The sequence below is a fragment of the Rhizobium sp. J15 genome, assembly GCF_002531825.1.
Classification (GTDB): domain Bacteria; phylum Pseudomonadota; class Alphaproteobacteria; order Rhizobiales; family Rhizobiaceae; genus Rhizobium.
The window spans coordinates 113,428-164,174 of sequence record NZ_NWSX01000011.1 but is presented as its reverse complement, the minus strand read 5'-3'; the positions used below and the strand labels follow the sequence as shown (position 1 = coordinate 164,174).

The window sequence follows — 50,747 nt, the reverse complement described above, 5'->3', positions numbered from 1 at the left end:
CCGAAGTTGGGTGTCCAACTTTCGGGGGTCAGTTCAGAAGAGGCAGCGGGCTTTTTCGTGATGGTGCGGCATTGCCAAGGGCTGCGGCGCATGCAAGTTTCGATCCTTGGATTGGGAGGGATCGTCATGGATATCTTTACGCTTCTGGCATTCGCAGCGGTTTCTTTCGTCGGCATCGCGACGCCGGGACCGACGGTGCTCCTGGCGCTGACCAATGGATCGCGGCATGGCCTGCGCCGGGCGATGGCCGGCATGGTCGGCGCGGTGCTTTCCGATTTCGTGCTGATCGGCGCCGTGGCGATTGGGCTCGGCGCGCTGCTTGCGGCGTCGGAATTCTGGTTTTCCATGCTGAAATGGGCGGGTGCCGCCTATCTCGCCTTTCTCGGCATCATGCTCCTGCGCTCGAAGGGCGCGATCGATGCGGCATTGCAATCGGGTACGCCGGGCGGGCAGTCCACCTTCTCGATCGGGCTGAAAAGCTTCATGGTCGCGGCGACCAACCCGAAGGGCTACCTGTTCTTCTCCGCCTTCCTGCCGCAGTTCATCGATCCCGGCCAGCCGCAGGCGGCGCAATATATGCTGCTCGCGCTGGTTTTTGCCGCGCTCGATTTCATCATCATGTTCGGTTACGCCTTCTTCGGCTCGCAGGCGGTCCGCTTCCTGAAAACGTCAGGTGCCTTGTGGCTGGAACGGGCCTGCGGCGGTGCGCTCCTGGCGCTCGCCGGGTCGCTTGCCTTTTATCGCCGCGCCACCGCCTGAACTCAGGGATAGGTGCCCGACGCGGTAGGCCTGCGTGTGCTTGCCGATCTCAGGCATATCTCGCCACAGTCTGATGCGTATGCGCGTCCATGTCGTCGGTTCGAAACCGGAGACGGAGGCGAGCGCGCCGCCTGCGGCCAGATCGGCTTCGGCCTCCGCGCTTTCACTCCGGCGGATATCGGTAAGAGAGGCATAGGGCTGCGTCTGCAGGATGTCGCGGGTCGCAAAACCTGGCTGCGGCGATATCGGGCGAGACTTCTGCCTGCCAGACGATCCATGTCTTCACCTGCGGCCAGCCGAAGGCACCGGTCAGCGCTTCGAATGCCGGGCTGCAGAGGAAGTCGCTTACCCCTTCCGGCTTCTGCCAGAGGTAGAAGGGGGCGTAGAGGTTTTCGCGGCTGGCGAATTCGCCTCCGCGGGCGCTGAGATAGGCCTTGAAACCAAGATCGGGGAAGCCGTCGAGCAGCGGCCCCTTATCATGGATGCGGCGATCGATGACCGACATGTCGTAGTCGGCGGGCAGGGTGAAGCTGTACTGCATGGCGATCATGCTTGCGTCTCCGCTAGCCGCAGCCGCCAGTCGGGATCGGTCATCTGGGCGATGCCGTTGCCGAAGGACCAGTCCTCGGTCGCGCTGGTGCCGATGACCACCATCACGTCCTCGGGCCTCAGACCCGGTGACTGGGCCAGAAGATCGGCGAGCCGCCGGTAGAGCGCTGCCTTCACCTCTGCCGTTCGCGGCCGGCCGATCGTGATCGAGATATAGACGAAGTCCCCGGAGCGCGGCCCGGCGAGATAGGTGCGGTCGAAGATCAGCTCGTTTTCGTCATGTTGGTGAATGGCCTGGAAGCGATCGTTTTCAGGCACGTCGAAAGTCTCGACCAGGGCGCGCTGGATGCTGTCGGCGAGCGCTGCGAGATAATCGGCCGACTTGCCTTTACGAAGAGATATACGAACGAAGGGCATTGAGATCTCCATGGGTTGGGCCGTCCGCGGCCTTGACACCAGCACTATCGCAGCGCAGGGTGGTACTGAAAATCAGAATTTTATGGATTAATTGTCCTGAAAATCGGGATTATGGATGCGGCGGACGATCTTCGATCTCGATGTGCTTCGAACCTTTTCGACCGGCATGGAGCTTGGCAATTTCGCCAAGGCGGCGGAGAAGCTCGGCCGTTCGACCTCGGCCGTCAGCGCACAGCTGAAGAAGCTGGAGGAACAGGCGGGCACGCCGATCTTCCGCAAGGCAGGGCGCGGGCTGGCGCTCACCGATGCCGGCGAGACGATGCTCGGCTACGCCAGACAGCTGCTGGAGCTGAACGACGAGGCGGCTGCGGCCGTGAACAGCGTCGAGCTGGAGGGTTGGGTGCGGCTCGGCCTGCAGGAGGATTTCGGCGAGAACCTGCTGCCCGACGTGCTTGGCCGTTTTGCCCGCGCCCATCCGAAGGTGCGCATCGAGGCGAGGGTGGTGCGCAATAGCGAACTGCTCGATCGTATCACCTCGGGCAAGCTCGATCTGGCGCTCGCCTGGAGCGACGGCACGCTGACGGCACATTGCGAGCGGATCGGCGAGGTGCCGATGTGCTGGATCGGCCCTGCGGAGGGGGCGCCCGGCTGGCATGCTGCAACCGGAGAGCCGATGCCGCTCGCCTCGCTGGAGGCGCCGTGCCTCATGCGGAGCGCCGCGACCAGAGCGCTGGATGAGGCCGGCATTTCCTGGCGGCTCGCCTTCGTCAGCCCCAGCCTCGGCGGCCTCTGGGCAGCAACGGCGGCGGGCCTCGGCCTCACCATCCGCACGCCGGTCGGCCTGCCGGCGAAGGTCCGGGCGCTCGCGCCCGAGGCGGTCGGCCTGCCCGAGCTGCCGAAGCTCGGTCTCGTCCTGCATCGGGCGGAGGCCGAACTGCAACCGGCTGCGGCGCGGCTGGGCGAGCTGGTGCTGCAATCCGTGCATGGGGCGCTCACCTCTGCGCATTGACCCCTCGGGTGCATGGCTGTAGCCTCGGTCATTATGAAGATGCTTACTGTCAATATCGCTTCGGTCTTCTTCTTGAGCCGCTGACGGCGCTGCCGCCAGGGCCGCTCCTGGACAATGGAAGACGCGACCGCAGACCGGCCTTCGGCTGGCGTCTGGTCGTGGAGCGAAACAACCCTTCATCCGGCAATCGGTTTCGGAAAGGGTTTCACGACAGAGAGATTTCATGACTGACGAACATTATCCGCCGGCGCTGACCGCCGCGGCGAGCGAAGAATTCATTCGCAACGGGTTCCTCCGGATCGATGGGGCCTTTCCCCGCGAACTGGCTGAAGAAGCATGCGCCATCATGTGGCGCGATCTGCCATGTGATCCCGGCGACCCGACGACATGGACGCGACCGGTCGTCCGGCTGCCGGGTTATGGCGGAGGGCCGTTCGCGGCCTCCGCCAATACGCCGGTCCTGCACGCGGCCTTCGACCAGCTCGTCGGCACCGGGCGCTGGGTGCCGCGTGACGGGCTCGGCAGTTTTCCGGTGCGGTTTCCGCATCCAGACGATCCTGGAGATGCAGGCTGGCATGTCGATCTGAGCTTTCCGGGCGAGGATTGCGACCCGAACGAACAGCAGGATTTTTCGGCCTGGCGGGTGAACATCACCTCGCGCGGGCGGGCGCTGCTGATGCTGTTCCTGTTTTCCGATGTCGGCGAGGACGATGCGCCGACACGCATCCGGGTGGGTTCGCACATGGATATGGCGCGTTATCTCGCGCCGGCGGGCGAAGCCGGCCGGTCGCATATGCATCTCGAAACCATGGGCGCCGAGCGCCCTCTTGCCTTGGCGACAGGGGAGGCGGGCACCGTCTATCTCTGCCATCCCTTTCTCGTGCATGCGGCGCAGAAACATCTGGGAACGACGCCGCGTTTCATGGCGCAGCCGCCGCTCGGGCTCGCGCAGCCCTACAGGCTGGAAAGGGAGGACGGGAACTATTCGCCGGTCGAAACGGCGATCCGGCGCGCGCTTCATGACCCTTCCTGCTGACGGTTGATCATGGCATCCGGCTTGAAAGGGCCGGATGCCTCAAGTCTGAAATTGCTGCTGGGCATTGCGGCGGATCGCCTGGGGCGGCTGGCCGAAGGCGCGCAGAAAGGCGCGCCGCATGCGCTCGCGATCGGCAAAGCCGGTCTCGTCGGCGACCACGTCGATCGGATGACGGCTTTGCTCCATCATCAGGCGCGCTGCTTCCAGCCTGAGATTTTCGACGGCTTTCGCCGGCGACTGTCCGGTTTCGGCGCGAAAGGCGCGGCTGAACTGGCGGGGGCTGAGATGAGCGGCTTCCGCCAGCTCTTCGACCGAGAGTTGCGATTTCAGATTGCTTCGCGCGAAATCCAATGCCCGCTGGATTCGGTCGGATTTCGGCTCCAGCTCCAGCAGAGCGGAGAACTGCGATTGGCCGCCGGCGCGGCGGTGATAGACGACGAGCATGCGGGCGACGGCGCGGGCGACCTCGATGCCGTGGTCCTTTTCGACCATCGCCAGCGCCAGATCGATGCCCGCGGTCATGCCGGCGGATGTCCAGACCGGCCCGTCGATGATGAAGATACGGTCTTCCTCCAGCCTGATTTTTGGGTAACGCGCCTTCATTTCGTGGGCGAGACACCAGTGCGTCGTCGCGCGGCGGCCGTCGAGAATGCCGGCTTCGGCAAGGAAGAAGGCGCCGGTGCAGATCGAAGCGACGCGGCGGGAGGCGCCAAGGGCGGCGCGAAGGAAGTCGCTTTCGCCCGGTTTCGGCAAGACGAATGAAGGTGCGCCTGCGACGATCAGCGTGTCGAAAGCCGGATCGGCGAAAACTTCCGTGCCGATGGTCATGCCGAGCGAGGTCGAAAGCGGGCCGCCGGCTTCGGAGATGTAGCTTATGTCATAGGCCTTCCGAGCGAGTTCGAGATTGGTGAATTCGAAGACCGAGACGGCAGCGAGGCTCATGATCTGAAAGCCCGGATAGAGCAGGAAAGCGATGTGCTGCATGACTAAGCTCCTATGTCCTAAAAGGTGGTATATATGACATTTAGGACGCCGGCAATTCGGCATATGGTTTTCCTCAGGCGCACGGCAGGGCCGGCGCGACGAAGGAGACGGACATGACACACGAACATAAGGGTACGGCCCTGATCACCGGCGCATCCTCGGGCATCGGCGCAATTTACGCCCACAGGCTGGCGCGGCAGGGCTACGACCTGATCATCGTTGCTCGCAACGAGGAACGGCTGAAGGCGCTGGCTAGCCGGCTGACGGCGGAGACCGGCAGGACGGTGGAGACTGTTGTCGCCGATCTCGGCAGCAAGGCGGGCCTTTCCCGGGTCGAGAGCGTGCTGAAGGAAGACCGGAGCATTACCCTTCTCGTCAACAATGCCGGTTTTGGCGGAACGGCGCCGCTTCTTGCCGCCGATGTCGACAAAATGCAGGAGATGATCGAACTCAACGTCACGGCGCTGATGCGGCTGACCTATGCCGCCGTTCCCGGTTTCGTCGGGCGGGGCGGCGGGACGATCATCAACATCGCTTCCATCGTCGCCATTGCGCCGGAGCTCTTGAACGGCGTCTATGGCGGCACGAAGGCTTTCGTGCTCGCCTTCAGCCAGTCTCTGAAGCACGAGCTGGCGGAGAAAAACATTCGCATCCAGGCCGTTTTGCCCGGCGCCACCGCGACCGAATTCTGGGGCATTGCCGGCACGCCCGTCGAGCATCTGCCGAACGAGATCGTGATGTCGGCGGAGGATATGGTCGATGCCTCGCTCGCGGGCCTCGAACAGGGCGAATTCGCGACGATCCCGGCGCTCGAGGATCAAGGCCTGCTCGCTGCCTACGAGCAGGCGCGCCAGGCACTGATGCCGAAGCTTTCCCGCAGCGTGCCGGCGCCCCGTTACAAGGCGGCATGATCGCCGACGTCAGCCGAAGCGTTCGAGCGCCATGGCGAAGATGTGGGCATCGACATTGCCGCCGGAGGTGACGGCGACGATGTTGTCGCCGTCGAGCGCGTCGCCGTGGAAGAGTGCGGCGGCGAGAGCCACCGCGCCGCCCGGCTCGACGACGATCTTCAGCCTGACGAAAGCGAGCGCCATGGCGCGCAGTACCTCTTCCTCGGTGACGACGATGCCGGCACCGGCGAGGCGCTTCAGGATCGGGAAGGTGATGTTGCCGGGCTGCGGCGTGATGATCGCATCGCAGATCGAGCCCGACATCGAGGCGTTGCGTTCGATCCGGCCGGAGGCAAGCGAGCGGGCGGTGTCGTCGAAATCCTGCGGCTCGCAGGGACGGACGCGAAAGCCGGGGGCGCTGGCTTCCAGCGCAAGCGCGATGCCCGAAGTCAAACCGCCGCCGCCGCAGGGGACGAGGACTTCGGCCTCCCTTATCCCCTCTTCCTCGGCCTGTTCGGAGATTTCGAGACCGGTCGTGCCCTGTCCGGCGATCACCAGCGGCTCGTCGAAAGGCTTGATCAGGGTCAGGCCGCGTTCGGCCGAGAGCTTGGCGCCGATCTCGTCGCGATCCTCATTGGCGCGGTCGTAAAGCACCACGTCTGCACCGAAGGCGCGGGTGTTGGCGATCTTCAGCTTCGGCGCATCGCTCGGCATGATGATGACGGAGGGCACGCCATGCAGCTTGGCGGCCAGCGCCACGCCCTGGGCATGATTGCCGGAGGAGAAGGCGATGACGCCGCGCGCCCGCACGGCGGGATCGAGGCCGGAGACGGCAGACCAGCCGCCGCGGAACTTGAACGAACCGGAATGCTGCAGACATTCCGCCTTCACTAAGAGACGCCGGCCGGCGATCTCGTTCAGGAAGGGAGAAGACAGGAGCGGCGTACGGCGTGCATGACCGCGCAGGCGGGCGCGGGCGGCGACAATCATTTCAATGCTGGCCATTCGGGAATCGTCCTGCTTGCAGCGTTCGATCATGCATAGGGCCGGGCAAGCGGTTTGTGAACGGCGACTTTGTCACCGTGACACGAATGAGCACCACGTTGCCGCCTGCGCCTTTCCGGCCGTCAATAGCCGCTCGCCGAGCCTTCCACCGCGCGGGCATCCATGGCGCCATTGTAGCGGGCGCCGCCACCCTTTTCGATGGCGGCAAGGCTTTTGCCGCCGACGAGAATGCCGGCGGCCTGGCCCCAGACCGGGCCGTCATTGCCGCCGTCGAAGCTGTAGCCCATCGCGGCGAGCGTCTTTTCCGTATCCGGCGACAGCGCATAGGGCTCGAGATAGATCTTGTCGGGCTGCCATTGGTGGTGGAAACGCGGGGCATTGACCGCCTGGCTGATATCCATGCCGAAATCGACGACGTTGAGGATCGCCTCCAGCGTGATGGTGATGATGCGCGAACCGCCGGGGCTGCCGATCACCATGAAGGGCTTGCCGTCGCGGGTGACGATCGTCGGGCTCATCGAGGAGAGCGGCGTCTTCTTCGGCGCGATCGCGTTGGCCTCGCCCTGCACCAGGCCGTAGAGATTGGGCACGCCGGGCTTGGAGGTGAAATCGTCCATCTCGTTGTTGAGCAGCACGCCGGTGCCGGGCGCGACGACGGCAGCACCGAAGGAGCCGTTCAGCGTATAGGTGACGGCAACCGCGTTGCCCTCGTCGTCGATGATCGAATAATGCGTCGTCTCGGTGCTTTCCTTGCCGCCGAGCGGCTTCAGGTTTGCCGAGGTGCCGGCCTTGTAGGGATCGATCTTCGCGGCGATTTCCTTGGCATAGCTCTTGTCGAGCAGCTTTTCGACCGGGTTTTCGACGAAATCGGGATCGCCGAGCGCCGCATTGCGGTCGACATAGGCATAGCGCATCGCTTCGACCATGACGTGGACCGTTTCGGCCGAGGCATAGCCGAGATAGGAGAGCGGGTATCCCTCCAGAACGTTGAGGATCTCGCAGATGATGACGCCGCCGGAGGAGGGCGGCGGAGAGGAGATGATGTCGTAGCCGCGGTAATTGCACTCGATCGGCTTCAGTTCGCGCACGGCATATTGCTCGAAATCCTGCTTGGCGAGGATGCCGCCCTTCTCCTGGCTCGCCTTGACGATCGCCTCGGCGGGCGCGGCCTTGTAGAAGGCGTCAGGCCCCTTTTCTGAGATGGCCGCCAGAACGGCGGCGAGATCCGGCTGCTGCAGTCTTTCGCCCGATGCGAAAGGCTTGCCGTCCGGTTTCAGGAAAATCTTCGCCGCCGTCTCATCCTTGGCAAGGCGCTTGGCGCTTGCGGCAAGAATGGCGGCGTCGCCCTGTTCCAGCGTGAAGCCCTCCCTGGCGAAGCGGAGCGCCGGTGCGATCAGGTCCTGACGCGGCCGGGTGCCGTATTTCTGGCGCGCGGTCTCCAGGCCCATGACGGAGCCGGGGACGCCGACGGCGAGATAACCGTCGAGGCTGGCGCGCGGCACGATATCGCCCTTCTCATCGAGATACATGGTCTTCGTCGCGGCAAGCGGCGCGCGTTCGCGGAAATCGAGGAAGGTCTTCGTGCCGTCCTTCAGCCGGATGGTCATGAAGCCGCCGCCGCCGAGATTGCCCGCCGAGGGGTAAACGACCGCCAGCGCGTAGCCGACGGCGACCGCCGCATCGACGGCGTTTCCGCCGTTTTTCAGCACCTCGACGCCGACATCCGTCGCCAGATGCTGGGCTGTGACGACCATGCCGTGCTCGGCTTCCACAGGCGCCGGCGACGCGGCGAAGGCCGTGGTCAGGCTCAGCGAGAATGCCGTGATGACGGAGATCGTCCCGATCTGCAGGCGGCCCATGATTTCCCCTCCTATGGACAATGACGGAAAAACATATGGGGCTGCCGCGGCGCGCGGCAATGCAGGCCATCACCTTTATCGCGCAGGCCGGGAAATTACCGCCAGCGGTGAAGTGGCGGCGTCAGGCGCCGCTCAGGGCGCCCGGCATCAGCGACGGCACCGGTCCGAGCGTCTGTTCGCGTGATGCGGCGGCAAGCCTTTCCTCGGCCTTTCGGGCGGCGGCTTGCAGGTCGCGCGGCTCGCCGGCGATCTTTTCCATGGCGGCGATGGCGACATCGGTGGCGAGGTAATCCGGCTTGTGGCCGACGCCGCGCACGGTGACGAGTTCGGAGCCCGCTATATCGCGGGCAAGGCCGCGCGAATGCAGATGCTCCCAGACGATCTCATCCTTGTCGCCCGTTATGATGACGGTCGGCGCGGCGATCCTGGAATAGAGCGGCGACTGCTCCTTCACGTAGGCGAGCAGCCTTTTGAAGTCGGTGGCATTGCTGTGGAAGGTCCGCGGCCGCAGAACCAGCGAGGGACCGGTCTTCTCGATGTAATCGGCCGGGCGCGAATTGGGACGGAAGACATTCAACGTGCCGCGCTCCAGCCGGCTCAGCCCAAGCGGCACGACGATCGCATGATTGAAGAGCCAGCCGACGACCGGCGCCGTCGCAACGTGATAATACCAGTCGATGCCGCCCGGCCAGGGATGGGTGGCAGGCGCCAGAAAGAGCAGGCCGGCCGTCTTGTCGGGATGGCGCACGCCGAAGGCGGCGGCAATCGCGCCGCCGAAGGAATGGCCGACGATGATCGCCTTCTCGATGCCGCGCTTCTCCATCAACTGCGCGATCGCATCGGCCTGGCCGGAGGGGATGGCGTTATCAGCACCGCCGCGTTCGGAATAACCGTGGCCAGGACGATCGACGAAGAGCATTTCCGCCCGGCCTTCGAGCGCTGCGCGGAAGGCGACCATCTGATCGAGCAGATTGCCGCTCGCCCCGTGAATGAAGACGAGCGCGGGCAGATCCGCATGTTCGGGACGCGGGACGTGCACCGCATTCATGCGGTAGCCGCCGACATCCGTCAGTTCGCCGATGTTGGGACAGGCCTGTTCGAATTGCCGTGCCTTATAGGAGGAATAACCGATGGCGGCGGCGAGAGGGGCAAGAAGAGCGGAAACTTCTGCAAACATGATCTTAACGGACGATCCGGAATCAGGTGCGATTGCCGGCAAGTTTTTCCGACAGCATGTTGACCTGTTCCTGCGCCGTGCGATCGGCGGGATAGACATTGAGGAACTGCTGCCAGGCCTTGAGCGCCAGCTGGTCGTTGCCCGCGTTGCCGAGGATCGCGGCGAGGCCGGAGAGGGCTCCGAAATGGCGAGGCTCGAGATCCAGCACCCGCTCGATGTCGGACATCGACTTGCGGTAATTGCCCATGACGAAATTCAGCGTGGCGCGGCGGTTCCAGCTCTCGGCATAATCGGGCTTCAGCGCAATCGCCTCGTCGAGAAAGTCGAGGGCGGCGGGATTTCGCTTTTCCTCGATCGCCTTGTCGGCCCACTGCATCAGCAGATTGATGGTGGCGCTGCCGGAATCGTTCCATTCCAGACGGATTTCGTTGGCGATGCCGCTCGCCTTTTCAGGATCGCGTTCGCGTTTCAGCTGGCTGAAGAGCTGGTCGAGGCGTTGTTTCGGCGTGCTGTTGACATTCGTCTGCTCGACGATGACCTCCTTTTCCGCGGCTGCGGCCGGAACGGCTGAGGTAAGCAGGACGAAGGCGAGCGGCAGCGCCGCTGATGTCAAAGCAAAAAAGCGCATGGCGGACATATTAGCCCGCCAACGCCGAAGATCAAACAAATTTGACGTGATCACCGTAGCGATCCACCGGATGGAGTTGCAGGCGCGATTTGCGCGGCAAGGCGATCCGGACGCGCGAAATCAGCCCTGACGAGCCTTGTAACGCGGGTTCAGCTTGTTGATGATGTAGATGCGGCCCTTGCGGCGAACCAGACGGTTGTCACGGTGACGCGCCTTGAGCGACTTGAGCGAATTCTTGATCTTCATTTTTGTGATCCGCGATGTTGATCTTTAACAATGAAAAGCGCGCCGTCAGGGCGCGCTCTTTAGGTGGGGGAGCAGATACCCCGTCACCTCCACCATGTCAACCGCGTGACGGTGTTTTTCCCGGGGTTCGCAGGCGTTTTCTCAGCCGGAAACCGGCGATTTCCGCTGCAATGTCGTGACGTGGCCCATCTTGCGGCCGGCGCGCCACTCCGTCTTGCCGTAGAGATGAACCAGCGTATCAGGGCGCTGCAGCCAGTCGGGAACGGCAAGGATATCGTCGCCGATCAGGTTCTGCATGACGCAGTCGGAATGGCGGTCGGCATTGCCGAGCGGCAGGCCGGCGACGGCGCGGATATGCTGCTCGAACTGGCTGACGACGCAGGCGGCCTCCGTCCAGTGGCCGGAATTGTGGACGCGCGGGGCCATCTCGTTGGCGATCAGGGTGCCGTCGGCGAGCACGAAGAATTCGATGCCGATGACGCCGACATAGTTCAATGCGGCCAGGACCTTTTCCGCCGCCTGGCGGGCGGCGTCCGCCGTCGATGGCAAGATCGCGGCCGGAACCGTCGACGTATGGAGGATGCCGTTGCGATGCACGTTCTCGGCAGGATCGAAGCAGGCGACGGTCCCATCCGCAGCGCGCGCGGCGATGATCGAGACCTCGCGCTCGAAGGCGACGAAGCTTTCGAGGATGAGAGGGACGGCGCCGAGGGCGGCATAGGCGCCGTCGGGACTGTCGGCGCCTGAGCGGAAAACCTTCTGGCCTTTGCCGTCATAGCCGAGACGGCGGGTCTTCAGCACGCCCTGGCCGCCGAAATCCTTCAGCGCGGCTTCGAGATCGGCCTGGCTGTCGATCGCATGGAAGCGGGCGGTCGATATGCCGCAGCCGTTGAGGAAGCGTTTTTCGACGAGGCGGTCCTGGGCCGCTTCCAGCGCCTTTGCGGGCGGATAGACGGGAATGTTCGCCGAGAGCGCTTCGGCAGCCGCGACGGGCACGTTCTCGAATTCGTAGGTGACGACATCGCAGGCGGCCGAAAGTTCGGCAAGCGCTGCCGGATCGTCATAGGCGGCGACGATCTGCCGGTTGGCGAGCTGGGCGGCGGGGCAGTCGGCCTGCGGCTCGAGGATGATCGTGCGGAAATTCAGCCTGGCGGCGGCGATAGCCAGCATGCGGCCGAGCTGGCCGCCACCGATGATGCCGATCGTTCGTGCCGTCATTGGTCGTCCATCGGGTATTCGGCGACCGCCGCACTCTGGCGTTCGCGCCATTCGTCGAGCCGCTCGGCGATCTCCTCGTCGGAAAGAGCCAGCACGGCAGCGGCGAGAAGAGCGGCGTTGACCGCGCCCGCCCTGCCGATGGCAAGCGTTCCGACGGGAATGCCGGCCGGCATCTGCACGATGGAAAGAAGGCTGTCCTGCCCGGACATGGTTTTCGACTGGACCGGCACGCCGAAGACCGGCAGCGGCGTCATCGATGCGGCCATGCCCGGCAAATGGGCTGCGCCGCCGGCGCCGGCGATGATGACCTTGAAGCCTTCCGCACGCGCCCCCTTGGCGAAATTGAAAAGCCGATCGGGCGTGCGGTGCGCCGAGATGATGCGCGCATCATAAGGGATCTCAAGCGCCTCCAGCGTGTCGGCGGCGTTTTTCATGGTCTCCCAATCGGACTGGCTGCCCATGATAATGGCGACGGGCGGTCTGTCTGTCATCGTTGCAGCTATTCCTCTCAAGCGATGATGTCAGGGATGATCTGATCTTCCAGCTTGGTCAGCTTGTCCTTGATGACGAGCTTCTTCTTTTTCATGCGCTGGATTCGCAGAGCATCGCATCCGGTCTCTATCATGGCGTTGATCGCGGCGTCGAAATCCTCGTGCTCCTGACGCAGACGCGCCACCATGAGCCTGATATCCGCCTGTTCCTGATCGGCCATATGCATTCCCCGTTATCGCGCTCGGATCTTGTCCGATCTGCCGATGATTTCCGCAAGCTCCTATCACCAAATACGGGTAACGGCTAGTTAGTGTTGATCATGAATTTGCCATCTCTTCTTCATCTTTTGGCCTTCGACAAGCCTTCAAAAATATGTCACAGTCCGCGCGTTGACACCTTGATCCCCGACGACGATGGTCGGGGAGGGTAAGAGGAAGGAAGGGTCAAATGACAGTTGAAGCTCATCTTGAATCACTCCAGAAAAAGCATGTAGCTCTTGAGGAGGAGTTGCACGCACTCAGAACATCTCCGTCTATCTCAGATACCGAAATTGCCGAATGCAAGCGCCGTAAGCTGCGCATCAAGGACGAGATTCAGCGTCTCAAGTCATCCGTCCATTAATCTTCCCAAGGGTCGCCGGGCGATCATCTTGCGTTAGAAGAGGTAAAATCCATCCATTCCGCCTAAAATTTTGCAAGACCCGGTGATTAGACACCAGAATTGCGCCAGCCCGATGCATGCGGCATTGCGGCTGGCGCTTTTGCGAGGGCGATACGCCTCAAACTGGTTCATGTGATTCGCATAATGCCCGCAGGTTGCGGGGTGCGTATCAGGCCCAGAACTGATCCAGCCATAAATTGAGCTTGTCGAAGCCGCGGTTGTTGACCGTATAGATGCGCTTCGTGCCTTCCGACGTCACCGAGACGAGGTTGCTGTCGAGGAGCGCCTTCAGGTGCTGCGACACGGCCGGGCGGCTGATCGGCAGGCCTTCGGCGAGCTCATTGACGGTCCGCGGCGCACGACGCAATTCCTCCAGCAGAAACCGCCGGTTCGGATCGGCAATCGCAGAGAAAGGGTCTGTATTCGACATGCCGGGAAAGCTACGTCAAACCAGCCGTTCCAGCAAGGAAATTGTGCATTGCAGCGTGCTGCCGCGGCCCTTACCAGCCAAGACCTTCGCGCACGATCAGGAAGGCGGCGATCAGGGCCATCGCATACATGAAGGGATAAAAAATCTCCGGCCTCATGCGCCGCACGCACCAGGCGCCGGCAAGGGTGGCGAGCGGGGCGAAGGGCAGAAGCGTCGCGGAGGTCGCCAGATTCTGCGTGTCGAGCTGGCCGAGCGCGAAATAGGGGACGAGCTTGATGGCGTTGAGGATCGCGAAGAAGCGTACGCTGGTGCCGGTATATTCGCGCGGCTGCATCTTGAGCGGCAGGGCATAGATCTGGAAGGGCGCGCCGCCGGCATGGGCGACGAAGCTGCCGTAACCTGAAAACGCGCCCCAGAAGCCGGCGGCGACCGGCCGCTGGCCGCGCGGTGGGATCACCCTGCCGGCGCCGGGGCCGAAATTGTTCCAGAAATAGCGCAGGCAGAAGAGGATGGTCACCGCGCCGATGACGATGCGCAGAATATTGCCCGGAACGAGCGCCGATGTCGCCCAGCCGAGGCCGATGCCGAAGATGGCGCCGGGCAGCATGATCTTCAGCGTCGTCCAGTCGCCGTGTTTGCGCCAGACGACGAGCGAAATCATATCCATGAAGACCAGGATCGGCAGCAGGATCGCCGCGGCCTCAACCGGCGAGACGACGAGGGCCAGAAAGGGCAGGCCGATCAGCGACAAAGCGTCGCCCATGCCGCCTTTTGCGAGGCCCACCAGCAGAACGGCGGGCACGGCGGCGTAGTAGAATGACAGATCCTGCGGCATGCTTTCGGCGTCCTCCTCTTGCAAGCCTCCTCTAACGGAACTACTCACACAAAACGAGTGCGGTTCCGCCATTTCGGAAGGGAATTCGCAGGAAACGGAAAGACCTCATGACCGAACCGGAAAATCGCTGCCGCCTTGTGCTCATTGTGCCCGACATTGCCGATGCCGATGAGCAGGCAAAGATCGTCGCCGACGCGCTGAAGGGCGGCGACGTCGCCTCGGTGATCGTGCCGCAATACGGACTGGACGACGGCACCTTTCAGAAACATGCCGAAAAGCTGGTGCCCGTCATTCAGGATGCCGGCGCCGCGGCGCTGATTGCCGGCGACAGCCGCGTGGCGGGACGGGCAAAGGCGGACGGCCTGCACCTTTCCGCCAATGCGGAGGCGCTTTCGGAAGCGATCGACAAACATGCGCCGAAGCTGATCGTCGGCGGCGGCAATGCGAGCGACCGGCATACGGCGCTCGAAGTCGGCGAGGTCAGGCCGGACTATATCTTCTTCGGCAAGCTCGACGGCGATATCAAGCCGGAGGCGCATCCGAAAAATCTTGCGCTCGGCGAATGGTGGGCATCGATGATCGAGATTCCCTGCATCGTCATGGGCGGTACCGATCCCGCCTCGGCGCTCGCGGTTGCCGAGACCGGCGCGGAGTTCGTGGCGCTGCGGCTGGCGGTCTTCGCCGAAGCCGGGCGGGCGCCGTCGATCGTCGCCGAGATCAACGCTCTTCTTGACGAAAAAGCGCCACGGTTTGAGGATTGAAATCGCGCTCATGCCGATCCCGCCCGCCCGCCTTTTGAAATATTTCCTTGCCAGCATGGCCGCTCTCGCTGCGGCCGGGCCGGATATTGCGCTGGCGCAGGCGCCCGACAGCGTCATCAGCCAGCCGGGCACGGCGCCGGCTTCGACCTTCCGCACCGACCGGCTCAACGGCGAGGATGTAAAGCCTTCCGATGGCGTCGGCGTGTTCGACCGCATGGGCGCGAAGCTGCCCGACCTGCCGCCGGAGAAGGATTACAAAGGGCCGATCGACGAGGCTTACGGCGCCTATCAGCGTGGTTACTACCTGACGGCAATGGACAAGGCGCTGCCGCGCGCCCAGCTCGGCGATCCGGCGGCGCAGACGCTGATCGGCGAAATCCTGTCGCAGGGGCTGGGCGTCAAGAAGGACGTGAAGAATGCCGCCTTCTGGTACGGCAAGGCGGCCGAAGGCGGCGATGCGGCGGCCATGTTCAAATACGCGCTGATGCTGATGGAAGGCCAGGGCGTACACCGCGACAAGGCCAAAGCCGACGAGTACATGCACAAGGCCGCCGAGGCCGGCAATCCGTCGGCGGAATTCAACTGGGCGCAGATTGTCGTCGCCGACAATCCCGGCGAGAAAGGGCTGAGGCTCGCGCTGCCCTTTTATGAGAAATCGGCCGAGCAGGGCATTGCCGATTCGCAATATGCGGTGGCGCAGATCTATGCGACGCTCAAGGACCTGCCGGAGGAAAAGAAGCGGCTGGCCCGCGAGTGGATGGTGCGCGCAGCGCGCGCCGGCTTCGACACGGCCCAGCTCGATCTCGGCATCTGGCTCGTCAACGGCGTCGGCGGTCCGAAGGACTACGTCAAAGGCTTCGAATGGCTGAAGCTGGCCGCCAATGGCGGCAACGTCGTCGCGCAGAACAAGCTTGCCCATCTCTATATCAACGCCATCGGCACGCCGCCCAATCCGATCGAGGCGGCGAAATGGTACGTGCTGTCGCGCCGCGCCGGGCTCGCCGATCCTTCGCTCGAGGATTTCTATCTCGGCATTGAGGACAGTCAGCAGAAGGCGGCGATCGATGCGGCCAACAAGTTCCGGCGGCGATAGCGGCTGAATGATGCGTTAAGCCGGGAGAGGTCCCGGCTTAAAGGCGTCTTGCGCTTCCGGAGATAAGCATCAGAAAAGCGCGTCGGCGAAAAGATCCTCGTCGTCTTCGGCTTTCAACGCCTCGGCGGGAGCGGCGGCATCTTCCTCGTTCGCCGGGATGATGCCGCGATGGACATTGCGCTCCTGGACCATCGTGTAGAGCTTGTAGATCTTGCGGTCGAGCGGCGCGATCGTCTCGGTGAGATCGGAGATGTCGGCGATATCGGCACCGGCGACGTTTTCGAGCAGATCGGCGCAGCGGGCGAGAACGTCGCCGAGATCATGCTGGAAATCGAGCTTGCCGATCAGCAGGTTGATCTTGGTGGCGACCTCGCGGCCGTTCTCGGCAAGCACTTTCAGCTCGCTTTCCATCGAGTTGGCGGCCGACCGGATGTTGCCGACGGCCGATGTCAGGCTTTCTCCCAGGCCGCCGGCCTCGCCATCGGCCGCGGGTGCGACGCGGCTGGCCGCGGCTTCGAGCGCCGGCAGGCCGTTGACGATGGCATCGGCGGAATCGTCGAGCTTGCCGGCGAAGATGCGCAGCTCGGCGGTGACGACGTTGATCGACCTGCCCTCCTCGCCGAGGCGGCTGCAGCGCAGGTTGGTGTTCAGGGCCATATAATGGATATCGGTCTTGACGGCGCGGATATTGCCGATCGCCTCGAACAGTTTGGCGGCCGTGCCGATCGTCGACTGGCTGACCTGGTCGGCCTGCCGGCTTGCCGCATCGACCTGCTTCACGATCTCATGGGCGGCCGAAACGCTGGATTCCAGCGCGCGCATGAAGTTGCCGTCAGCCTCGCCGCTTTCGCCGCTCATCTGATCGCGCAGTTTGAGAATTTCCTTCATGTCGTGGTCGAAACTCGCAATCGTCTTCACCACGTTTCCCGAATCCCGCTGGAAGTCGGCGCACATCTCGCTCATTTGCGCCGCAGTCAGATGGTGAATGACGTTCTGAAGGCGCTGGCGCGCGCCGGCGTCGAGCTTGGAACCTTCCTCGCCGGCAAAAAAATCCTCAAGCAGGGAGAAGGTCGCCTGCACGTGCTCGATACGCTGGCGGGTGATGTCGCCGATCTGCAGGGCAGACAATGTCGAGGCGACCTTGGTCTGGACGCCGCGGGCGATCGCGCCGACCTCGCGGGCAATGACGCCCAGATCCTTGCGGTGCCCGGCAATCTTGGCGGCATCATCGCGCAGCGCTGCCGCGACGGCCGGAACGGTATCGGCATAGCCTCGGGAAACGCTGGCTCCGAGCGAAGCGGCGAGCTTGACCTCCTTCTCGAGGCTATCGAGATGGGCGGCGAAACGGTTGACCTCGTCGGTGCCTGAATAGATGCGCTCCAGGATCTCCTGGGCGAAGCCGGCGAATTCGGCAAGCCCGGCGCCGGTGATCTTCACGGTCACGGCAAAGGTCCTGAGATAACGCATCGTTTCCTGCATGTCGGCGACATGCTTGCGCAGCTCCCTGCCGGTCTGCGCCAGCGAGACGAGCGCCTGCTGACGGTTTTCCTCGGTGGCCGGCAGTGCCATCAGGCTCTCTACCGTTGCCCTGAGATCGGCGCTGGTGTCACTCGACTCCTTGTTGTCGAGAGTCTTGGTGACGCTCTCGAGCGAGTTCAACAGACGGTTGAGGACATCCATCACCGACAGCAGCACCGTCCCGCCTTCAAGGAAGCGTTCCTCGACTTGGCTGCGGGCGGCCTCCAGAGTCTGGCTGATGTCCCGCCCCGATGTGTAGGCTGCAGCGTGCAGTGATACCTGAGCGTGTACCAACTTTATACCTTTTCTTAAAACACAGGCAATTTGACTCTATTTTTACGGGCAGGATGGAAACGACCGGTAAACACGCCAGACTCGTCTGCGTTGTGATTAACGAAAGATGTGGAACCGCTGCCGCGCGCATCCGCATAGCCGGCGATTGTTCGTCAACTTGCTGATTTTTATTTGTTTATTCGAAAATTCTGAGACAAAAATACAACTTATCCCCGATGAGAATTGGGAGTCGCGGGATCCGCTATACAGCCGTTTCATACAACCGCTGTTTACCCGCCATTAACGCTGCCGTGAGAGTCCTTTTAGGGTCATCAAGTATTTCCCTGGCCCAGGAGGCTGCATTGGATACTCCAAAGCAATATTATGAATCTATAAATCTCCCGGACGGGCTGAGTATTCGCTATGCGTCTGAATTACATTCCAAGATCTCTGACGAACTCCATAGTAAAGATGCGATCATCATCAGCATTCCCGAAGGTGCCGAAGCGGATCTGAGTTTCGTTCAACTCATCGAATCCGCGCGCCGTCAAGCAAAGGCCGAGGGAAAGACGTTCAAGTTATCTTCGCCGGCCAGCGGCTCTGTCCTGAAGGTACTTGAGCGCGCAGGTTTTATAGAATCCTTCGATCAAGAAGGCACAAAGTTCTGGTTGCATAAAGAGGTGACGTTATGAGTGCAAATATCCTGACCGTAGACGATTCCGCCAGCATTCGTCTGACCACCAAGGTCACGCTGACCAATGCCGGCTACAGCGTCACCGAGGCGGTGAACGGGGCAGAGGGCCTCGCGGCGGCCAAGGGCAGCAGCTTCGATCTGATCGTGACCGATCTCAATATGCCTGTGATGGACGGGCTGACGATGATCGAGGAACTGCGCAAGCTGCCGGCGCAGGCAGGCGTGCCGATCATCTTCCTGACGACGGAATCGGACGCCGACCTCAAGGCTCGCGCCAAGGCCGCGGGCGCTACCGGCTGGCTGACCAAGCCGTTCGATCCGGAAAATCTGGTCAAGATCGTGAAAAAGGTCTTAGGAAGATGAGCACGCTCGATCCCGTCGCCGTATTCCGCATGGAAGCTGCCGAATGCCTCGAGGCGATCGAGGCCGGGCTTCTCGACCTGACGCACCAGCTCGACAACAAGGATCTCGTCGACGCCGTGTTCCGCGGGCTCCACACGCTCAAGGGCTCGGGTGCGATGTTCGGTTTCGAGGCGCTCGCCGCCTTCACCCATCATTGCGAAACGGCCTTCGACCGCGTCCGCAAGGGCGAGGTGGCGGCGACCAGCGAACTCGTCGCTGCCGTTCTCGCCGCCCAGGACCATATGCGTGCGCTCGTCGATCAGCCGGATGCCGATCATGGCGATACCGGGCAGAAGCTTCTGGCCCAACTGCAGGCCGCCGTCGGCGGCAAGGCGCCGGCGCCGGCCGCGACGGCGGCCGCCATTCCCCAGGTGTGCGACGTTCCGGCAAAGAAGAAGAACAGCTGGCGCATCCGCTTCAGCCTGCCGGCCAATTCAATGGCCAATGGCACCAACCCGCTCGGCCTGCTGGACGAGCTGCGCGATCTCGGCGAATGCACCGTGCGCGCCAACACTTCAGCCATTCCGCCTCTCGATGAACTCACGCCGACGGAACTCTACGTTTCCTGGGATGTGATGCTGACCAGCGAACAGGACCGTTCGGCGATCGACGACGTCTTCATCTTCGTGCTCGACGATATGGAACTCAGTGTCGAGGAGATCGACGGCGTAGCGCCGGCAACGGCTGCCCCGCCTGAAGCAAAGCCGGCGCCTGCTCCTGTCGCCTCGGCAGCGCCGGCGCCGGTTGCACCGGCCGCCGTGCCGGAATTCCGGCTCGTCGAAGCGGTTCCTGTCAAGCGCGAGGCGCCCGCCGCCGCCAGCCAGGCGAAGGCTGCCGAGAATGTGCGCGTCCCGGCCGAACGTCTCGACGAACTGATGGACCGCGTCGGCGAGCTCGTCATCGCGCAATCGCGCCTCAGCCAGCTCGCCAGCGCCAGCGCCGATATCGCGCTGCGTTCCGTCTCGGAAGAAATCGAACGTCTCTCCGGCGAACTGCGCGACACGATGATGGTGCTGCGCATGGTGCCGGTCGCGACCCTCTTCTCCCGCTTCCGCCGCCTTGTCCACGATCTTGCCCGCGAGACCGGCAAGGTGATCGAGCTGGTGACGGAGGGCGAGACCACCGAAGTCGACAAGACGGTCATCGAGCGCCTGGCCGATCCGCTGGTGCATCTGGTGCGCAACTCGATCGATCATGGTCTGGAAACGCCTGCCGATCGCCTGGCCGCCGGCAAGACCGAGGCCGGCACGGTGACGCTTTCGGCCCGCCAGGCCGGCGGCGAAGTGATCATCTCGATCAAGGACGACGGCCGCGGCATCAACCGCGAACGGGTTCGCGCCAAGGCGGAATCCTCCGGCCTGATCCATCCCGGCCAGCCGCTGTCGGACTCCGAGCTCCTGCAGCTGATCTTCGCGCCCGGCTTCTCGACGGCCGCGGCGATCACCAATCTGTCCGGCCGCGGCGTCGGCATGGACGTGGTCAAGAAGACGGTCGAGGCGCTGCGCGGCGCGATCGATATCGTCAGCGTGCCGGGGCAGGGTTCGGAAGTGTCGCTGCGCATTCCGCTGACGCTTGCCATCATCGACGGGCTGCTCGTGCGTGTCGGCTCCGGCCGCTACGTCATCCCGCTTTCGGCGGTCGAGGAATGCCTCGAACTGTCGCTCGAGGAAGATCTCCGCTCGCGCGGCCGCAGCTTCATCTCGCTGCGTGACAGCCTGGTGCCGTTCCTGCGCCTGCGCGATCTCTTCCGCACCGGCACCAAACCCGACGTGCATCAGAAGGTGGTGGTGATCTCGACCGGCACCGAGCGTGTCGGCCTCGTCGTCGACCAGATCATCGGCGACCACCAGACGGTGATCAAGTCGATGTCGAAACTGCACAACGACGTGGCGACCTTCTCGGGTGCTACCATTCTCGGCGACGGCAGCGTCGCTCTCATTCTCGACGTCGGGCACCTGGTTGCCGCGGGTCAGCAACAGGAGGCGCAATTGCGGGTAGCAGGATGAGTGCAGCAGCAACAGCCGAACGGTTCGACAATCACTGGAGCTATGCCGAGGAAGTCGAGGTGCTGACCTTCGATCTCAACGGCGAGACCTTCGCGCTGGAAGCGGTCATCGTCCAGGAAATCCTGGACCTGCTTCCTGAAACCGCGGTGCCGGGCAGCCAGCCTTTCGTCGCGAGCGTCATCAACTTTCGCGGCAAGGTCATTCCGCTTGCCGACCTGCGTCTCGCCTTCGGGATGGAGGCGGCCGAAGCCACGATCGACAGCCGCTTCATCGTCATCGAGATCGATCTGCAGGGCGAGCCGACGCTGGTCGGCCTCAGAACCGACAAGGTCAACGAGGTGACGACGCTTGCGAAGACTGCGAGCGAGGCGCCGCCGAGCGTCGGCATGCGCTGGCGCGCCGACTACATCAACTGCCTGGTGAAGAGGGGCGGCGAGTTCATCATCCTTCCAAATCTTCAGGCGATTTTTTCATCGAGGCACGATGCGGCGGGGGCCGCAAACTGACGCCGGATGAATTCAAACGGGGGTTAAAACGATGAAACTGACAATCAAGACGAAGCTGGTGACGGCGTTCACCTTCATTATTCTCATGTTATTGGGCACCGCCGCTTACGGCATTTTCAGCCTTGGATCCTTGAACGATACGATCGGCAATCTTCTTGCCGGCCCGGCAGCCCGCCTCGACCTTGCGCAGCAGATCAACATTGCGCAGCTCGAAGCCATCCGCCAACAGAAGAACCTGCTGACCGCCCGCACACCCGAGGAGAGCGCCGGCGCGATCGACAAGGGCAACCAGGCTCGCAAGGACTTCAACGAGGCCTTCAACCATGTGCTGGGGCTCGCCACCGAAGAAGGCAAGGCTCGCTGGGCGCGGATCGCCGAGCTTTCCAAGGCCTTCAACGCGGCCGACGACCAGATCCGTGACTATCTGAAGGCGGGCAATACGGATGGGGCGAACAGCGTCTCCATCACGGCGGCGCGTGCCGCCGCCAACGATATCGACTCGACGCTCGCCGAAATCCTGGCGCTGGAAAAACAGCGTATGAAGGCCGCCGACGCCGATGCCGACGCGCAGTATGCGACGACACGCACGACGATGATCGCCGTCGCCGCCGTCGCGCTGGTGATTGCCGCCATTACCGCCTTCTGGATCGCCAGCACGATCAGCAAGGGCCTGAGCCGCGCCAACACCGTGGTGCGCGAAGTATCCGAAGGCGACCTGACGAAGATGGCCGATATCACCAGCCATGACGAGATCGGCGAGCTTCTCGGCAACGTCAACATCATGATCGAACGCCTGCGCGGCGTCGTCGCCGACGCGCTGTCGGCCGCCGAAAACGTCTCCTCCGGCAGCCAGCAGCTCTCGGCAAGCTCTGAGCAGGTGTCGCAGGGCGCTTCGGAGCAGGCTGCTTCCGCTGAAGAGGCCTCGGCCTCGATGGAAGAGATGGCCGCCAACATCAAGCAGAATGCCGACAATGCGGCCCAGACGGAAAAGATCGCCCGCCAGTCCGCCAAGGATGCGGAAGCGAGCGGCGAAGCCGTGACACGCGCCGTCGATGCCATGCGCACGATCGCCCAGAAGATCAGCATCGTGCAGGAAATCGCCCGCCAGACCGATCTGCTGGCCCTCAACGCAGCCGTCGAAGCTGCTCGTGCCGGCGAGCACGGCAAGGGCTTTGCGGTCGTCGCTTCGGAAGTGCGCAAGCTTGCCGAGCGCAGCCAGTCGGCCGCAGCCGAAATCAGCTCGATGTCCGGCGATACCGTCAAGGCCGCCGCCGATGCCGGGGAGATGCTCGGGCGCCTGGTGCCCGACATCCGCAAGACGGCCGAACTGGTTTCCGAGATCAGCGCCGCCTGCCGCGAACAGGACATCGGCGCTTCGCAGATCAATGAAGCGATCCAGCAGCTCGACAAGGTGACGCAGCAGAATGCCGGCGCTTCCGAGCAGATGTCGGCGACCTCGGAAGAACTCGCCTCGCAGGCCGAGGAACTGCAGACATCGATCGCCTTCTTCAAGGTCGACACGACAGGCAGCACGCGCTCCGGCGCCCGGAAGACGCCGAAAGGCCCGGCCAAGGTGCTCAAAGGGCCGGCGGCTGCCCGCAAGTCGGCTCCGCAGGCGCAAAGCCAGGGCCGAGGCCAGACGGTTTCGGCACAGCAGCAGCGCCTCAAGGGCTTTGCTCTCGATATGTCGATGGGCGGTCCTGACGACGGCGACGACGATTTCAGGGAGAGTGCTTGAGCACTCCCCTCTGGGAGAGTGCATAAGCACTCCCCTGGGGAAAGCGCGTAAACGCTTCCCCTCGTGTGATCCCTCGGGCTGCTCCTGTGGCCCGAGGCGGAAATATCCCCAACGCGTGTAGGCGTTGGCGCAGCGACCGATGGATGTTCGGCTGCCGGGAAGTGAATGCAGTCGCTTTCCCCCTCTCAGACACATCACTCTGAAAGTTCGGCGTTCCTTGGACCGGAACGTCTTTCTATCCAATCGTTTTGGCGCATAGAACGGGGTATCACATGCGTTTCACCATTAAGCTCAAACTAGGCCTTGCCTTCGCAGTCATGACACTGCTTCTGATCGGCATCGCGGTTTATGGAAGCCTGAGCCTCGGCACCTTGAACGAGGCGAGCGGCAATATGATCGATGGACCGGTGCGCCGCCTGGAGCTGGCGCTGAATGCCAATATTGCCGAAGTCAACGCGATCCGCGCGCAGAAGAACGCGCTGCTCTCCACCGATCCCGAGACCGCCGCCGGCTTTTACAAGGAAGCCGACCAGAACCTGCAGGCCATGTTCGACACCGTCGATGCCGGCCTTGCCATCGCCACGGCAGAAGGCAAGGTCCATTGGGAGAAGCTGCGGGCGATCGGCGGAAAATTCCGCGAAAAATCCGCCGAACTGCAGCAGCTCGACGCCAGAGGCGACAAAGCAGGCGCGCTTTCGCTTTCGCTCGGCGATCTCAGGGTGATGACCGACGATATGGCTGGCGCGATCACTTCCCTGATCGAGATCCAGCGCAAGAGCATGCAGGCGACCGACCATGCCAATACCGAGCTTTACGATTCGACCAAGCTCATCCTCACCACGGCATCGGGTATCGCCGTGCTCGTGGCGCTCGGCGCCGCCTTGTGGATCACGCTCGGAATCAACAACGGCCTGCGGAAGATCACGAGCGTCGCAAACGCCGTGGCTATCGGCGATCTCAATCAGAAGGTCGACGTCAGGACCAATGACGAGATCAAGGATCTCATCGATACCGTCAACACCATGACCGCAAACCTGCGCGCGACGGCGGCCCTTGCCGACCAGATCGCCATGGGCGACCTGACGACCGATGCCAAGCCGCTCTCGGACAAGGATACGCTCGGCATCGCGATGCGGAGCATGATCGCCAACCTCAGGACCACCGCGGGGATCGCGGATCAGATCGCCAATGGCGACCTGACGGTGTCCCCGAAGCCGCTCTCCGACAAGGATGCCTTGGGTCTTGCGCTGGAGCATATGGTCGAGCGGTTGCGCGGCGTCGTCGCCGACGCGATCTCGGCCGCCGAAAATGTTTCGGCCGGCAGCCAGGAGCTTTCGGCAAGCTCCGAGCAGGTGTCCCAGGGCGCCACGGAGCAGGCGGCTTCCGCGGAAGAGGCCTCGGCTTCGATGGAAGAGATGGCCGCCAACATCAAGCAGAATGCCGACAATGCGGCCCAGACGGAAAAGATCGCCCGCCAGTCGGCCAAGGATGCGGAAGCGAGCGGCGAGGCTGTCTCCCGCGCGGTCGATGCCATGCGCACGATCGCCCAGAAGATCGGCATCGTCCAGGAAATCGCCCGCCAGACCGATCTGCTTGCCCTCAACGCGGCGGTCGAAGCGGCCCGCGCCGGCGAGCACGGCAAGGGCTTTGCCGTCGTGGCTTCGGAAGTGCGCAAGCTTGCCGAACGCAGCCAGTCGGCGGCGGCCGAAATCAGCTCGATGTCCAGCGACACCGTGACGGCAGCCCAGGAAGCCGGCGAAATGCTCGGCCGCCTGGTGCCCGACATCCGCAAGACGGCCGAGCTGGTTTCGGAGATCAGTGCGGCCTGCCGCGAGCAGGATATCGGCGCGGCGCAGATCAACGAGGCGATCCAGCAGCTCGACAAGGTGACGCAGCAGAATGCCGGCGCTTCCGAGCAGATGTCGGCGACCTCGGAAGAACTCGCCTCGCAGGCCGAGGAACTGCAGACGTCGATCGCCTTCTTCAAGGTCGACATGGCGGGCAGCCGCCGTGAGCGCGCGCCGGCTGCCAGGATGGCGGCACGGGGGCCGGCCCCGGCCGCTGCCCGCAAGCCCGCGGCCAAGAAACCGGCCGCCGGCAGCGTCGCCGGCCAGCAGGCGCGTGTGAAAGGCTTTGCCCTCGATATGTCGATGGGCGGTCCCGACACTGTCGATGACGAATTCAAGGAGAGCGCTTAGCGCTCCCTTGGGGGGGCGCTGAGCGCCTCCCCGCGCACTTGTCGTGGGCCGTCAGCGCGGCCCGCGGCGCAAGCTTCCGGCGCCTGCGGACACAGGTCCGGAAGTCCGTGAATAGCGTTCCGTGGCATGTTTTCGCCTATCGGAATTTCCTTGCTGCATGATGCCGCGCCCACCGGTCCAGATTTATTGCTTCGCTCTCAGAGAGGAATATTGAGATGCGTATTACGATTAAACTTAAACTCGCAGCCGCATTTGGCTTTGTCATTCTATTGCTGGTGGGGAGCGCGATTTACGGAATCATTAGCCTCGGCTCACTGAACGATGCTGTCGGCAGCCTCATCTCCGGTCCGGCAAAAAGGCTGGAATTGGCTCTGGAGGCGAAGACGGCCGAGCTCAACGCCGTTCGCTGGCAGAAGAATGCGCTTCTGGAAATGGACCCGGAAACGGCGATCAAGGATTATCAGAACTCGGCGAGGAGCGCGGATGAAATGCTCACCCTGGCGACAAGCGGTCTACAGCTCGCCACTGTCGAGGGCAAGCCGACATGGGACAGGCTGATCGAGCTGGCCAAACGCTTCAGCGAAGGCTCCGCCAAAGTCGCGGCCACCCAGGAAAGCGGCGACAGGGCAGGGGCAGCCGCACTTTCGTCGGGCGAGATTCGTGCTGTCGTCATGGAACTGGAAGAGGTTTTCGAGACCCTCGTCGCGCTGCAGCAGAAGGCGATGACCCAGGCCGATAACGACACCGACGTCCTCTATGGCTCCACGAAGAACATGCTGATCGGCATTGCGATCGGTGCCTCCCTCATCGCGTTTGCGGCTGCGCTGTGGATCGCGCTCGGCGTCAACAGTGGCCTGCGCAAGATCATGGAGGCTGCCAGCGCCGTCGCCGTCGGCGACCTGAACCAGAAGGTGGAGATCCGGAGCAATGACGAGATCAGGGATCTCGTGAATACCATCAACGTCATGACGGATAACCTTCGTGCCACAGCCGACATCGCGACGCAGATCGCCGGCGGCGACCTGATGGTTTCGCCGAAGCCGCTCTCGGAGAAGGATACGCTTGGCATCGCGCTGGAGCAGATGGTCGAACGGCTGCGCGGCGTCGTCGCCGATGCGATCTCGGCCGCCGAAAATGTCTCGGCCGGCAGCCAGGAGCTTTCGGCAAGTTCCGAGCAGGTGTCGCAGGGCGCCTCGGAGCAGGCCGCCTCCGCGGAAGAGGCCTCGGCTTCGATGGAAGAGATGGCCGCCAACATCAAGCAGAATGCCGACAATGCGGCCCAGACGGAAAAGATCGCCCGCCAGTCGGCCAAGGATGCCGAAGCCAGCGGTGATGCGGTGACGCGCGCCGTGCAGGCAATGCGGACCATCGCCGAGAAGATCAGCATCGTCCAGGAAATCGCTCGCCAGACCGACCTGCTCGCCCTCAACGCGGCGGTCGAGGCCGCTCGTGCCGGCGAGCACGGCAAGGGCTTTGCGGTCGTCGCTTCGGAAGGGCGCAAGCTTGCCGAACGCAGCCAGTCGGCGGCGGCTGAAATCAGCTCGATGTCGAGCGATACGGTCAAGGCCGCCCAGGATGCGGGCGACATGCTCGGCCGCCTGGTGCCCGATATCCGCAAGACGGCGGAACTCGTGGCCGAGATCAGCGCCGCCTGCCGCGAGCAGGATGTCGGTGCGGCTCAGATCAATGAAGCGATCCAGCAGCTCGACAAGGTGACGCAGCAGAATGCCGGCGCCTCCGAGCAGATGTCCGCGACTTCCGAAGAGCTTGCGAGCCAGGCCGAAGAACTGCAGGCCTCGATCGCTTTCTTCAAGGTCGATACCGCAGACAACCACCAGTCCCGCACGACGGCCGCGAGAATGAGCGTCCGCAGTCCGGTTCCGGGCGTCGCCCGCAAGCCTGCAGCCAAGAAACCGGCCGCCAACAGCGTCGCCGGCCAGCAGGCGCGGGCAAGGGGTTTCGTCCTCGATATGTCCATGGGCGGTCCCGATGATGGGGACGCCGAATTCAAGGAAAGCGCCTAAACATGGCCCCAACATCTCTGGAAGCGCAATTCGTGACCTTCAGCCTCGGCGAAGAGATTTTCGCCGTGCCGGTTGAGGTCGTAAGGGAAATCCTCGACTATGCGGAAGCTTTCAAGATTCCGAATGGTCCCGACTATCTGCTCGGCCTGCGCGATGTGCGCGGGCAGGGCGTCCCGACGATCGATCTTCGATTGAAGCTCGGCATGACGAAGACCGAGCCGACGCCGCATACGCGGGTGCTCGTCCTCGACGTGCCGATGGAAAGCCGACTCTTGACGCTCGGCTTGGTCGCCGACCGCGTCTTCGAGGTCACGCCGTTCCGGCACGACCAGATCGAGGCGGCGCCCGATATCGGCGTGCGCTGGCGTTCGGATTATATCGCCGGCGTCGTTCGCCGTGAAAACGGCTTTGTCGTCATCATCGATCTCGCGCGGCTCTTGTCGCGCGAGGACGCCTCGGCATTGCAATCGGCGGCCTGACCGCGTCAACCCGGAGTACCGCGTTTTATGAGTATGGCAGCGGTGGAAACCCAATTGCCGGGCGACCGGATCAGCAAGCGCAACTTCGACAAGCTTGCCCGGTTCATCTACGACTATAGCGGCATCAAGATGCCGCCGACCAAGCTGACGATGCTCGAAGGGCGGCTGCGGCGCCGCCTTCGGGCAACCAACCATTCGACCTTCGACGATTATTGCGACTTCCTGTTCAATCACGACGGGCTTGCCCAGGAAACCGTCTACCTCATCGATGTCGTGACGACCAACAAGACCGACTTCTTCCGGGAAGCCAAGCATTTCGACTACATGCAGACGGTGGCGCTGCCGACGATTGCCAATAGCGGCGTGCGCACCATCCGCACCTGGAGTTCGGCCTGCTCGACGGGGGCCGAACCCTACACGATGGCGATGGTGCTGGCGGAATTTACGGAAAACCGCAACGACGTTTCCTACAGCGTGCTTGCCACCGACCTCTCCACCGACGTGCTGCAGACGGCGCGCCGGGGCATCTATCCGGAAGACCTGATCGCGCCCGTGCCGCGCGACCTGCAGCGCAAATATGTGCTGGTCGCCAAGCAGCCGGGCCGCAGGGAGGTGCGCATAAATCCGAAGCTGCGCAGCAGGGTGGGCTTTGCCCGGATGAACCTGATGGACGAGAAATATCCGGTCGGCGACTTGATGAACATCATCTTCTGCCGCAACGTGCTGATCTACTTCGACAAGCAGACCCAGGCCGGCGTACTCAACCGTCTCTGCGATTGCCTGGCGAAGGGCGGCTACATGTTCATCGGCCATTCCGAGTCGATCACCGGCTTCGACCTGCCGCTGAAGCAGGTCTCGAATACGGTGTTCCAGCGTATCTAGAGGCGTTTATGCGCAAGAAAATCCGTGTTCTGATCATCGACGATTCCGCCAGCGTCCGGCAGACGCTGGCCCATGTGCTGGAGCAGGATCCCGATATCGAGATCATGGCGGTGGCCTCCGATCCTTTCGTCGCGGCGCGCAGGCTGCAGGAGGAGATCCCGGATGTCATCACGCTCGACGTGGAGATGCCGCGCATGGACGGCATCACCTTCCTGCGCAAGCTGATGTCGCAGCGGCCGATCCCGGTTGTCATGTGTTCGTCGCTGACGGAGGCAGGTTCGGAAACGCTGATCCAGGCGCTGGAAGCGGGCGCCGTCGACGTCATCCTCAAATCGAAGATCGGAGCCGCCGACAGCCTTGCCGACGACGCCATGCGCATTCGCGAAGTCGTCAAGAGCGCTGCGCATGCGCGGCTTCCCGCCGTGCGCCGCGCCGCCGGAACCATCCGCTCCGCTTCGGCCGAGGGACCGGCCAAGAAGCTGACGGCCGATGCCATGCTGCCGCCGCCGTCGGGACGGGCGATGGCGAAGACGACGGAGATGGTCGTCTGTGTCGGCGCCTCCACCGGCGGCACCGAAGCGCTGCGCGAATTCCTGGAAGAGCTGCCGGCCAATGCGCCGGGTGTGGTGATCGTCCAGCATATGCCGGAGAAATTCACCGCCGCCTTCGCCAAGCGGCTGAACGGTCTCTGCGAGGTCGAAGTCAAGGAAGCCGCCGACGGCGATCCGGTGCTGCGCGGCCATGTGCTGATCGCGCCCGGCGACAAGCACATGCTGCTCGAGCGCCAGGGTGCGCGCTATTATGTGAGCGTGAAGACCGGGCCGCTGGTCTCCCGTCACCGGCCTTCCGTCGATGTGCTCTTCCGCTCGGCGGCGCGTTCGGCCGGCTCGAACGCCATGGGGATCATCATGACCGGCATGGGCGATGACGGCGCGCGCGGCATGCTGGAAATGCATCAGGCCGGCGCCTACACGGTGGCGCAGGACGAAGCGAGCTCGATCGTTTTCGGCATGCCGAAGGAGGCGATCGCCAAGGGCGGCGTCGACCGTATCCTGCCGCTCAACGAGATCGCCCGGGAAGTGCTGATGACGCAGCAGAAATTCTGACATCCGTTCCGATAATTGGCGATTTCCGGCGCGGCAGGGCAGCCATGCGCGCCTCCCCTTGAAATTTCCCCGATTTTGTGGTCTTGAGGCCGCCAATCTTTGCAGCGCTGCCTGTCATGCATGTTCAGGGACATTTCCCGCCCCTGGCAGCGCGCGCCTCATATCAGTCCCAAGGAAAATGCGCAGATGGCCCGTTCAGCTCTTCTCAATGTCATGGTTCAGGCTGCCCTCAAGGCAGGAAAATCGCTGGGGCGTGATTTCGGCGAAGTGCAGAACCTGCAGGTTTCGGTGAAGGGACCGGGCGATTTCGTTTCCACCGCCGACCGCAAGGCCGAGAAGATCGTCCGGGAAGAGCTGCTCAAGGCGCGTCCGACCTATGGCTTCCTCGGTGAGGAAGGCGAGGAGATCAAGGGCACCGACGGCGCGCATCGCTGGATCGTCGATCCGCTCGACGGTACCACGAACTTCCTGCACGGCATCCCGGCCTTTGCCGTCTCGATCGCGCTCGAGCGCAATGGCGAAATCGTCGCCGCCGTCGTCTTCAATCCGGCGACGGACGAGCTCTTTACCGCCGAGCGCGGCGGCGGCGCCTTCCTCAACGACCGGCGCCTGCGTGTCGCCGCACGCCGGGCGCTGTCGGACTGCGTCATCGGCTGCGGCGTGCCGGCGCTCGGCAAGCGCAATCACGGCAAGTTCCTGGTCGAGCTCCGCCACGTGATGGGCGAAGTGGCCGGCATCCGCCGGCTCGGTTCGCCGACGCTCGATCTCGCCTATGTCGCCGCCGGCCGTTTCGACGGTTTCTGGGAAGCGGAGCTTGCGCCGTGGGACATGGCGGCCGGCATCCTGCTCATCCGTGAAGCCGGCGGTTTCGCCACCGACTGGGACGGAGGGACGGCCATTCTGGAGAGCGGCGCGATCGTCGCCGGCAACGAAGCCATCCACAAGGCGCTGATCGAGGTCATCAAGCGGCCGATCCCGGCCAAGTGAGCTGACGAAAATCCGCCTGTTGTAAAGTCACGGTTTTCACCCCGGCATACTTCAATTCGGCACAATGTTGCTCTAGTCTCCGCCAGCAATGAGTTCGGAGGCTGCTGAACCTATGGAAAATGTGAATGTGGCGGAGATCGGCTCCACCGAAAAGACGACGGGCGGCTACGCCCACAGGCTTTCCAGCCCTATGCCCTTCCTCTGGACGATGCTGCTCTTCCTCGTCATCGTCGGTTTCATTGCCGCCATCCTCTTCCGGCAGACGCAGACCGCCTTCATGCACAATCCAGGCCTCAACGGCCTGATCCTCGGCGTTCTCGCGGTCGGAATCATCCTCGTTTTCAACCACGTGCTGGCGCTTCGCCCCGAAGTGCGCTGGTTCAATTCCTTCCGCGCCGCCGGCAGCGCCGACAAGGTCAACCGCAATCCGCGGCTGCTCGCGCCGATGCGCGCCCTGATCGGCAGCCGCAAGACTTCGCTGGCCCTGTCGACGACGGCACTGCGCTCGATTCTCGATTCGATCGCCACCCGTCTCGACGAATCACGCGACGTCTCGCGCTACCTGATCGGCCTCCTGGTCTTTCTCGGCCTGCTCGGCACCTTCTGGGGCCTCATCGGCACGATCGGTTCGATCAGCAACGTCATCCAGTCGCTGGATCCCGGCGCGAACGGCACCGGAGATGTGCTCTCGGCGCTGAAGGAGGGGCTTTCCATGCCGCTTTCGGGCATGGGCCAGGCCTTCTCCTCCTCGCTGCTCGGCCTTTCCGGTTCGCTCATTCTCGGCTTCCTCGACCTGCAGGCCGGCCGCGCGCAGAACCGTTTCTACACGGAGCTGGAAAACTGGCTCTCCTCGGTCACCGATGTCGGTTCCGATCTCGCGCCGGCCCTCGAGGCCGTTTCCGGCTCTTCCTCGGAGGATATGCGGGCGCTCTCCGATTACCTGCGCAAGGTCTCCGAAGAGGGCGGCGTCGGCAGCCAGCGCTCCGTCGCCGCCATGGCGAGCCTTGCCGAAGGCATTCAAGGGCTTGTCAAGAACATGCGCAACGAGCAGCAGATGCTGCGCGACTGGATCGAGGCGCAGCAGGACGAGGCGAAGGCGATGCGCCGCACGCTCGACCGTCTGGCCGAGCGCATCGGCCTGCAGGAGCGGGGAGGCGAGAAGGCCGAGCGCCAGCGCGACCGCGCCAGCCAGACAGAGAAGAGCGAGGGCAAGTAAGCCATGGCCCTTGCCCGCAACCGCCGCCGCGAACGCACGGTGGATTATTGGCCGGGCTTCGTCGATGCGCTGTCGACGCTGCTCATCGCCATCATGTTCCTGCTCACGGTGTTCGTCGTCGGGCAGTTCATCCTCAGCCGCGAGATCACCGGACGCGACGAGGTGCTGAACCGCCTCAACAGCCAGATCAACGAGCTGACGCAGCTTCTGGCGCTCGAAAAGGGCAGCAATCAGGATCTTCAGGATTCCGTCGCCAACCTGCAGGCCTCGCTTGCCACCGCCGAGGGCGAGCGTTCGCGGCTGCAGGCGCTGCTCAGCGCCGGTTCCGGCGGCCAGGACGCGGCCCAGAAGCGGATCGGCGCGATGACGCAGGAGCTTGACGAGCAGAAGCAGGTGAGCGAGCGGGCGCTGAGCCAGGTCGAACTTTTGAACCAGCAGATCGCAGCGCTGCGCAGCCAGATCGCGGCCGTCGAAGCGGCGCTTCAGGCCTCCGAGGAGAAGGATCGCGTCTCGCAGACCAAAATCGCCGATCTCGGCAGCCGCCTCAACGTGGCGCTCGCCGCGCGCGTGCAGGAGCTGAACCGCTACCGTTCCGACTTCTTCGGCCGCCTGCGTGAAATCCTGTCCGACCGCGAAAATATCCGCATCGTCGGCGACCGGTTCGTCTTCCAGTCGGAAGTGCTGTTTCCCTCGGGGGGAGCGGATCTCAACCCGGAAGGCCAGACGGAGATGGCGAAGCTCGCCGCAGCACTGCTCGATCTCGCCAAGGAAATTCCGCCGGAGATCAACTGGGTGCTGCGCGTCGACGGACATACCGACAACGTGCCGCTGGCCGGAACCGGCCGCTACCGTGACAACTGGGAGCTTTCCTCGGAGCGCGCGATTTCGGTCGTCAAATTCCTGATCGGACAGGGCGTGCCGGCCGACCGGCTCGTTGCCGCCGGTTTCGGCGAATTCCAGCCGATCGCGCCGGGCGACACGCCGGATGCCCGCGCCACCAACCGCCGCATCGAATTGAAGCTGACCGAGAAATGATCAGCCCGGCGTGGCCTGTGGCAACTGCTTCAGCCGGCCGGTGAGGAAGTCGCGTACGGCGGGACTGTCGCTGAGGCTGATCGCCGTCATATAGGCCTCGGCTGCGGCGGGGTTATCGCCGGCGCGCGCCAAAAGGAAGGCGCGCACGGCCCAATAGGGCTGATAGGCTGCGACATCGCGCGGATCGAGCCTGTCGAGTTGCTCCAGGCCGGCTGCGGTGCTCGCCGCCCTGCCGATCACCGCAGCCTGACCGACACGCGCGCCGAGCGTCGGCTTCATCATCACCAGCGCCGCATAAAGCGTCGCCAGCGCTTGCCAGTCGGTCGCCCCAGAGAGCCGGCGCGCCGCGTGCACGGACTGAATCGCCGCTTGGCACTGAAACGGGCCGAAACGATCGAAGCCTCCGGCCTTGCGCAGCAGCGCATCCGCTTCCGCGATCATGATCGCGTTCCAGGTCAGCGTGTCCTGCTCGTCCAGCGGCACATACCGGCCCTCAGTGTCGCGCCGGCCATTGCGGCGGGCTTCGCAGTGAAGCATCAGCGAGAGGAGGCCGATCGCTTCCGGCTCGTCGGGCAGCACCGCCAGAAGCGCCCGTCCGAGCCAGATCGCCTCACCGGCAAGCGCTTGGCGCTCTTCTTCACCATCGATGCCGTCCCAGCCGAGACCATAGGCGGCGTAGATCGCCGAAAGCACGGCGGCAAGCCGCTCCGGCAAGGCGGAGCGAGGCGGAACGGCAAAGGGAATGCCGGCATCCCGGATCTTCATCTTGGCCCGCACCAGTCGCTGGCCCATCGCTTCCGGTGAAACGACGAAAGCGCGTGCGATCGTTTTCGCCTCGATGCCGAGTACGGTCTGTAGCATCAGCGCCGTATGCACGGAGCTGTCGATGGCGGGATGGGTGCAGGCGAAGAGCAGCTTCAGCCGCTCATCGGGAAAGACGGCTTTCTCGGCCGCGTTCATGCGCTCCTCCGCTTCTTCGAAGGCAACCGATATCGTCGTTTGCGCATTGACCGCGACGCTGCGGCGGCGGGCAGCCTGGGCCAGGTTGCGGCGTGCGGCCACCAGCAGCCAGGCTTCGGGCTTGTCGGGGACGCCGCGTTCGGGCCAGACGCGCAAAGCCGAAGCCAGCGCTTCCGACAATGCGTCTTCGGCCGCCGGCACATCGCGCGAGCGGGCGGCGAGAAAGGCGATCAGCTTGCCGTAGGATTGACGCGCCACCTGCTCGGCGGCGCGTCCGGCGTCGGGCGGCATTGCCGCCTCACATCTGCAGGCGCGGCCGTATCTCGACCGAACCCTTGTCGGAGATCGGAACGCGTATCGCCCATTCGAGCGCCGTATCCATGTCGGGAACCTCGATCAGATAGAAGCCGCCGAGCTGTTCCTTGCCTTCCGGATAGGGGCCGTCCTGAACGTCGTGGGTTTCGCCTTTGCGGCGTATGACCGTGCCGGTTTCGGGGGCCGTCAGTCCGGCGCCACCGGTCATGATCCCCGCTTGAGCCAGCGCTTTGCTGTAGGCAACCCAGCCGTCGCGATAGACGGGGTCGCTGCGTCGCGCGAAATCCTCGGCGGCTTCGCGAATGATGAGAGCATATTGCATGAGAAACTCCTGATCTCGTTGGTGGCGTTGATCCAGGCAGCCGTGACGCCCGGCGGAGCGGCTCAGCCGTTCCGAGACAATGAGGCGCGGCCAACGGTCATTTCGACATGGCTTTCAAAAAAATCTGCAAAAAGAGAAATGGCGCGCAATTCATAAGCAAACAGGCCGGGCTGGAAAGCACCGGCGCTGCTCATGGGCGCGGAAGGGCAGAGCGGCGCTCACGCCGCTACTGCCGCCTTGATCAGGCTTCGGCCTTGGTCGTATCGACGATGTCGGCGCCGGGCGAGTTCTTCTTGATGGATTCGATGGCGTTCAAGGCGGATGCCTTTGCCTTGTAGCCTTCGGAACTGAACATCGTCTCGCCGTTCGATGCCTTGAAGCGGAAACGGAATTCGCCTGATTTATCCTTGTAGACTTCGAATTTATACATTGATGTCTCCCAAAACGCTGAATTCCAACCATCAGCTTGGCGGAGGCTAGACCAAAATGGTGAGCTTTTCCACTACCTTAATTAGAAATGGATTGCATGGCGTCCAATTGCCGCCGCTTCGATTGGACGCAAGCGAAGGAGACGGACGCGCCGGCATCACTCCATCTGGATGTTCGCGCCCTTGACGACCGGTCCCCATTTGGCGAGCTCGGCCTTCACATGGGCGGCGAGCTCTTCCGGCGTCGAGCCGACGATGGTGGCGCTGAATTCCTTCATGCGTTCGGCAACGGCAGGATCCTTGAGCGCCTTGTTGGCCGAGGCATTGAGGCGCGTCACCACCTCGCTCGGTGTGTTGGCCGGGGCAAAAAGCGCGTTCCAGGTATAGGTCTCATAGCCCGGTATGCCGGATTCGGCGATCGTGGGCACATCGGGGAAGGAGGGCGCGCGCGCTGCGGTGGTTACCGCCAGCGCCCGCAGCGTGCCGGCCTTGATGTGGCTGGAGGAGGAGGGCAGGTTGTCGAACATGATCGGCACCTGGTTGCCGATGACGTCGTTCAGCGCCGGGCCGGCGCCCTTATAGGGGATATGCTGCATGCTGACGCCGGCCATGCTCTTGAAGAGTTCGCCGGACAGATGCAGCGGCGTGCCGTTGCCCGAGGAGGCGTAGCTGTATTTGTCAGGCTCGGCCTTCAGCAGCGCCACCAGTTCCTGCACGGTCTTTGCCGGCAGTTCCGGATTGACGACCAGCACGTTCGGCACGACGACGAGCAGCGAGACCGGCGCGAAATCCTTTTCCGGATCGTAGGGCGTCGATTTCAGGATCAACGGGTTGAGGGCGTGGGTCGCGACCGTGCCCATCAGAATGGTGTAGCCGTCCGGATCGGCGCGGGCGACGTTGCCGGCGCCGAGATTGCCGCCGGCGCCGGCAACATTCTGCACGATCACCTGCTGGCCGAGATCCTCCGACATCTTCTGTGCGACGATGCGGGCGACGACATCGGTCGAGCCGCCGGCCGCGAAGGGCACGACCATGGTGATCGCATGATCGGGAAAATCAGCGGCGACGGAAACCGTGCCGAGACCGAGCGTTGCGGTCAGGCCGAGAGCGAGCGCAAGGCCCGTGCGTCGCGTGATATCGGAAAGCGCCATTCCTATCTCCTCCCAGGAATTTCAACAGCAATATCCCCACCCGGGGCATGAAGAGGGTAGGGCAGGAGGCGCGAAAGGCAACCGCGGCAAGGGTGCGGCGGCATGAAACTTTAGTCGCTGTCGACGAGCCAACGCCGGCTATTTCGCGGCGGCGAGCACGTCCTCATGGGCGGCATCGAATTGAAGCCGGGCCAGCCGCGCATAGATGCCGCCGTGGCGGATCAGGCTCTGGTGCGTGCCTTCCTCGGCGATGCGGCCCTGGTCCATGACGAGGATGCGGTCGGCCTTCAGCACGGTTGCCAGCCGGTGAGCGATGACGAGCGTCGTGCGGCCGTCCACTAGGCCGTCGAGCGCCTTCTGCACCAGCGTCTCGCTTTCGGCGTCGAGAGCGGAAGTCGCCTCGTCGAGCAGCAGCACGGGCGCATTCTTCAGGATGGCGCGGGCGATGGCGATGCGCTGGCGCTGGCCGCCGGAGAGCGTCACGCCGCGCTCGCCGACTTCGGTCTCGTAGCCCCGGTCCAGCCGGGCAATGAATTCGTCTGCCTGGGCGGCCATGGCTGCAGCGCGGACCTCGTCACGGGAGGCGCCGGGGCGGCCGAAGGCGATATTGTCGTGGATCGAGGCGGCGAAGATGGTGACGTCCTGCGGCACGATGGCGATGCGCTGGCGCAGTTCGTCAGGCGTCGTCAGCCGCGCGTCGACGCCGTCGATCTTCACGCTGCCCTGCTGCGGATCGTAGAAGCGCAGCAGCAGCGAGAAGACGGTGCTCTTGCCGGCGCCGGACGGGCCGACGATGGCAACCGTCTCGCCCGGCGCAATTGCGAAGCTCAAGCCGTGCAGCGCCGATCTGTCGGGGCGGGAGGGATAGGCGAAATGCACGCCGGCAAATTCGACGTGGCCACGGCCGGGCGAAGGAAGGGCTTCCGGGTTGGCGGGCGCTGCGATCGGCGAGACTTCATCGAGAAGTTCGGTCAGCCGGTCGGCCGCGCCTGCCGCCTGGGAAAGTTCGCCCCAGACTTCCGACAGGGCGCCCAGCGAACCGGCCGAGATGACGGCATAAAGCAGGAACTGGCCGAGCGTGCCGGCCGAGAGCGTGCCGGCAAGCACGCTGTGGGCGCCGACCCAGAGCACGGCGACGACGCTGCCGAAGATCAGCGTGATGGCGATGCCGGTCAGCAGCGCGCGGGAGCGGATGGCGGCGCGGGCGGCGTCATAGGCGGATTCGACGGCGGTGCCGTAGCGGACCTCTGCGGCATGCTCGCCGTTGAAGGCCTGCACGGTGCGGGTCGCGGCGACCGTCTCGTTGGCGAAGGCCGAAGCTTCGGCAAGCGTATCCTGAGCGGCGCGGGACCGCTTGCGCACCGAACGGCCGAAGGCGACGAGCGGGAAGACGATCAGCGGGATCGCCCCGATGACGAGGCTCGAAAGCTTCGGCGAGGTGACGATCATCATGCCCATGGCGCCGAGACAGAGGATGAGGTTCCTGAGCGCCACAGAGGCGGTGGCGCCGACGGCGGACTTGATCTGCGTCGTATCGGCAGTCAGCCTCGAGACGATCTCGCCGGACTGGTTGACGTCGAAGAAGGAGGGCGACAGCCGCGTCACATGGGCAAAGACATCGCGGCGGAGATCGGCGACGATGCGCTCGCCGATGGTGATGACGAAATAGTAGCGCAGCGCGCTTGCGACAGCGAGCACGATGGCCATGACCATCAGCATGCCGAAGTAGCTGTTGATGAAGCTGCCGTCGGACCGGGTGAAGCCGTGATCGATCATGCGGCGTACGGCAAGCGGCAGCGTCAGCGAGGTGATGGCGGCAAGCGCCAGCGAAATCAGCGCGCCCGCCACCAGGCCGCGATAACGCATGACGTAAGGCGTCAGCCGCCCAAGCGGCCGCAGCGACCGCCTCTTGTTTTCCTCAGCCCTTGCCTGTTCTGCCAAATCGTCTCCGTTCGCCCGCAGGACCAGCGTAATGCGGCCTGTTGGCTCTTGTTATCGCGGCGTCCTTCATGTATAGGCACCGCATCCTAATGGGAAGCCGTAGCCATCCGACTGCGGCTTCATTTATTCAAACGGTTCGTTGGCCGCAACTGCATGCGGCAAAATGAACTCCGGTATCGCAGGAAGATTGTTATGAAGGCAGGCATCCATCCCGACTATCACATGATCAAGGTAGTCATGACCGATGGCACCGAATACGAAACCCGCTCGACCTGGGGTTCGGAAGGCGCTGTCATGAACCTCGAAATCGATTCCAAGTCGCATCCGGCCTGGACCGGCGGCAACCAGCAGCTCATGGACCGCGGCGGCCGCGTTTCCAAGTTCAACAAGCGCTTCGGCGGCCTCGGACTCTAATCGCTTCTGCCCGACTGAATTCGAAAAGAGCCCGGTTCTGCCGGGCTTTTTTGCGTTTGTGTAATACCGGTTCTCGCGGGCAAATAAAAAACCGGCCGCGCGATGGCGCAGCCGGTTTTTGTTTGAAAGTCTGTCAGATCGATCAGTTGTTGCCGAAGGCCGTCTGCAGCAGGGAAAGCTGAGCCTGGACGCTGTTCTGATTGTCGGGAACGATCAAGGCTTCCGACGGGCGGTAGATTTCGCGATCGAGCAGGGCGATGCGGTTCTGCAGGCGCAGCGAACGCTCGACGAGATCGCGGAAGGATTCCGGCAGATCGCCCCAGCCCGGTGCGGCGCGATCGACGTTGAAGCCGTCGAGGCGAACCTTGTTCTTCTCGGCCAGCACCTGGTCGCGAGACATTTCGCCGTTGTTGACGGCGCGCTGCAGCAGCAGCCAGGAGGCCATCTGCATCAGGCGGGTGGTAAGGCGCATCGATTCCGCGGCGTAGAGAACGGAGGCCATGCGCGGCAGAACCTTGGAGGCTGCGCGGCCCTGGCCGTCGAGATAGGCGGCGGTTTCTTCAACCAGCGACATGCCTTCCGCATAGAGTGCCTTGAACTGCGAAGATGCAGCGGCGCGGCCTGCAAAACTGATCGTGTTCACTCCAACTTCCGACATCGCAATAGTCCCTGTTGCACGCAGCTACTTATGTTCAGGTAACGCCGGCGCCGTGGGAAAAGTTTCCGGGCCGGTCTTTATGTCTTTAAGAATGGTATCATTAGCGCAATTGCGCAAGCCGTTTCTTAAGAAAGGGTTAATCTCCACAGTTTCGTGGAAAGGCGCGGCCATAGCAAAAAGAAGAGCCGCAAAAGCGGCTCTCAAGGTAAAACAGGGAGAAAAATCAGACCAATTCACCGCTTGGAAAACTGTCTGAGAATCCAGAGAAAATCTGGATGAGTACAGTAATATCTTAGAAAGCTTAATAATTTATTAACATTGTACCGAATTAAGACTTGAGGCCAGCTCATTTTTGCTATCCAGCCCATTGTTTTTTCAATGGGTTTCGGCGGGCCAGGCGGATCGCGATCCTTAAGAATCGCTCAGGCCCGCGCCTCAGGTCGATGGTTGCAGGATGCCGCAGCCGGCAAAATCGCCACGCGCTTTTGCCGGCAGGCTCAGGAGCGGAAGAAGCTTTCCGCCGCCTGCCGGCCGGACGCCTTGCGGGCGGCCTCGGCTTCGAGCCGGGCGATCTCCGTCTTCAACAATTCCACCCGCGCCTTCAGTTCATCCACCGAAAGCAGGGAGAGATCGGCGCCGATCTCATGGGCGGCTTTCTTTTGCGGCCGGTCGTCATCGATGAAGCTCATGGTTCCTCCTCCGTTGCGAAAGTTCGGCGATACGGATTCCGAATTTAGGCCGGTGCGGCCTGAATTCATCCGTATCGGTTGTTTTATCCGAACTTTACAGCAGGATCGCCGCTTTCGGGAGACTTGCTGCCGGTGCCGCGGTCTGCCAGCGACATGCTTTGCGGTGTCAGCATCGGCGACGTGCCGGTCGGGATCGTCGTGTAGGCGTCACGGTCGCTCGCCGGCACAGCGGCGCGGATGCGGCTTCTGATGATGGCGTAAACGGTGATCAGCAGGTGGGCGATGGCGGTAACGAGGAAGAGCGCATGCGGACTGATTACCGACATGACCGGGCCGCCGATCGTCGGGCCGATCACCGTGCCGACGCCGTAGAGCAGCAGCAGGCCGCCGGAGACCTTGACGAAATCCTCTGCCGCCGCGAAGTCGTTCGCATGGGCGACGGCGATCGGATAGAGCGTGTTGGCGACCGCGCCATAGAGAACGACGAGCCCGATCAGCAGGACGGCGGACGTCGGATGCAGCAGGAAGATCAGCAGGCCGGCCAGCGCCGCGATCGCCGACATGGCGGCGAGCACGTAGCGCCGGTCGATCCGGTCGGAAAGGCGGCCCGCCGGCAGCTGCATCAGGGCGCCGGCGAAGATGGTGGCGCTCATCATCACGGCGATGCTGGTGTCTGAAAGACCGGCGCCGGCGCCGAAGACGGCGCCGAGCGTGCCGTAGGCGCCGTTGGCGATGCCGACGAGCAGGATGCCGAGGCAGGAGACCGGCGAGTTGCGATAGAGCGCCGGCAGGTCGAGGCGCACCGCCTTCAACGGCTGCGGCGAGGCGGCGGTCGACAGCGTCGTCGGCAGCATGGCGATGCAATAGAAGATGCCGCAGATCATGAAGAGCACCGGCGTGCGCACATCTTCGAGCGGGATCATCATCTGGCCGCCGACGACGCCGATCAGCGTGATGCCGATATAAAGCGAGAAGATCGCGCCGCGGCTCTCATTGCTCGCCCGCTCGTTCAGCCAGCTTTCGATGATCATCGAGGTGCCGGCGGTGGAGAAGCCGGTTACGGCGCGCAGAACCACCCACCAGAACGGGTCGATGATGATGCCGCTGACCAGCGCGATGATGGCGATGATCGAGATGAAGCCGGAGAAGGCTCTGACATGGCCGACGCGGCGCACCAGTTTCGGCGCCACCAGGCAGCCGATGACGAAGCCGCCGGCCCATGAGGTGCCGAGCAGGCCGAGCGTCGTCGTCGCGTAGCCCTCGATATTGCCGCGCACCGGAAGCAGGATGCCCTGCAGACCGTTGCCCATGAAAAGGAAGAGCGTGCCAAAGAGCAGCGCGGCGACGGACAGCAGGTTTCTCTTCATTTCCCCGACTCAGGTCTTAAGCGATTTGACAAGACATAAGGCAAGAGCAGCGTCAGCCCAGCCTCAAGATGATTGATTGTGCCCCGGAATGCCGTTACGGCGTGTAGCGGTCCTCTTGTTCGCGCGGAAAAATGTCTGTCCTGTGGCATTCCGAAAAACGGAAAAAATAAAGCATGACAAAGCTGATAGCCTTGCTGCTCATCCTTGCCATGGCGATACAGGTGATCAAGCCGATCGGGCTTCCCGGCTTCAGGCGCCGGATGGATTTCTGGAAGATCGCGCTGATCGCCTTCGGCATATGGTCGGTGGCGCTGCTGTCGCGCGATTTCCTGATGTAGGCCCGGGCTCAGCCCGGGCGTGTCAGTCCCGCAGGGTGATTTCTCCGCGCATGACGGAAACGCAGCCTCCCGAGATGACGACATCGGTGACGATGCCGCCGGACTTCTTGACATCCAGCGCGATGATGCTGCGGCGGCCCATCTCGACGCCCTGTTCGATGGTGATGCGGACCTGCATGTCAGTCTGCGGCGCAAGCGAGACGAGATAGGCGCCGAGGGCGGCAGAAGCACTGCCCGTCGCCGGGTCCTCGGGCACGTTGTCGAGCGGCGCGAACATGCGGGCGCGAATGGTCCACGGATCCTCGGGGGTCCTGACATAGACGAAAAGCGAGAAGTCATGGCCGCTGGTCGTCTGGCGGCCGGCCGCCGCCTGGAAGCCGGCGAGGTTCGGGCGGGCTGCGGCGAGCGTCTCCAGCCCGTTCAGTTCGGCGACGGCGAAGTTGAGACCAACGGACGCAAAGACCGGGGCGTGCGTGGTCGTGACGACGGCGCCGGGGTCGATCGAGACACAGCGTGCGACGGTTTCCCTCGCGATGGTGTCGCCGATCGTCAGCGGCTGCGGCGCGCGGATGGCTGCACTCGCGACTTTTCCGTCGCTGCGTTGCAGAACGACCTCGACGAGGCCGGCCTTTTCTTCGAAACGCAGTGTATCGCCGACCGCTTTGCCGAAGAGCTCAGCCCGCTGGCCGAGCACATAGGCGGTGCCGACATTTGGATGGCCGGCGAAGGGTATTTCCATCGTCGGGGTGAAGATGCGCACGCGGGCGGAATTCTCAGGGTCATCAGGCGGCAGCACGAAGGTGACTTCGGAATAGTTGAACTCGGTGGCGATCTTCTGCATTGCCGCGTCGGTGAGGCCGCGCGCATCCGATATGACGGCAAGCGGATTGCCTTCGAAACGCGTGGAGGTGAAGACATCGACGGTGATGTAGGAGATGGTATCCATAGCGGCTCCTGTTGCAGCGGCCGTTATGAATAATCACGATTTTTGGCGGGGCGAAGCGGTTTCTTGTCGCCGAGACAATACGGAAGGGGCAGCAACTTGCGTTGCCGCCCCTTCCTCATTCCATTCGAGCCTATCTGAAATCAGGCGGCCTTTTCCAGGTCCTTCTTCCAGTTGCCGGTGGCGGCGAGGCTGTTCATCTCGGCGCGGTGGGTGAATTCGCGCTGGCCGGCGGCGACGTTCTCCGGCTTGCCGTTCCAGGCCTTGAGCGCGCTGTCCTGCAGGGCGCGGCCATAGGAGAAGGTGACGAGCCAGGGCAGGTCATGGCCGTTGATCGCGGAGAGGTGGGCAGTCGCTTCTTCCGTGGTCTGGCCGCCGGAGAGGAAGGCGATGCCGGGAACGGCGGAGGGAACCGTGCGCTTCAGCACCTGGACGGTGCGCTCGGCAACCTCGGAGACGGAGGCCTTGCGGGCGTTCTTGCCGTCGATCACCATGTTTGGCTTCAGGATCATGCCTTCGAGGCTGACGCGGGCTTCGGCCAGCTCCTCGAAAACCATGCGCAGCGTGGATTCGGTGACTTCGGCGCAGCGGTCGATATTATGATCGCCCGGCTTGCCGTCCATCAGGCATTCCGGCTCGACGATCGGAACGATCTTGGCTTCCTGGCAGAGAGCCGCATAGCGGGCGAGCGCCTGAGCGTTGGCGCGGACCGAACCGCGGGTCGGCAGCGACGAGGAGATGGCGATCACGCCGCGCCACTTGGCGAAGCGGGCACCGGCTTCATAATATTTGGCAAGGCGTTCGCCGAGGCCATCGAGGCCTTCGGTGATGGTTTCGCCGGGGAATTTGGCCATCGGCTTGGCGCCGGTATCGACCTTGATGCCGGGAATGCTGCCGGCAGCGCGGATGATGTCGACGAAGGGCGTGCCATCGGCGGCCTTCTGGAAAAGCGTCTCTTCGAAAAGGATGACGCCGGAGATATATTTCTTCATCGCCTCGTCGGAGCGAAAGAGCATCTCGCGATAGTCGCGGCGGCTCGTTTCGGTCGATTCGAGGTTGATCGTGTCGAAACGCTTTTTGATGGTGGAGGTCGATTCATCGGCCGCAAGCAGTCCCCGGCCGCCCGCAACCATCTGCACTGCAATGTCTTCCAGTCGTTCGCTCATCTCGTTCTCTCCACAGCGTTAAACATCGGCGGTTTAAGAATATAGGACGGCGATAACAGAAGTTTATAGTGAGGAAAATGGAAGCCTAAGTCATTGAAACGATTGAAATCAATTCAATCGTTTGAAAATTTGGGATTTTTTCCACCCCTTGAGCAAAAGACCGCGGAAGGCTCGTCGCCGCCGCGGTCTATCCACATGTAAAACCTGTCAAATCCGCCCGGCGGTTATCTCGCGTTGAGGACTGCGACGCCGGGAAGCTCCTTGCCTTCCATCCATTCCAGGAAAGCGCCGCCGGCGGTCGAGACATAGCTGAACTCGTCGGCAACGCCGGCATGGTTCAGCGCCGAGACGGTATCGCCGCCGCCGGCAACGGAGATGAGCTTGCCGGCCGCGGTGCGCTCGGCGGCGTATTTCGCAGCGGCGACCGTCGCAGCATCGAAGGGCTCGATCTCGAAGGCGCCGAGCGGGCCGTTCCAGACGAGGGTTGCGGCGCGTTCGATCCAGGCATTGATGGCCTGGACGGATTTCGGGCCGACGTCGAGCACCATGGCATCGGCGGGAATGGCGTTGATGTCGACCGTCTCGTTGGCCGCACCCGCCTTGAATTCGCGGGCGACGACGCCGTCTTCCGGCAGGATGATGGCGCAGCCTGATGTCGCGGCCTCGATCATGATCTGCTTGGCGGTCTCGGCGAGATCATGTTCGCAAAGCGACTTGCCGACATTGGTGCCGCGGGCGGCGATGAAGGTGTTGGCCATGCCGCCGCCGATGACGAGTGCATCGACCTTCTTCACGAGGTTCATCAAGAGGTCGATCTTGGTCGAGACCTTGGCGCCGCCGACGATGGCGACGACGGGGCGGGCGGGATTGCCGAGGCCGCTTTCCAACGCTTCCAGCTCGGCCTGCATGGTGCGGCCGGCATGGGCCGGCAGGTGATGGGCGAGGCCTTCGGTGGAAGCATGGGCGCGGTGGGCGGCGGAGAAGGCGTCGTTGACATAGATATCGCCATTGGCGGCAAGCGCCTTGATGAAATCGGGGTCGTTCTTTTCCTCGCCCTTGTGGAAACGGGTATTCTCCATCAGCAGGATATCGCCGTCATTCATCGCGGCGACGGCGGAGGCGGCGGCCTCGCCGATGCAGTCGGAAGCCGTCAGCACGGCATGATCGAGCACTTCCTCGACCGAAGGGGCGATCAGCGACAGCGACAGATCAGGCGACGGACCATCCTTCGGCCGGCCGAAATGGGCAAGCAGGATCACCTTGGCGCCCTTGTCCGACAGTTCGAGGATCGTCGGCGCCACGCGCTCGATGCGTGTCGTATCGGTGACCTTGCCGTCCTTGACGGGAACGTTGAGGTCGACGCGGACGAGAACGCGCTTGCCGCTGATATCGGAAAGATCGTCGAGGGTCTTGAAAGAAGGCATGGGGAAGATCCAGTCTTGGTTGGCGGAAGTCGCGCAGACCATAGCAAGGATCATTCGAGACGCAAGGCGTTCAGCGGCCGTTTTCGCGTGTGGCTTCCTCGCGTCCGGCCGATGCTTTCGGCGCGGTTTCGGAGGCCGCGGCTTCGCGGTTCCGGCGTCCCTTCAGCCGGTCGCGGATGCGCTGGATGATGTCCTTGAGATTGATGAAGATCGGCAGCGTGATCGCCGGTTCGACCGCCTCGAGCGACATGCCGACGGAGGTGATGTGGTCGTGCTCGTCGAGATCGCGGACGATGAGGATGATCGAACCGAGACGGACGCGGTCGGCATAATCGGCCTTGCCGCCGAGGCGCTGGCGCATCAGTTCGGCGATCGTCAGGCCCTTTTCGGATTCATTGAGCAGGCCGGGACCGTAAGCCGCATCGAGATCGGCGGCCGGGCGGGCGGGCGAGAGCGCGAAGGCGCCGAAGAATTCGGCATCGTCCTCATCGACCGGCGCGCGGCTGGCGAAGAGCCGGTCGAGCAGGCGGGAATAGCTCGGCACGATGAAGAGATAGACGAGATCGTTCTCGCGCAGCCGCCCGGCATATTGGTAGCGCATCGACTTGCCGTCGCGGATGACGAGCGAGGGTGTGGCCCAGCGCGGAATGCGCTCGCCGCGCAGCACCGGGCTGTCCTTGATGACGCGGTAGGAAAGCAGTTCGTGGTTGGCAGCACCCGGCAGATCGACCTCGACCTTGTCGACGGCGCCGATGCGCGGGGGAATGATCAGGCCGAGTTTCTTGGCGACCGGTTTGATCGTCCAGCCCTGGACGAGCAGGGAAACCAGCACGATGATGAAGGCGGTGTTGAAATAGATCTGGCCGTTTTCCAGCCCGCCGAGGATCGGCATGATGGCCAGCAGGATGGAGACGGCGCCGCGCAGACCGACCCAGGCGACGAAACCGATTTCCTGCTGCGTGTAATCGAATGGGAGGAGCGACAGCCAGATCGCCAGCGGCCGGGCGACGAAGATCAGGAAGAGGGCGAGCAGGATCGCCGGCACGATGATGACGGGGAATTGCGACGGTGTGGCGAGCAGGCCGAGCACCAGGAACATGATGATCTGCGCCAGCCAGGTCATGCCGTCCTGGAAGCGTTTGATGGTGCCGATCGCCTGCATCTTGCGATTTCCGGCATAGATGCCGGCGACATAGACGGCGAGGAAGCCGCTGCCGCCGACCGTGCCGGCAAAGGAGAAGACGAGCAGGGCGAGCGCCAGCACGAAGATCGGCGTCAGGCCGCGATCGGTATCGAGCTTGCTGACGATCAGCACGATCATCATGCCGCCGAGCAGGCCGAGAATGACGCCGAGCCCCATCTGCTGCACGAACATGGCGAGCATGCCGATATTGATGCCGTGGTAACGCTCGCCGCTCGCCAGCACTTCGACAAGGGCGATGGTGAGGAAGATCGCCATCGGATCGTTGGTGCCGGATTCGACTTCGAGCGTCGAGCGCACCTTGTCGCGGATGTTGATGCCGCCGATGCGCAAAAGGAAGAAGACGGCTGCGGCATCCGTCGAGGCGACGATCGAGCCGAGCAGCAGGCCTTCGAGCCAGGTGAAGTTCAGCAGCCACATGGCGGCGACGGCAAAGAGCGAGGCGGTGATCAGCACGCCGACCGAGGCGAGCGTGAGAGAGGGCACGGCCGCCAGCCGGAAAGCCTGCATCGGCGTGCCGAAGCCGGAATCGAACAGGATGACGGCAAGGGCGATGGAGCCGAGGATATAGGCCAGATAATTGTTGCTGAATTCGATGCCGAGGCCGTCGACGCCGGCGGCGAGGCCGATCATCAGGAAGAGCAGCAGCAGCGGGGCGCCGAAGCGGAAGGCGAGCAGGCTCGAAAAAGCGGCAAGAAGCACGAGCGCCGTCGCGACCAGCACCACGATATAGAACGCTTCCATGCCCGCCCCTTTCCATCGACTGCTTCGCGGATGCGGCCACCCCTGGCCGATCCGTCTATTCCACCCTCCACCACGCGCGCCGGTCCATCAGTAAACGGCAAAACGGCAGAGAAGGGTAGGCCTTGCGGCTTAACCTCGTCTCGTGCTGCATCATGCTGCTGAACGGCTGCCGGACGGCCACCGACACGGAAATGCTACGGGAGAAACTCTCTACAAAGAATGTATAAGAAAATCAGGCAAGAGCAGGGCGAAAGACGGGAAGAGCGATTTTTACTGCCGGTATCTCGATGCGGCGACAGGATAAGGCACGCTCCTGCGTTATTCGCCTTGTCCGATGACGGGGGAAGGGATTGCAGCCGCGGATTGGGCGACTGCTATCAAAACACGGCCTGAAGTATGATGACGGCGAGAAACGCAATGCCGATGACCGCGGCAACCCGTATGACCAGACGATCAGCCCTTGCCAGCACGGCAGGTCTGACGTCGCGCTTCCGGTGAAACCGCTGCCGCCGCTTGAGGGTCGTGTGGGGCGAACGTTTTTGCGCCTCTGTCATTTATCGCCTCCGCCTGGATCATTGCAGCGTCAATCTATCACGCTTGGCCAGCGGATTGCCAACCGTGATTCCATCCTTGCAGCCACACCGAGCCCGTCGCTTCGGGCGGCTTTCAAAACCGGAAGACGCTACGGAGCGACGGTCAGTCTTCGGTATCCTCGCCATCGTCGGTCAGATCCTCGACCGGAACCAGGAAAACGACGAATTCGTCGTCGATGGTCCTTTGCGGATCATCGTCGAATTCATAGGCGTGCTCGACTTCGCTGGCTTCCTCGGCGGTCGCCTTGCGCAGGCTGAGCGCGGCCTTGCGGTCCCACAGGGGCTTGCCTTCGGATTCCAGGATGGTCAGGTCGTCGCGAAAATCTTCCGCCTCGAAGAAATGCGTCGCTTCCTCATGGTTTTTCGAGCGAAAGCTGGCAATGGCGCGGCCGGCAATCTCAACGGTAAAGTAATCCATCCATCTCTCCCTATCTCCCCGGCCGCCGATGCGGTTCAGGGCTTGGTGCACCATAGCAGGTTTCGCGACCGATCCGGCGCGACGCCTATAACAAAACGGCCCGGTTTCCCGGGCCGTCTGCAATCAGTCGTTCGTCAGGCTCTCAGATGAGCTTGGCAAAGGCAACGGCCGTGTCCGACATGCGGCTGGAGAAGCCCCACTCGTTGTCGTACCAGGACAGGACGCGCACGAAGTTGCCTTCCATGACCTTCGTCTGATCGGTCGCGAAGATCGAGGAATGGCTGTCGTGGTTGAAGTCGCGGGAGACGAGCGGCTCGTCGGTGTAGCCGAGGATGCCCTTCAGCGCGCCGTTGGAGGCGGCCTTGATGGCTTCGTTGATTTCGCCGACCGTGGTCGCCTTCTTGGAGACGAACTTGAAGTCGACGACCGAAACGTTCGGGGTCGGAACGCGGATCGAGGTACCGTCGAGCTTGCCTTTGAGGTGCGGCAGCACGAGGCCGACGGCCTTGGCGGCGCCCGTCGAGGTCGGGATCATGGACAGGGCGGCTGCGCGGGCGCGATACAGATCCTTGTGCATCGTGTCGAGCGTCGGCTGGTCGCCGGTGTAGGAGTGGATGGTCGTCATGAAGCCGTGGTCGATGCCGACGGCGTCGTCGAGAACCTTCACGACCGGCACCAGGCAGTTGGTGGTGCAGGAAGCGTTGGAGATGACCAAGTGCTCCTTGGTGAGCTGGTCGTGGTTGACGCCGTAGACGACGGTCAGGTCGGCGCCGTCGGCAGGAGCCGAGACGATGACGCGCTTGGCGCCGGCCGTCAGATGGGCGGCGGCCTTGTCGCGGGCGGTGAAGATGCCGGTGCATTCCATCGCAATGTCGACGCCGAGTTCGCGGTGCGGAAGCGTTGCCGGATCCTTGATCGCCGTGACCTTGATCGGCTTGCCGTTGCCGACGACGATCGTGTCACCTTCAACCTTCACGGTTGCCGGGAACTTGCCGTGGATCGAGTCGTAGCGCAGCAGGTGGGCGTTGGTCTCGACCGGGCCGAGATCGTTGATGGCGACGACTTCGATGTCGGTGCGGCCGGATTCGACGATAGCGCGGAGGACGTTACGGCCGATGCGGCCGAAACCATTGATGGCAACCTTGACTGTCATGTTCATTCACTCCCGATGAATAGGGCCCGATAGAGAGGGCCTGGAATTGAGGAGATGGAGAGCGCCTCAAGGCGCTCTCCTTAAAGCTTTGCTTCCGCGGCCGCAACGACGGCGTCGGCGGTGATGCCGAAATGCTTGTAGACGTCCTTGACCGGACCGGAAGCGCCGAAGCCCTTCATGCCGATGAACGTGCCTTCCGGACCGATGAAGGCATCCCAGCCTTCGCGGACGGCGGCTTCGACGGCGATCTTGACCGGCGAGTTGCCGAGCACTTCCTTGCGATAGGCATCCGGCTGCTCGAAGAACAGTTCCGTGCAGGGAACCGATACGACGCGCACCGTCACACCCTTGGCTTCGAGGGCTGCGCGGGCGGCAACGGCGATTTCGACTTCCGAGCCGGAGGCGAAGATGGTCACCTTGGCGTCGGCATTGCCGGCGAGCGTGTAAGCGCCCTGTTCGCAGAGGTTCTTTTCGCTGTATTCGGTGCGGGCCGGGCTGAGGTTCTGGCGCGTCAGGGCAAGGCCCGAAGGACGGTTCTGCGTCTTGATGGCGATCTGCCAGCATTCGGCCGTTTCCGTGGCGTCGGCCGGACGGAAGACCAGCAGGTTCGGGATGGCGCGCAGTCCGGCGAGCTGTTCGACCGGCTGGTGCGTCGGGCCGTCTTCGCCGACGCCGATCGAGTCATGCGTCAGGACGTGGATGACGCGGATGCCCATCAGGGCTGCGAGGCGGATCGGCGGGCGGCAATAATCCGAGAAGATCAGGAAGCCGCCGCTATAGGGAATGAGACCGCCATGCAGGGCGATGCCGTTCATGGCCGAGGCCATGCCGTGCTCGCGGATGCCCCAGTGCACGTAACGGCCGGCGAAATCCGTCGGCGTGATCGAGTGCATCTGGCTGGTCTTGGTGTTGTTGGACGGCGTCAGGTCGGCGGAGCCGCCCAGCGTTTCCGGCACGAAGCCGTTGATGATCTCAAGCGCGTCCTCGGATGCCTTGCGGGTCGCAACCGTCGGCCTGGTCTCGGCGAGCTTCTTCTTATATGCGCTGATCGCGGCATCGAAGCCTTCCGGCAGTTCGCCTGCCATGCGGCGGGAGAATTCCGCCTTGGCCGGCGACTTGGAAAGAGTTTCTTCCCATGCCTTGACGACATTGTCGGAGCGGGTGCCGGCGACGCGCCATGCATCGAGAACGTCGGAGGGGATGACGAAGGGCTCGTATTCCCAGTTCAGCGCCTTGCGGGTGGCGGCGATTTCCTCGGCGCCGAGCGGGCTGCCGTGAACCTTGTGGCTGCCGGCCTTGTTCGGAGCGCCGAAGCCGATGACGGTCTTGCAGGCGATGAAGGTCGGGCGGTCGGACTTGTGGGCGGCTTCGATCGCATCGGCGATGGCGGCCTGATCGTGACCGTCGATC

General features: G+C 63.3%; 52 protein-coding genes and 1 pseudogene (1 of these 53 running past the window's edge). 22 read left to right on the top strand and 31 right to left on the bottom strand.

The window, feature by feature from the left end:
* Window positions 1-126: 126 nt before the first annotated feature.
* Window positions 127-759 carry a LysE family translocator gene (locus CO670_RS12890; protein ID WP_097590583.1) on the top strand — a complete coding sequence of 211 codons (633 nt, stop codon included), beginning with the start codon at window positions 127-129 and terminating at the stop codon, window positions 757-759.
* Here CO670_RS12890 and CO670_RS12885 read toward each other — a convergent pair.
* Both CO670_RS12885 and CO670_RS12880 read right to left on the bottom strand, forming a co-directional pair.
* Window positions 760-1,309 (bottom strand): annotated as a pseudogene (locus CO670_RS12885) (DUF4865 family protein); the annotation flags it as partial. It lies immediately after the preceding gene.
* On the bottom strand, window positions 1,306-1,725 hold the full coding sequence (locus CO670_RS12880; protein WP_097590582.1) for a tautomerase family protein: 420 nt from the start codon (window positions 1,723-1,725) through the stop codon (window positions 1,306-1,308). The gene CO670_RS12880 and the pseudogene CO670_RS12885, both read right to left, overlap by 4 nt.
* A 115-nt stretch (window positions 1,726-1,840) precedes the next feature.
* Here CO670_RS12880 and CO670_RS12875 point away from each other — a divergent pair, with 115 nt between their 5' ends.
* Both CO670_RS12875 and CO670_RS12870 read left to right on the top strand, forming a co-directional pair.
* On the top strand, window positions 1,841-2,734 hold the full coding sequence (locus tag CO670_RS12875; protein WP_097590581.1) for a LysR substrate-binding domain-containing protein: 894 nt from the start codon (window positions 1,841-1,843) through the stop codon (window positions 2,732-2,734).
* Window positions 2,735-2,957: 223 nt separating this feature from the next.
* The gene (locus CO670_RS12870; RefSeq protein WP_097590580.1) at window positions 2,958-3,770 is read left to right on the top strand and encodes a phytanoyl-CoA dioxygenase family protein; all 813 of its coding nucleotides are present in this window, start codon (window positions 2,958-2,960) and stop codon (window positions 3,768-3,770) included.
* A gap of 39 nt (window positions 3,771-3,809) precedes the next feature.
* On the opposite strand, the gene CO670_RS12865 is transcribed toward CO670_RS12870, so the two are convergent.
* Window positions 3,810-4,754, bottom strand: a complete 945-nt coding sequence (locus CO670_RS12865) for a GlxA family transcriptional regulator (protein WP_097590579.1) — start codon at window positions 4,752-4,754, stop codon at window positions 3,810-3,812.
* Between the two features lie 113 nt (window positions 4,755-4,867).
* Here CO670_RS12865 and CO670_RS12860 point away from each other — a divergent pair, with 113 nt between their 5' ends.
* Window positions 4,868-5,665 (top strand): SDR family oxidoreductase, encoded by a 798-nt coding sequence (locus CO670_RS12860; protein ID WP_097590578.1) that lies wholly within the window; start codon window positions 4,868-4,870, stop codon window positions 5,663-5,665.
* 9 nt (window positions 5,666-5,674) lie between these two features.
* On the opposite strand, the gene CO670_RS12855 is transcribed toward CO670_RS12860, so the two are convergent.
* The 8 genes from CO670_RS12855 to CO670_RS12820 all read right to left on the bottom strand — a co-directional run bounded on the left by CO670_RS12855 (window position 5,675) and on the right by CO670_RS12820 (window position 12,489).
* Window positions 5,675-6,649 (bottom strand): threonine/serine dehydratase, encoded by a 975-nt coding sequence (locus CO670_RS12855; protein ID WP_097590595.1) that lies wholly within the window; start codon window positions 6,647-6,649, stop codon window positions 5,675-5,677.
* A gap of 122 nt (window positions 6,650-6,771) precedes the next feature.
* Window positions 6,772-8,508 (bottom strand): gamma-glutamyltransferase, encoded by a 1,737-nt coding sequence (ggt, locus tag CO670_RS12850; protein ID WP_097590577.1) that lies wholly within the window; start codon window positions 8,506-8,508, stop codon window positions 6,772-6,774.
* 121 nt (window positions 8,509-8,629) lie between these two features.
* Complete coding sequence (locus CO670_RS12845) at window positions 8,630-9,685, bottom strand: alpha/beta hydrolase (protein ID WP_097590594.1); 1,056 nt, start codon at window positions 9,683-9,685, stop codon at window positions 8,630-8,632.
* 22 nt (window positions 9,686-9,707) lie between these two features.
* Entirely contained in the window at window positions 9,708-10,322 is a 615-nt protein-coding gene (locus CO670_RS12840; protein WP_097590576.1) for a tetratricopeptide repeat protein, read from the bottom strand.
* Window positions 10,323-10,433: 111 nt separating this feature from the next.
* Window positions 10,434-10,559, bottom strand: a complete 126-nt coding sequence (gene ykgO, locus CO670_RS12835; RefSeq protein ID WP_003582204.1) for a type B 50S ribosomal protein L36 — start codon at window positions 10,557-10,559, stop codon at window positions 10,434-10,436.
* A gap of 141 nt (window positions 10,560-10,700) precedes the next feature.
* A complete protein-coding gene (locus tag CO670_RS12830; RefSeq protein WP_097590575.1) occupies window positions 10,701-11,777 on the bottom strand; it encodes a 5-(carboxyamino)imidazole ribonucleotide synthase in 1,077 nt (358 codons plus the stop codon).
* Window positions 11,774-12,268 (bottom strand): 5-(carboxyamino)imidazole ribonucleotide mutase, encoded by a 495-nt coding sequence (gene purE, locus CO670_RS12825; protein ID WP_088677908.1) that lies wholly within the window; start codon window positions 12,266-12,268, stop codon window positions 11,774-11,776. Before purE ends, CO670_RS12830 begins: the two co-directional genes overlap by 4 nt.
* Window positions 12,269-12,285: 17 nt before the next feature.
* Window positions 12,286-12,489 (bottom strand): DUF465 domain-containing protein, encoded by a 204-nt coding sequence (locus CO670_RS12820; protein ID WP_088678052.1) that lies wholly within the window; start codon window positions 12,487-12,489, stop codon window positions 12,286-12,288.
* Between the two features lie 227 nt (window positions 12,490-12,716).
* On the opposite strand from CO670_RS12820, the gene CO670_RS12815 reads away from it, so the two are divergent.
* Window positions 12,717-12,890: a DUF465 domain-containing protein gene (locus CO670_RS12815; RefSeq protein WP_088677909.1), complete on the top strand. Its 174-nt coding sequence runs from the start codon at window positions 12,717-12,719 to the stop codon at window positions 12,888-12,890.
* Window positions 12,891-13,098: 208 nt separating this feature from the next.
* Here CO670_RS12815 and CO670_RS12810 read toward each other — a convergent pair whose 3' ends face one another.
* Together CO670_RS12810 and CO670_RS12805 are read right to left on the bottom strand one after the other, a co-directional pair.
* Complete coding sequence (locus CO670_RS12810) at window positions 13,099-13,359, bottom strand: metalloregulator ArsR/SmtB family transcription factor (RefSeq protein WP_003542830.1); 261 nt, start codon at window positions 13,357-13,359, stop codon at window positions 13,099-13,101.
* Window positions 13,360-13,429: 70 nt separating this feature from the next.
* Window positions 13,430-14,194 carry a sulfite exporter TauE/SafE family protein gene (locus CO670_RS12805; RefSeq protein ID WP_097590574.1) on the bottom strand — a complete coding sequence of 255 codons (765 nt, stop codon included), beginning with the start codon at window positions 14,192-14,194 and terminating at the stop codon, window positions 13,430-13,432.
* Window positions 14,195-14,301: 107 nt separating this feature from the next.
* On the opposite strand from CO670_RS12805, the gene CO670_RS12800 reads away from it, so the two are divergent.
* Both CO670_RS12800 and CO670_RS12795 read left to right on the top strand, forming a co-directional pair.
* The gene (locus CO670_RS12800; protein WP_097590573.1) at window positions 14,302-14,955 is read left to right on the top strand and encodes a thiamine phosphate synthase; all 654 of its coding nucleotides are present in this window, start codon (window positions 14,302-14,304) and stop codon (window positions 14,953-14,955) included.
* Between the two features lie 10 nt (window positions 14,956-14,965).
* The gene (locus CO670_RS12795) at window positions 14,966-16,048 is read left to right on the top strand and encodes a tetratricopeptide repeat protein (protein ID WP_097590593.1); all 1,083 of its coding nucleotides are present in this window, start codon (window positions 14,966-14,968) and stop codon (window positions 16,046-16,048) included.
* A 69-nt stretch (window positions 16,049-16,117) separates the two neighbouring features.
* Here the strand turns inward: CO670_RS12795 and CO670_RS12790 are convergent, their stop codons facing one another.
* On the bottom strand, window positions 16,118-17,860 hold the full coding sequence (locus tag CO670_RS12790) for a chemotaxis protein (RefSeq protein WP_097590572.1): 1,743 nt from the start codon (window positions 17,858-17,860) through the stop codon (window positions 16,118-16,120).
* 341 nt (window positions 17,861-18,201) lie between these two features.
* Between CO670_RS12790 and CO670_RS12785 the strand changes: the two genes are divergently transcribed.
* The 13 genes from CO670_RS12785 to CO670_RS12725 all read left to right on the top strand — a co-directional run bounded on the left by CO670_RS12785 (window position 18,202) and on the right by CO670_RS12725 (window position 33,112).
* A complete protein-coding gene (locus tag CO670_RS12785) occupies window positions 18,202-18,531 on the top strand; it encodes an STAS domain-containing protein (protein ID WP_097590571.1) in 330 nt (109 codons plus the stop codon).
* Window positions 18,528-18,896 carry a response regulator gene (locus CO670_RS12780; RefSeq protein WP_008533128.1) on the top strand — a complete coding sequence of 123 codons (369 nt, stop codon included), beginning with the start codon at window positions 18,528-18,530 and terminating at the stop codon, window positions 18,894-18,896. The genes CO670_RS12785 and CO670_RS12780 overlap by 4 nt, the downstream gene beginning before the upstream one ends.
* Entirely contained in the window at window positions 18,893-20,941 is a 2,049-nt protein-coding gene (locus CO670_RS12775) for a chemotaxis protein CheA (RefSeq protein ID WP_097590570.1), read from the top strand. Before CO670_RS12780 ends, CO670_RS12775 begins: the two co-directional genes overlap by 4 nt.
* Entirely contained in the window at window positions 20,938-21,447 is a 510-nt protein-coding gene (locus CO670_RS12770) for a chemotaxis protein CheW (protein WP_097590569.1), read from the top strand. Before CO670_RS12775 ends, CO670_RS12770 begins: the two co-directional genes overlap by 4 nt.
* Window positions 21,448-21,478: 31 nt before the next feature.
* Window positions 21,479-23,185, top strand: a complete 1,707-nt coding sequence (locus CO670_RS12765) for a methyl-accepting chemotaxis protein (RefSeq protein ID WP_097590568.1) — start codon at window positions 21,479-21,481, stop codon at window positions 23,183-23,185.
* A gap of 272 nt (window positions 23,186-23,457) precedes the next feature.
* Complete coding sequence (locus CO670_RS12760) at window positions 23,458-25,383, top strand: methyl-accepting chemotaxis protein (RefSeq protein WP_097590567.1); 1,926 nt, start codon at window positions 23,458-23,460, stop codon at window positions 25,381-25,383.
* A gap of 215 nt (window positions 25,384-25,598) precedes the next feature.
* Window positions 25,599-27,407, top strand: a complete 1,809-nt coding sequence (locus CO670_RS12755) for a methyl-accepting chemotaxis protein (RefSeq protein ID WP_097590566.1) — start codon at window positions 25,599-25,601, stop codon at window positions 27,405-27,407.
* Between the two features lie 2 nt (window positions 27,408-27,409).
* Window positions 27,410-27,886 carry a chemotaxis protein CheW gene (locus CO670_RS12750; protein ID WP_097590565.1) on the top strand — a complete coding sequence of 159 codons (477 nt, stop codon included), beginning with the start codon at window positions 27,410-27,412 and terminating at the stop codon, window positions 27,884-27,886.
* A 27-nt stretch (window positions 27,887-27,913) separates the two neighbouring features.
* Window positions 27,914-28,768, top strand: a complete 855-nt coding sequence (locus tag CO670_RS12745) for a CheR family methyltransferase (protein ID WP_097590564.1) — start codon at window positions 27,914-27,916, stop codon at window positions 28,766-28,768.
* A gap of 8 nt (window positions 28,769-28,776) precedes the next feature.
* Window positions 28,777-29,874 (top strand): chemotaxis response regulator protein-glutamate methylesterase, encoded by a 1,098-nt coding sequence (locus CO670_RS12740; protein ID WP_097590563.1) that lies wholly within the window; start codon window positions 28,777-28,779, stop codon window positions 29,872-29,874.
* 186 nt (window positions 29,875-30,060) lie between these two features.
* A complete protein-coding gene (locus CO670_RS12735) occupies window positions 30,061-30,861 on the top strand; it encodes an inositol monophosphatase family protein (protein WP_088686436.1) in 801 nt (266 codons plus the stop codon).
* A gap of 112 nt (window positions 30,862-30,973) precedes the next feature.
* The gene (locus CO670_RS12730; RefSeq protein ID WP_097590562.1) at window positions 30,974-32,077 is read left to right on the top strand and encodes a MotA/TolQ/ExbB proton channel family protein; all 1,104 of its coding nucleotides are present in this window, start codon (window positions 30,974-30,976) and stop codon (window positions 32,075-32,077) included.
* Window positions 32,078-32,080: 3 nt separating this feature from the next.
* Window positions 32,081-33,112: a peptidoglycan -binding protein gene (locus CO670_RS12725; RefSeq protein WP_097590561.1), complete on the top strand. Its 1,032-nt coding sequence runs from the start codon at window positions 32,081-32,083 to the stop codon at window positions 33,110-33,112.
* On the opposite strand, the gene CO670_RS12720 is transcribed toward CO670_RS12725, so the two are convergent.
* From CO670_RS12720 to CO670_RS12700, 6 genes are all read right to left on the bottom strand, one after another.
* Window positions 33,113-34,363: a DUF6596 domain-containing protein gene (locus CO670_RS12720; protein WP_097590560.1), complete on the bottom strand. Its 1,251-nt coding sequence runs from the start codon at window positions 34,361-34,363 to the stop codon at window positions 33,113-33,115.
* A gap of 7 nt (window positions 34,364-34,370) precedes the next feature.
* A complete protein-coding gene (locus CO670_RS12715) occupies window positions 34,371-34,709 on the bottom strand; it encodes a YciI family protein (RefSeq protein ID WP_097590559.1) in 339 nt (112 codons plus the stop codon).
* A gap of 62 nt (window positions 34,710-34,771) precedes the next feature.
* Window positions 34,772-34,903, bottom strand: coding sequence for a hypothetical protein (locus CO670_RS33635; protein WP_280951339.1), 132 nt, complete (start codon window positions 34,901-34,903; stop codon window positions 34,772-34,774).
* A gap of 47 nt (window positions 34,904-34,950) precedes the next feature.
* On the bottom strand, window positions 34,951-35,139 hold the full coding sequence (locus tag CO670_RS12710; RefSeq protein WP_088677931.1) for a YegP family protein: 189 nt from the start codon (window positions 35,137-35,139) through the stop codon (window positions 34,951-34,953).
* A 156-nt stretch (window positions 35,140-35,295) separates the two neighbouring features.
* Window positions 35,296-36,288, bottom strand: a complete 993-nt coding sequence (locus tag CO670_RS12705) for a tripartite tricarboxylate transporter substrate binding protein (RefSeq protein ID WP_097590558.1) — start codon at window positions 36,286-36,288, stop codon at window positions 35,296-35,298.
* 138 nt (window positions 36,289-36,426) lie between these two features.
* Window positions 36,427-38,229: an ABC transporter transmembrane domain-containing protein gene (locus CO670_RS12700; RefSeq protein ID WP_097590557.1), complete on the bottom strand. Its 1,803-nt coding sequence runs from the start codon at window positions 38,227-38,229 to the stop codon at window positions 36,427-36,429.
* 192 nt (window positions 38,230-38,421) lie between these two features.
* Here CO670_RS12700 and rpmE point away from each other — a divergent pair, with 192 nt between their 5' ends.
* Entirely contained in the window at window positions 38,422-38,643 is a 222-nt protein-coding gene (gene rpmE / locus CO670_RS12695; protein ID WP_003566413.1) for a 50S ribosomal protein L31, read from the top strand.
* Window positions 38,644-38,785: 142 nt separating this feature from the next.
* Here rpmE and CO670_RS12690 read toward each other — a convergent pair whose 3' ends face one another.
* The 3 genes from CO670_RS12690 to CO670_RS12680 form a co-directional block, all read right to left on the bottom strand.
* Window positions 38,786-39,301: a DUF1465 family protein gene (locus CO670_RS12690; RefSeq protein ID WP_097590556.1), complete on the bottom strand. Its 516-nt coding sequence runs from the start codon at window positions 39,299-39,301 to the stop codon at window positions 38,786-38,788.
* A gap of 497 nt (window positions 39,302-39,798) precedes the next feature.
* Complete coding sequence (locus tag CO670_RS12685) at window positions 39,799-39,990, bottom strand: DUF1192 domain-containing protein (protein WP_088677935.1); 192 nt, start codon at window positions 39,988-39,990, stop codon at window positions 39,799-39,801.
* 83 nt (window positions 39,991-40,073) lie between these two features.
* Entirely contained in the window at window positions 40,074-41,357 is a 1,284-nt protein-coding gene (locus tag CO670_RS12680) for an MFS transporter (protein WP_097590555.1), read from the bottom strand.
* A gap of 173 nt (window positions 41,358-41,530) precedes the next feature.
* Here CO670_RS12680 and CO670_RS32930 point away from each other — a divergent pair, with 173 nt between their 5' ends.
* Window positions 41,531-41,695: a hypothetical protein gene (locus tag CO670_RS32930; RefSeq protein ID WP_088677937.1), complete on the top strand. Its 165-nt coding sequence runs from the start codon at window positions 41,531-41,533 to the stop codon at window positions 41,693-41,695.
* A gap of 22 nt (window positions 41,696-41,717) precedes the next feature.
* Here the strand turns inward: CO670_RS32930 and CO670_RS12670 are convergent, their stop codons facing one another.
* The 8 genes from CO670_RS12670 to tkt form a co-directional block, all read right to left on the bottom strand.
* On the bottom strand, window positions 41,718-42,641 hold the full coding sequence (locus CO670_RS12670) for a PhzF family phenazine biosynthesis protein (RefSeq protein WP_097590554.1): 924 nt from the start codon (window positions 42,639-42,641) through the stop codon (window positions 41,718-41,720).
* Between the two features lie 140 nt (window positions 42,642-42,781).
* Window positions 42,782-43,804, bottom strand: coding sequence for a class I fructose-bisphosphate aldolase (locus CO670_RS12665; protein ID WP_097590553.1), 1,023 nt, complete (start codon window positions 43,802-43,804; stop codon window positions 42,782-42,784).
* Between the two features lie 224 nt (window positions 43,805-44,028).
* Complete coding sequence (locus CO670_RS12660) at window positions 44,029-45,228, bottom strand: phosphoglycerate kinase (protein WP_176538930.1); 1,200 nt, start codon at window positions 45,226-45,228, stop codon at window positions 44,029-44,031.
* A gap of 70 nt (window positions 45,229-45,298) precedes the next feature.
* Complete coding sequence (locus CO670_RS12655) at window positions 45,299-47,173, bottom strand: potassium/proton antiporter (protein WP_097590551.1); 1,875 nt, start codon at window positions 47,171-47,173, stop codon at window positions 45,299-45,301.
* A 377-nt stretch (window positions 47,174-47,550) separates the two neighbouring features.
* Window positions 47,551-47,727, bottom strand: a complete 177-nt coding sequence (locus CO670_RS32925; protein WP_176538929.1) for a hypothetical protein — start codon at window positions 47,725-47,727, stop codon at window positions 47,551-47,553.
* Window positions 47,728-47,869: 142 nt separating this feature from the next.
* Window positions 47,870-48,184: a hypothetical protein gene (locus CO670_RS12650; RefSeq protein WP_097590550.1), complete on the bottom strand. Its 315-nt coding sequence runs from the start codon at window positions 48,182-48,184 to the stop codon at window positions 47,870-47,872.
* A gap of 142 nt (window positions 48,185-48,326) precedes the next feature.
* Window positions 48,327-49,337, bottom strand: a complete 1,011-nt coding sequence (gene gap, locus CO670_RS12645) for a type I glyceraldehyde-3-phosphate dehydrogenase (protein WP_097590592.1) — start codon at window positions 49,335-49,337, stop codon at window positions 48,327-48,329.
* A gap of 80 nt (window positions 49,338-49,417) precedes the next feature.
* A protein-coding gene (gene tkt, locus CO670_RS12640; protein WP_097590549.1) for a transketolase crosses the window boundary here: on the bottom strand, window positions 49,418-50,747 show its 3' portion. The gene runs 644 nt beyond the window's last position; 1,330 of the gene's 1,974 nt are visible here — the last part of the coding sequence; its start codon lies off the right edge, out of view — the gene reads right to left on this strand; the stop codon is at window positions 49,418-49,420.

Coding starts and splice junctions, on each gene's coding strand:
- CO670_RS12750 (WP_097590565.1), top strand. CDS start 27,410: ATGGCCCCAACATCTCTGGAAGCGCAATTCGTGACCTTCAGCCTCGGC.
- CO670_RS12715 (WP_097590559.1), bottom strand. CDS start 34,709: ATGCAATATGCTCTCATCATTCGCGAAGCCGCCGAGGATTTCGCGCGA.
- CO670_RS12780 (WP_008533128.1), top strand. CDS start 18,528: ATGAGTGCAAATATCCTGACCGTAGACGATTCCGCCAGCATTCGTCTG.
- CO670_RS12815 (WP_088677909.1), top strand. CDS start 12,717: ATGACAGTTGAAGCTCATCTTGAATCACTCCAGAAAAAGCATGTAGCT.
- CO670_RS12660 (WP_176538930.1), bottom strand. CDS start 45,228: ATGCCTTCTTTCAAGACCCTCGACGATCTTTCCGATATCAGCGGCAAG.
- CO670_RS12745 (WP_097590564.1), top strand. CDS start 27,914: ATGAGTATGGCAGCGGTGGAAACCCAATTGCCGGGCGACCGGATCAGC.
- CO670_RS12680 (WP_097590555.1), bottom strand. CDS start 41,357: ATGAAGAGAAACCTGCTGTCCGTCGCCGCGCTGCTCTTTGGCACGCTC.
- CO670_RS12800 (WP_097590573.1), top strand. CDS start 14,302: ATGACCGAACCGGAAAATCGCTGCCGCCTTGTGCTCATTGTGCCCGAC.
- CO670_RS12735 (WP_088686436.1), top strand. CDS start 30,061: ATGGCCCGTTCAGCTCTTCTCAATGTCATGGTTCAGGCTGCCCTCAAG.
- CO670_RS12725 (WP_097590561.1), top strand. CDS start 32,081: ATGGCCCTTGCCCGCAACCGCCGCCGCGAACGCACGGTGGATTATTGG.
- CO670_RS12845 (WP_097590594.1), bottom strand. CDS start 9,685: ATGTTTGCAGAAGTTTCCGCTCTTCTTGCCCCTCTCGCCGCCGCCATC.
- CO670_RS12765 (WP_097590568.1), top strand. CDS start 21,479: ATGAAACTGACAATCAAGACGAAGCTGGTGACGGCGTTCACCTTCATT.
- CO670_RS12710 (WP_088677931.1), bottom strand. CDS start 35,139: ATGTATAAATTCGAAGTCTACAAGGATAAATCAGGCGAATTCCGTTTC.
- CO670_RS12805 (WP_097590574.1), bottom strand. CDS start 14,194: ATGCCGCAGGATCTGTCATTCTACTACGCCGCCGTGCCCGCCGTTCTG.
- CO670_RS12740 (WP_097590563.1), top strand. CDS start 28,777: ATGCGCAAGAAAATCCGTGTTCTGATCATCGACGATTCCGCCAGCGTC.
- CO670_RS12720 (WP_097590560.1), bottom strand. CDS start 34,363: ATGCCGCCCGACGCCGGACGCGCCGCCGAGCAGGTGGCGCGTCAATCC.
- CO670_RS12880 (WP_097590582.1), bottom strand. CDS start 1,725: ATGCCCTTCGTTCGTATATCTCTTCGTAAAGGCAAGTCGGCCGATTAT.
- CO670_RS12690 (WP_097590556.1), bottom strand. CDS start 39,301: ATGTCGGAAGTTGGAGTGAACACGATCAGTTTTGCAGGCCGCGCCGCT.
- CO670_RS12770 (WP_097590569.1), top strand. CDS start 20,938: ATGAGTGCAGCAGCAACAGCCGAACGGTTCGACAATCACTGGAGCTAT.
- CO670_RS12875 (WP_097590581.1), top strand. CDS start 1,841: ATGCGGCGGACGATCTTCGATCTCGATGTGCTTCGAACCTTTTCGACC.
- CO670_RS12870 (WP_097590580.1), top strand. CDS start 2,958: ATGACTGACGAACATTATCCGCCGGCGCTGACCGCCGCGGCGAGCGAA.
- CO670_RS12705 (WP_097590558.1), bottom strand. CDS start 36,288: ATGGCGCTTTCCGATATCACGCGACGCACGGGCCTTGCGCTCGCTCTC.
- CO670_RS12865 (WP_097590579.1), bottom strand. CDS start 4,754: ATGCAGCACATCGCTTTCCTGCTCTATCCGGGCTTTCAGATCATGAGC.
- CO670_RS12795 (WP_097590593.1), top strand. CDS start 14,966: ATGCCGATCCCGCCCGCCCGCCTTTTGAAATATTTCCTTGCCAGCATG.
- CO670_RS12855 (WP_097590595.1), bottom strand. CDS start 6,649: ATGGCCAGCATTGAAATGATTGTCGCCGCCCGCGCCCGCCTGCGCGGT.
- ykgO (WP_003582204.1), bottom strand. CDS start 10,559: ATGAAGATCAAGAATTCGCTCAAGTCGCTCAAGGCGCGTCACCGTGAC.
- CO670_RS12890 (WP_097590583.1), top strand. CDS start 127: ATGGATATCTTTACGCTTCTGGCATTCGCAGCGGTTTCTTTCGTCGGC.
- CO670_RS32925 (WP_176538929.1), bottom strand. CDS start 47,727: ATGACAGAGGCGCAAAAACGTTCGCCCCACACGACCCTCAAGCGGCGG.
- CO670_RS12655 (WP_097590551.1), bottom strand. CDS start 47,173: ATGGAAGCGTTCTATATCGTGGTGCTGGTCGCGACGGCGCTCGTGCTT.
- CO670_RS12665 (WP_097590553.1), bottom strand. CDS start 43,804: ATGAGCGAACGACTGGAAGACATTGCAGTGCAGATGGTTGCGGGCGGC.
- CO670_RS12760 (WP_097590567.1), top strand. CDS start 23,458: ATGCGTTTCACCATTAAGCTCAAACTAGGCCTTGCCTTCGCAGTCATG.
- rpmE (WP_003566413.1), top strand. CDS start 38,422: ATGAAGGCAGGCATCCATCCCGACTATCACATGATCAAGGTAGTCATG.
- CO670_RS12685 (WP_088677935.1), bottom strand. CDS start 39,990: ATGAGCTTCATCGATGACGACCGGCCGCAAAAGAAAGCCGCCCATGAG.
- CO670_RS32930 (WP_088677937.1), top strand. CDS start 41,531: ATGACAAAGCTGATAGCCTTGCTGCTCATCCTTGCCATGGCGATACAG.
- CO670_RS12670 (WP_097590554.1), bottom strand. CDS start 42,641: ATGGATACCATCTCCTACATCACCGTCGATGTCTTCACCTCCACGCGT.
- CO670_RS12840 (WP_097590576.1), bottom strand. CDS start 10,322: ATGTCCGCCATGCGCTTTTTTGCTTTGACATCAGCGGCGCTGCCGCTC.
- CO670_RS33635 (WP_280951339.1), bottom strand. CDS start 34,903: ATGAGCAGCGCCGGTGCTTTCCAGCCCGGCCTGTTTGCTTATGAATTG.
- gap (WP_097590592.1), bottom strand. CDS start 49,337: ATGACAGTCAAGGTTGCCATCAATGGTTTCGGCCGCATCGGCCGTAAC.
- ggt (WP_097590577.1), bottom strand. CDS start 8,508: ATGGGCCGCCTGCAGATCGGGACGATCTCCGTCATCACGGCATTCTCG.
- CO670_RS12730 (WP_097590562.1), top strand. CDS start 30,974: ATGGAAAATGTGAATGTGGCGGAGATCGGCTCCACCGAAAAGACGACG.
- CO670_RS12820 (WP_088678052.1), bottom strand. CDS start 12,489: ATGGCCGATCAGGAACAGGCGGATATCAGGCTCATGGTGGCGCGTCTG.
- CO670_RS12650 (WP_097590550.1), bottom strand. CDS start 48,184: ATGGATTACTTTACCGTTGAGATTGCCGGCCGCGCCATTGCCAGCTTT.
- CO670_RS12860 (WP_097590578.1), top strand. CDS start 4,868: ATGACACACGAACATAAGGGTACGGCCCTGATCACCGGCGCATCCTCG.
- CO670_RS12755 (WP_097590566.1), top strand. CDS start 25,599: ATGCGTATTACGATTAAACTTAAACTCGCAGCCGCATTTGGCTTTGTC.
- CO670_RS12830 (WP_097590575.1), bottom strand. CDS start 11,777: ATGACGGCACGAACGATCGGCATCATCGGTGGCGGCCAGCTCGGCCGC.
- purE (WP_088677908.1), bottom strand. CDS start 12,268: ATGACAGACAGACCGCCCGTCGCCATTATCATGGGCAGCCAGTCCGAT.
- CO670_RS12775 (WP_097590570.1), top strand. CDS start 18,893: ATGAGCACGCTCGATCCCGTCGCCGTATTCCGCATGGAAGCTGCCGAA.
- CO670_RS12810 (WP_003542830.1), bottom strand. CDS start 13,359: ATGTCGAATACAGACCCTTTCTCTGCGATTGCCGATCCGAACCGGCGG.